51 protein-coding genes and 1 pseudogene (2 of these 52 cut by a window edge) are annotated in these 57,671 nt (G+C 60.2%); 19 read left to right on the top strand and 33 right to left on the bottom strand.

Annotated elements, in window-relative coordinates:
* The 5 genes in view from ACIU1A_RS17475 to ACIU1A_RS17455 are tightly spaced (at most 14 nt apart) and all read left to right on the top strand, a layout consistent with a single transcriptional unit that may run on beyond the window.
* Positions 1-1,122, top strand: partial view of an aminotransferase class I/II-fold pyridoxal phosphate-dependent enzyme gene (locus ACIU1A_RS17475; protein ID WP_140500675.1) — the 3' portion only. Its footprint begins 3 nt before the window's first position; the window shows 1,122 of its 1,125 coding nt (coding positions 4-1,125); its start codon lies beyond the left edge, outside the window; it ends in the stop codon at positions 1,120-1,122.
* An 11-nt stretch (positions 1,123-1,133) separates the two neighbouring features.
* Positions 1,134-2,120: an ornithine cyclodeaminase family protein gene (locus ACIU1A_RS17470; protein ID WP_404924787.1), complete on the top strand. Its 987-nt coding sequence runs from the start codon at positions 1,134-1,136 to the stop codon at positions 2,118-2,120.
* 14 nt (positions 2,121-2,134) lie between these two features.
* The gene (locus ACIU1A_RS17465; protein ID WP_404924786.1) at positions 2,135-3,124 is read left to right on the top strand and encodes a pyridoxal-phosphate dependent enzyme; all 990 of its coding nucleotides are present in this window, start codon (positions 2,135-2,137) and stop codon (positions 3,122-3,124) included.
* 11 nt (positions 3,125-3,135) lie between these two features.
* The gene (locus tag ACIU1A_RS17460) at positions 3,136-4,395 is read left to right on the top strand and encodes a cysteine desulfurase-like protein (RefSeq protein ID WP_404924785.1); all 1,260 of its coding nucleotides are present in this window, start codon (positions 3,136-3,138) and stop codon (positions 4,393-4,395) included.
* A gap of 11 nt (positions 4,396-4,406) precedes the next feature.
* Positions 4,407-5,528, top strand: coding sequence for an aminotransferase class I/II-fold pyridoxal phosphate-dependent enzyme (locus ACIU1A_RS17455; protein ID WP_140558730.1), 1,122 nt, complete (start codon positions 4,407-4,409; stop codon positions 5,526-5,528).
* A 103-nt stretch (positions 5,529-5,631) separates the two neighbouring features.
* Here ACIU1A_RS17455 and ACIU1A_RS17450 read toward each other — a convergent pair whose 3' ends face one another.
* Entirely contained in the window at positions 5,632-5,856 is a 225-nt protein-coding gene (locus ACIU1A_RS17450; RefSeq protein WP_224655852.1) for a hypothetical protein, read from the bottom strand.
* Positions 5,857-6,467: 611 nt separating this feature from the next.
* On the opposite strand from ACIU1A_RS17450, the gene ACIU1A_RS17445 reads away from it, so the two are divergent.
* Genes ACIU1A_RS17445 through ACIU1A_RS17405 form a run of 9 tightly spaced genes read left to right on the top strand, consistent with a single transcriptional unit; the run spans position 6,468 to position 15,749 of the window.
* Complete coding sequence (locus tag ACIU1A_RS17445; protein ID WP_404924784.1) at positions 6,468-7,613, top strand: glycosyltransferase family 2 protein; 1,146 nt, start codon at positions 6,468-6,470, stop codon at positions 7,611-7,613.
* Entirely contained in the window at positions 7,610-8,626 is a 1,017-nt protein-coding gene (locus ACIU1A_RS17440) for a glycosyltransferase family 2 protein (RefSeq protein WP_404924783.1), read from the top strand. The genes ACIU1A_RS17445 and ACIU1A_RS17440 overlap by 4 nt, the downstream gene beginning before the upstream one ends.
* Positions 8,623-9,615: a glycosyltransferase family 2 protein gene (locus ACIU1A_RS17435; protein WP_404924782.1), complete on the top strand. Its 993-nt coding sequence runs from the start codon at positions 8,623-8,625 to the stop codon at positions 9,613-9,615. The genes ACIU1A_RS17440 and ACIU1A_RS17435 overlap by 4 nt, the downstream gene beginning before the upstream one ends.
* The gene (locus tag ACIU1A_RS17430) at positions 9,599-10,702 is read left to right on the top strand and encodes a Gfo/Idh/MocA family protein (RefSeq protein WP_404924781.1); all 1,104 of its coding nucleotides are present in this window, start codon (positions 9,599-9,601) and stop codon (positions 10,700-10,702) included. The genes ACIU1A_RS17435 and ACIU1A_RS17430 overlap by 17 nt, the downstream gene beginning before the upstream one ends.
* Entirely contained in the window at positions 10,612-11,793 is a 1,182-nt protein-coding gene (locus tag ACIU1A_RS17425; protein WP_348642408.1) for an NAD-dependent epimerase/dehydratase family protein, read from the top strand. Before ACIU1A_RS17430 ends, ACIU1A_RS17425 begins: the two co-directional genes overlap by 91 nt.
* Positions 11,790-13,352, top strand: coding sequence for a glycosyltransferase (locus ACIU1A_RS17420; protein WP_404924780.1), 1,563 nt, complete (start codon positions 11,790-11,792; stop codon positions 13,350-13,352). The genes ACIU1A_RS17425 and ACIU1A_RS17420 overlap by 4 nt, the downstream gene beginning before the upstream one ends.
* Entirely contained in the window at positions 13,310-14,932 is a 1,623-nt protein-coding gene (locus tag ACIU1A_RS17415; protein WP_404924779.1) for a glycosyltransferase, read from the top strand. The genes ACIU1A_RS17420 and ACIU1A_RS17415 overlap by 43 nt, the downstream gene beginning before the upstream one ends.
* A complete protein-coding gene (locus ACIU1A_RS17410; protein WP_404924778.1) occupies positions 14,932-15,216 on the top strand; it encodes a hypothetical protein in 285 nt (94 codons plus the stop codon). The genes ACIU1A_RS17415 and ACIU1A_RS17410 overlap by 1 nt, the downstream gene beginning before the upstream one ends.
* Complete coding sequence (locus ACIU1A_RS17405) at positions 15,213-15,749, top strand: glycosyltransferase family 2 protein (RefSeq protein WP_404924777.1); 537 nt, start codon at positions 15,213-15,215, stop codon at positions 15,747-15,749. Before ACIU1A_RS17410 ends, ACIU1A_RS17405 begins: the two co-directional genes overlap by 4 nt.
* Before the next feature lie 406 nt (positions 15,750-16,155).
* Here ACIU1A_RS17405 and ACIU1A_RS17400 read toward each other — a convergent pair whose 3' ends face one another.
* Both ACIU1A_RS17400 and ACIU1A_RS17395 read right to left on the bottom strand, forming a co-directional pair.
* The gene (locus tag ACIU1A_RS17400; RefSeq protein WP_404924776.1) at positions 16,156-17,385 is read right to left on the bottom strand and encodes an ABC transporter ATP-binding protein; all 1,230 of its coding nucleotides are present in this window, start codon (positions 17,383-17,385) and stop codon (positions 16,156-16,158) included.
* Between the two features lie 3 nt (positions 17,386-17,388).
* Positions 17,389-18,264, bottom strand: coding sequence for an ABC transporter permease (locus ACIU1A_RS17395; RefSeq protein WP_263493937.1), 876 nt, complete (start codon positions 18,262-18,264; stop codon positions 17,389-17,391).
* 572 nt (positions 18,265-18,836) lie between these two features.
* Between ACIU1A_RS17395 and ACIU1A_RS17390 the strand changes: the two genes are divergently transcribed.
* The gene (locus tag ACIU1A_RS17390) at positions 18,837-19,826 is read left to right on the top strand and encodes an NAD-dependent epimerase/dehydratase family protein (protein WP_404924775.1); all 990 of its coding nucleotides are present in this window, start codon (positions 18,837-18,839) and stop codon (positions 19,824-19,826) included.
* Between the two features lie 328 nt (positions 19,827-20,154).
* Here the strand turns inward: ACIU1A_RS17390 and ACIU1A_RS17385 are convergent, their stop codons facing one another.
* The 15 genes and pseudogenes from ACIU1A_RS17385 to cyoA all read right to left on the bottom strand — a co-directional run bounded on the left by ACIU1A_RS17385 (position 20,155) and on the right by cyoA (position 34,115).
* Positions 20,155-20,280, bottom strand: coding sequence for a hypothetical protein (locus tag ACIU1A_RS17385; protein ID WP_263486168.1), 126 nt, complete (start codon positions 20,278-20,280; stop codon positions 20,155-20,157).
* A 224-nt stretch (positions 20,281-20,504) separates the two neighbouring features.
* On the bottom strand, positions 20,505-20,891 hold the full coding sequence (locus tag ACIU1A_RS17380) for a c-type cytochrome (RefSeq protein ID WP_404924774.1): 387 nt from the start codon (positions 20,889-20,891) through the stop codon (positions 20,505-20,507).
* 1 nt (position 20,892) lies between these two features.
* Entirely contained in the window at positions 20,893-21,771 is an 879-nt protein-coding gene (locus tag ACIU1A_RS17375) for a cytochrome c oxidase assembly protein (protein ID WP_404924773.1), read from the bottom strand.
* On the bottom strand, positions 21,768-22,109 hold the full coding sequence (locus ACIU1A_RS17370; protein ID WP_404924772.1) for a hypothetical protein: 342 nt from the start codon (positions 22,107-22,109) through the stop codon (positions 21,768-21,770). Before ACIU1A_RS17370 ends, ACIU1A_RS17375 begins: the two co-directional genes overlap by 4 nt.
* A gap of 1 nt (position 22,110) precedes the next feature.
* The gene (locus ACIU1A_RS17365) at positions 22,111-22,716 is read right to left on the bottom strand and encodes a cytochrome c oxidase subunit 3 (protein WP_140649316.1); all 606 of its coding nucleotides are present in this window, start codon (positions 22,714-22,716) and stop codon (positions 22,111-22,113) included.
* Positions 22,713-24,683 carry a cytochrome c oxidase subunit I gene (gene ctaD / locus ACIU1A_RS17360; RefSeq protein ID WP_404924771.1) on the bottom strand — a complete coding sequence of 657 codons (1,971 nt, stop codon included), beginning with the start codon at positions 24,681-24,683 and terminating at the stop codon, positions 22,713-22,715. Before ctaD ends, ACIU1A_RS17365 begins: the two co-directional genes overlap by 4 nt.
* Positions 24,680-25,693: a cytochrome c oxidase subunit II gene (gene coxB / locus ACIU1A_RS17355; protein WP_404924770.1), complete on the bottom strand. Its 1,014-nt coding sequence runs from the start codon at positions 25,691-25,693 to the stop codon at positions 24,680-24,682. The genes ctaD and coxB overlap by 4 nt, the downstream gene beginning before the upstream one ends.
* Positions 25,690-26,223, bottom strand: a complete 534-nt coding sequence (locus ACIU1A_RS17350) for a c-type cytochrome (RefSeq protein ID WP_140521300.1) — start codon at positions 26,221-26,223, stop codon at positions 25,690-25,692. The genes coxB and ACIU1A_RS17350 overlap by 4 nt, the downstream gene beginning before the upstream one ends.
* Entirely contained in the window at positions 26,220-27,080 is an 861-nt protein-coding gene (locus ACIU1A_RS17345; protein WP_404924769.1) for a substrate-binding domain-containing protein, read from the bottom strand. The genes ACIU1A_RS17350 and ACIU1A_RS17345 overlap by 4 nt, the downstream gene beginning before the upstream one ends.
* Positions 27,061-28,821 (bottom strand): methanol/ethanol family PQQ-dependent dehydrogenase, encoded by a 1,761-nt coding sequence (locus ACIU1A_RS17340; protein WP_404927946.1) that lies wholly within the window; start codon positions 28,819-28,821, stop codon positions 27,061-27,063. Before ACIU1A_RS17340 ends, ACIU1A_RS17345 begins: the two co-directional genes overlap by 20 nt.
* Before the next feature lie 122 nt (positions 28,822-28,943).
* Positions 28,944-29,666 (bottom strand): heme-binding protein, encoded by a 723-nt coding sequence (locus tag ACIU1A_RS17335; RefSeq protein WP_404924768.1) that lies wholly within the window; start codon positions 29,664-29,666, stop codon positions 28,944-28,946.
* Between the two features lie 418 nt (positions 29,667-30,084).
* The gene (cyoD, locus tag ACIU1A_RS17330; RefSeq protein WP_140517457.1) at positions 30,085-30,495 is read right to left on the bottom strand and encodes a cytochrome o ubiquinol oxidase subunit IV; all 411 of its coding nucleotides are present in this window, start codon (positions 30,493-30,495) and stop codon (positions 30,085-30,087) included.
* A pseudogene (gene cyoC / locus ACIU1A_RS17325) lies at positions 30,492-31,165 on the bottom strand (cytochrome o ubiquinol oxidase subunit III). Before cyoC ends, cyoD begins: the two are co-directional and overlap by 4 nt.
* Positions 31,162-33,165, bottom strand: a complete 2,004-nt coding sequence (gene cyoB, locus ACIU1A_RS17320) for a cytochrome o ubiquinol oxidase subunit I (RefSeq protein WP_404924767.1) — start codon at positions 33,163-33,165, stop codon at positions 31,162-31,164. The pseudogene cyoC and the gene cyoB overlap by 4 nt, the downstream one beginning before the upstream one ends.
* A 2-nt stretch (positions 33,166-33,167) precedes the next feature.
* Positions 33,168-34,115, bottom strand: coding sequence for a ubiquinol oxidase subunit II (cyoA, locus tag ACIU1A_RS17315; RefSeq protein WP_404924766.1), 948 nt, complete (start codon positions 34,113-34,115; stop codon positions 33,168-33,170).
* Positions 34,116-35,287: 1,172 nt separating this feature from the next.
* Here cyoA and ACIU1A_RS17310 point away from each other — a divergent pair.
* The 3 genes from ACIU1A_RS17310 (at position 35,288) to ACIU1A_RS17300 (ending at position 38,371) form a co-directional block, all read left to right on the top strand.
* Entirely contained in the window at positions 35,288-36,283 is a 996-nt protein-coding gene (locus tag ACIU1A_RS17310; protein ID WP_404924765.1) for a YihY/virulence factor BrkB family protein, read from the top strand.
* 137 nt (positions 36,284-36,420) lie between these two features.
* Complete coding sequence (locus tag ACIU1A_RS17305; RefSeq protein WP_140517447.1) at positions 36,421-37,245, top strand: Ku protein; 825 nt, start codon at positions 36,421-36,423, stop codon at positions 37,243-37,245.
* 673 nt (positions 37,246-37,918) lie between these two features.
* On the top strand, positions 37,919-38,371 hold the full coding sequence (locus ACIU1A_RS17300) for a universal stress protein (RefSeq protein WP_140499425.1): 453 nt from the start codon (positions 37,919-37,921) through the stop codon (positions 38,369-38,371).
* A 137-nt stretch (positions 38,372-38,508) separates the two neighbouring features.
* Here the strand turns inward: ACIU1A_RS17300 and ACIU1A_RS17295 are convergent, their stop codons facing one another.
* From ACIU1A_RS17295 to ACIU1A_RS17230, 14 genes are all read right to left on the bottom strand, one after another.
* A complete protein-coding gene (locus ACIU1A_RS17295) occupies positions 38,509-39,063 on the bottom strand; it encodes a L,D-transpeptidase (RefSeq protein ID WP_404924764.1) in 555 nt (184 codons plus the stop codon).
* A gap of 275 nt (positions 39,064-39,338) precedes the next feature.
* Positions 39,339-40,190 (bottom strand): helix-turn-helix domain-containing protein, encoded by an 852-nt coding sequence (locus ACIU1A_RS17290; RefSeq protein WP_404924763.1) that lies wholly within the window; start codon positions 40,188-40,190, stop codon positions 39,339-39,341.
* A gap of 750 nt (positions 40,191-40,940) precedes the next feature.
* Positions 40,941-42,011 (bottom strand): helix-turn-helix domain-containing protein, encoded by a 1,071-nt coding sequence (locus tag ACIU1A_RS17285; RefSeq protein ID WP_404924762.1) that lies wholly within the window; start codon positions 42,009-42,011, stop codon positions 40,941-40,943.
* 650 nt (positions 42,012-42,661) lie between these two features.
* Complete coding sequence (locus ACIU1A_RS17280) at positions 42,662-43,600, bottom strand: helix-turn-helix domain-containing protein (protein WP_404924761.1); 939 nt, start codon at positions 43,598-43,600, stop codon at positions 42,662-42,664.
* 110 nt (positions 43,601-43,710) lie between these two features.
* Entirely contained in the window at positions 43,711-43,911 is a 201-nt protein-coding gene (locus ACIU1A_RS17275) for a hypothetical protein (RefSeq protein ID WP_140499417.1), read from the bottom strand.
* Between the two features lie 12 nt (positions 43,912-43,923).
* Positions 43,924-44,682: an MgtC/SapB family protein gene (locus ACIU1A_RS17270; RefSeq protein ID WP_404924760.1), complete on the bottom strand. Its 759-nt coding sequence runs from the start codon at positions 44,680-44,682 to the stop codon at positions 43,924-43,926.
* Between the two features lie 38 nt (positions 44,683-44,720).
* Positions 44,721-45,542, bottom strand: a complete 822-nt coding sequence (locus ACIU1A_RS17265) for an alpha/beta hydrolase (RefSeq protein WP_404927945.1) — start codon at positions 45,540-45,542, stop codon at positions 44,721-44,723.
* A gap of 49 nt (positions 45,543-45,591) precedes the next feature.
* A complete protein-coding gene (locus tag ACIU1A_RS17260) occupies positions 45,592-45,903 on the bottom strand; it encodes a hypothetical protein (protein ID WP_404924759.1) in 312 nt (103 codons plus the stop codon).
* An 18-nt stretch (positions 45,904-45,921) separates the two neighbouring features.
* Positions 45,922-46,656: an META domain-containing protein gene (locus tag ACIU1A_RS17255; RefSeq protein WP_404924758.1), complete on the bottom strand. Its 735-nt coding sequence runs from the start codon at positions 46,654-46,656 to the stop codon at positions 45,922-45,924.
* A 211-nt stretch (positions 46,657-46,867) separates the two neighbouring features.
* On the bottom strand, positions 46,868-50,029 hold the full coding sequence (locus tag ACIU1A_RS17250) for an efflux RND transporter permease subunit (protein WP_404924757.1): 3,162 nt from the start codon (positions 50,027-50,029) through the stop codon (positions 46,868-46,870).
* Complete coding sequence (locus ACIU1A_RS17245; RefSeq protein ID WP_140672428.1) at positions 50,026-51,159, bottom strand: efflux RND transporter periplasmic adaptor subunit; 1,134 nt, start codon at positions 51,157-51,159, stop codon at positions 50,026-50,028. The genes ACIU1A_RS17250 and ACIU1A_RS17245 overlap by 4 nt, the downstream gene beginning before the upstream one ends.
* A 15-nt stretch (positions 51,160-51,174) precedes the next feature.
* Positions 51,175-51,756: an HdeD family acid-resistance protein gene (locus ACIU1A_RS17240; RefSeq protein WP_140499407.1), complete on the bottom strand. Its 582-nt coding sequence runs from the start codon at positions 51,754-51,756 to the stop codon at positions 51,175-51,177.
* Positions 51,757-52,022: 266 nt separating this feature from the next.
* The gene (locus ACIU1A_RS17235; protein ID WP_140584251.1) at positions 52,023-53,465 is read right to left on the bottom strand and encodes an amidohydrolase family protein; all 1,443 of its coding nucleotides are present in this window, start codon (positions 53,463-53,465) and stop codon (positions 52,023-52,025) included.
* A gap of 79 nt (positions 53,466-53,544) precedes the next feature.
* The gene (locus ACIU1A_RS17230; protein ID WP_140898719.1) at positions 53,545-54,738 is read right to left on the bottom strand and encodes a succinylglutamate desuccinylase/aspartoacylase family protein; all 1,194 of its coding nucleotides are present in this window, start codon (positions 54,736-54,738) and stop codon (positions 53,545-53,547) included.
* A 469-nt stretch (positions 54,739-55,207) separates the two neighbouring features.
* On the opposite strand from ACIU1A_RS17230, the gene ACIU1A_RS17225 reads away from it, so the two are divergent.
* Positions 55,208-56,263, top strand: a complete 1,056-nt coding sequence (locus ACIU1A_RS17225) for a helix-turn-helix domain-containing protein (protein ID WP_140499403.1) — start codon at positions 55,208-55,210, stop codon at positions 56,261-56,263.
* On the opposite strand, the gene ACIU1A_RS17220 is transcribed toward ACIU1A_RS17225, so the two are convergent.
* On the bottom strand, positions 56,260-57,671 hold the 3' portion of the coding sequence (locus ACIU1A_RS17220; protein ID WP_404924756.1) for a basic amino acid/polyamine antiporter. Its footprint extends 19 nt past the window's final position; only the last 1,412 of its 1,431 coding nucleotides appear in the window; its start codon lies off the right edge, out of view — the gene reads right to left on this strand; it ends in the stop codon at positions 56,260-56,262. The genes ACIU1A_RS17225 and ACIU1A_RS17220 overlap by 4 nt on opposite strands.

The raw sequence follows: 57,671 nt of genomic DNA, 5'->3' as shown, positions 1-57,671 counted from the left end.
CAGATCGAAGAATTCACCCTCGAACGCATCCAGTCGCTCTACGAGAACATCGTCGAGTACAACCTCTCCGATAGCGGGGTACACCCCTATTCGCTCAACGAACTGCTGAGCCCGGAGGAACGCGAAAAGGTGCTTGCCGCCGAACTCGGTTACGGCTGGACGAACGGTGCCGTCGTCCTTCGCGAGGCGATCGCGGCCACATACAAGAATCGTACGGCCGACGAGGTGATGGTCACCAACGGCTCGGCCGAAGCCAATTTCCTGATGGCGATGACGCTGCTGGAGCCGGGCGACGAGATCATCGTCGTCGTCCCCAACTATCTGCAGATCAGGGGATGGGCGAAGGCGCTCGGCGCGGTGGTACGTGATGTGCCGCTGCGCGAGGAACTGGGCTGGCTGCCCGATCCGGCCGACATCCGCGCGGCGATTTCGCCCCGCACCAAGGTCATCACGCTCTGCACGCCCAACAATCCGACCGGACGCGTGGTGCCGGCGGACCTGCTCGGGGAAATTGTGGCCATCGCACGCACCAACGGCATCTGGCTACATACGGACGAGGTCTACAAGGGAGCCGAATACGGTACCCTCGAGCCGCCGAGCAGCGTCGACCTTTATGAGAAAGCCATCGTCACCAGCGGCTTGTCGAAGGCGATGGCGATGCCGGGCCTGCGCATCGGCTGGCTGGTCGGCCCCGCCGCCGAGATCTATGCCTCCTGGCAGCGCAAGGACTATACCTCCATCACTACCGGCGCGGTCAGCGAACTGGTCGCGTCGATGGTGTTGCAGCCGGCGCGCCGCAAGGCGATCCTCGACCGCAGCCGGGACCTCCTGTCACGCAATGTCGACATGATGGTGCGCTGGGTCCGCGCCAACGAGGGGCTGGTCTCGCTGGCGCCGCCGCAGGCAGGCGGGATGGCATTCGTGCGCTATCACTTGCCGATAAATTCGACCGAGCTGGCGCATCGCGTCAAGGACGAGCAGGGCGTGCTTGTCGCGCCGGGCGACGTCTACGGCATGGACGGCTATTTCCGCGTCGGCATCGGCGCGCCGGCGCATGTCCTGGAAGGCGGGTTGGAACGTGTGCAGCTCTTCCTGCGCGGCCTTGCCCGCTCGGCGGCCTGAACGGAACGACCATGGCTAGGCCAGCCGCAAACATGCCGCTCATCCTCGACCGGGAGGAGATCCTGCGGCGGCTCGACCACGCCGCCGGTATTGCGGCCGTTCGCGAAAGCCTCGTCGCCTACAGCGCCGGGGCAGTCCAGCAGCCGCCCGTCGTGCATATGGGATTCGCGGCGGCGAACGGCGATTGCCATGTGAAATGCGCCCATGTATCGGGCGCGTCGATCTTCGTCGTCAAAGTCGCGACTGGGTTCTACGACAATCCGACCAAGGGCCTTCCAAGCGGCAACGGCATGATGGTGGCGCTGTCGGCCACGACAGGCGAACCGGTAGCGCTGCTGTTCGACCAAGGCATGCTGACCGACTGGCGCACTGGCTATGCCGGCGCGCTGGCGACCCGGCTGTGCTGGCCTAAGGGCGCGACGCGCCTCGGCATCGTCGGCACCGGAACCCAGGCACGCATTCAGTTACGCGCGCTGCGAGCGCTGGCTCACGGCGAGCCGCTTTCGGTCGCGGTATGGGGCCGCTCCCCAGCGGCGGCGGGACGCTTCGCCGCCGACGTGGCCGACCTTGGCCTCCAGGTATCGCCAGTCGGCTCGCTCGCCGACCTTTGTTCCGATTCACAAGTGATTGTCACCACGACGCCCGCGACCGCGCCGCTGGTGCGCGCTGAATGGATCGCGCCCGGCACGCACATTACAGCCGTCGGAGCCGATGCGCCCGGCAAACAGGAATTGGAGAATACGTTGGTCGCGCGCGCCGACACGTTGCTCGCCGATTCGGCCCTGCAGAGTATCGACCATGGCGAGTTCGCTCATGCCATCGCGGCCGGCCTCGTCGAGCCAGAGCGGATCGGTGAGATCGGCGTATCGCTGCGGACTGGCTCATTGACGCGCAAGCCTGGCGACATCAGCATCGCCGACCTGACCGGCCTCGGCGCAGAGGACGCGGCAATCGCCAGCGCCATCCTCGCGAGCGCCGGCACAGCCGCAAACTCTTGACCCAGGACAGAACCATGTCGAACGAAGGTGACATCGCTGCCGCTGCCGCGCGTTCCGTGCGGGCGCATGCCCGCATCCGCGGCCACATCGCGAAGACGCCGCTGCTGGGCGCGTCCGCCGTCGGCGACGCGATCGGTAGCACCGTTTTGTTCAAATGCGAAAATTTCCAGTTCACCAACTCCTTCAAGGCGCGAGGCGCCTTCTCGAAGCTGACCGCGATGGACGATGCGACCGGGGGCCGGCCGTTCGTCACCGCCTCGTCCGGCAACCACGGCATAGCCTCCAGCTTCGCGGCGTCGCGCCTGTTCCGAAAATTGTCGGTCGTGCTTCCGCACAATGTCACGAAGGCCAAACTGGCGCGCATACGGTCCTTTGGCGTCGACGTGATCCTGCATGGCGACGAAAGCGGCCAGTCCGAGGCGCACGCGCGCCGCCTGGGCGGGGAGAAGGGACTCGTCTACGTATCTCCGTACAACGATCCCGATGTTGTTGCTGGCCAGGGCACGATCGGGCTCGAACTGCTGGAAGAGCATTCGCATATCGACAATGTCTTCATCGCCATGGGCGGCGGCGGGTTGATCGGCGGCATCGGCGCCGTGATGAAGGCCTTCAGTCCGCGCACGCGGATCATCGGCTGCGCGGCCGCCAACAGCATGGCGCTGGCAGCGTCGATGGAAGCGGGCAAGGTGATCGATGTCGAGCACTTGCCGACGTTGGCCGACGGCGTCGCCGGCGGCATGGATGAGGATTCAGTCACGCTCGGCCTCGCCCGGTCGGTCGTCGACGATGTGGTCATCTGTTCCGAAGCCGAGATCGCCGGCGCGCTCGCCCGTCTCGCGATCGAAGAGCATCTATTGGTCGAGGGTGCAGCCGGCCTAGCGCTGGCAGGGCTGATGAAGCACCCGGAACGGTACCGCGGCCAAGTCAATGCGATCGTGCTGTGCGGCGGGAATTTCGACTACGACGAACTGACGGCCGCGATCGCGGCGGTGCGACCGACCTGAAAGGGAATTCCATGACGACTGGACGATGGGACATCGAGGCGGTGCGCGGGGCCTTCCCGGCGCTGGCGATCACCGACGACGGCAAGCCACGTATCTATCTCGACGCGCCGGGCGGCTCGCAAGTACCGGCACGCGTGGTCGAGCGCATGAGCGAGGTGATGCTGCGAAGCTGCGCCAACGAGGGCGGTGCCTTCCACACCTCGCGTGATAGCGACCGCATCTTGGTGGGAGCGCATGCAGCGGCGGCCGCCTTGCTCGGCGCACAGCCGGACGAGATCGTCTTCGGCCTCAACAGCACCTCGCTGATCTTCCATTTTTCGCGCATGGTGGCACGCGACTGGAAACCGGGCGACGAGATCGTGCTTACCCGCATGGACCATGATGGCAATGTCGGCCCGTGGATCATCGCAGCCGAGGAACGTGGCGTCACCGTCCGCTGGCTCGAGTTCGATACCGAAACCTTCGAATATCGCTACGACATGCTGGACGAACTGATCGGCCCGCGCACGCGTCTGGTTGCCTGCAATCACGCGAGCAACATCTTCGGCACCGTCAACGACGTTGCCCGTATCGTGGCTGCTGGTAAAGCTGCCGGCGCCGTCACCATGGTCGATGCCGTGCAGTCGGCGCCGCATTTGGCCCTCGACGTGTCGGCGGTCGGCTGCGACCTGCTCGCATGCTCTGCCTACAAGTTCTTCGGTCCGCACGCCGGGGTCATGTATATACGGCCGGAGCTGCGCGACCGGCTCACGCCGCTCAAGGTGCGGCCCGCCTCCTTTGACATGCCGTGGCGCCACACCCCCGGCACTCCCTCCTTCGAGGCGCAGGCCGGCACGCAGGCGGCGATCGAGCACATCGCTTGGCTCGGCGAGCAGTGCGCCGGCGTCGACGTTGCCGCGCCGCTGCGCCAGCGCATCGTGGCGGGATTGGAGGCGGCGACCGACTACGAAGCCGGACTGATGGACCGGTTCCTGGCGGGTGTTGCCGGCATTCCCGGTTTCAAGCTCTGCGGCATCGCCAGCCGCAACCGGCTGGACGCCCGTGTGCCCACCTTCAGCTTCCGGCTGGCCAAGAAGTCGCCGCAGGAGATCGCAGCCGCGCTGGCGGGCGAAAACATCTTCGGCTGGGCCGGCGATTGCTACGCTTATGAAGCCTCCGGCCTGCTCGGCCTGCGCGAGCAAGGCGGAGTCGCTCGGCTCGGCTTATCGCATTACACCACAGCAGACGAGGTCGACCAGGCCGTTTTGGCCGTCGCCCGGCTGGCAGCCTGACGGGGGAAAGCATGGACTACGCACGCATGGTGATCGAGAAGGAATCACCGGAGGAATACGGCTATGACCGCATTCGCTTCAACCTGTCGGAAAGCTCCGTACGAGACCGTAAGCTGTCCGATTTCCATCTCTCCGTCCCTGACCTGCTGCTGCCCTATGGCGAGCATCGCGGCGACCCTGAGCTTCGGGCGTTGGTAGCCGCGCAGGGCAAGGGCCTCGGCCCCAACGACGTTTTGGTGGCCGCCGGCGCCGCTGGCGCGCTGTTCATCATCGCCACCACGCTTCTATCGCGCGACGACCATCTTGTCGTGGTGCGGCCGAACTATGCCACTAACATCGAGACGCCGCGCGCCATCGGCTGCGGCATCACCTTTATCGACCTCAAATTCGACGATCGGTTCGGCCTCGACATCGATGCCGTCGCCAGCGCTCTGCGCCCGAACACCCGCTATGTCAGCATCACCTGCCCGCATAACCCAACCGGCACGATGATCGGCCGCCCTCAACTGGACGCGCTGATCGCCTTGGTCGAAAAGGCGGGATGCAGGCTACTGGTGGACGAAACCTACCGCGACCTGACCCATGGCGAGATGCTGCCCCCCGCCGCCTCGCTCAGCCCCGCCGCGATCAGTGTGGCTTCGCTGTCCAAGGCTTACGGCGCGCCGGGCATCCGCGTGGGCTGGATCATGACGCGCGACGTGCACTTGATGGAGCGCTTCCTGGCGGCGAAGGAGCAGATCGGCATTTGCGGCAGCGTCGTCGACGAGTGGATCGGCGCCCGCATCCTGGAACGCCGCGACGCCTTCCTCGCCGCGCAGGCGCCAGTGCTGGCCGGACGCCTTGCCATCATGCGCGATTGGATTGAGAGCGACGAGCTGATCGAATGGGTCGAGCCCCAGGGCGGCGTGGTCTGCTTCCCCCGTTTCCGTCATGGTCCGGGATTCGATTTCGACGACTTTTACGCCGACCTGCTGGAAAGCTATGGCACCTATGTCGGTCCGGGCCACTGGTTCGAGATGCCGCGCAACCACATGCGTGTCGGCTTCCTCTATCCTCTTGAGGACGAACTGCGGGGTGGCCTGGCGGCGATCTCCGCAGCGATTCGCAAGCATTCTTCCCGGCAAAGGTCGTGACATATACGGCGATGTCCTGCCGCCGAAGGCGGATGTAGTCCCGCCTGTGGGACGTGGCACGCTTTTCAGAGCCCTTTGGAAACTCGATCCAAGGCTTGTCGGCCTACCAGCCGCTCCAACGCTGCGATCCGCGCTCATACGTCTGCATCGTGTCAGCCGCCGCCACGTCTCGTCGAAGGAGCCGGCCTCGTAATTCAGGACCCAGATGCGGATCAGGTTTACGCGGCAGTTCGTGCCGCCTGGCGAGACCATGCAGCGTCTCGCCAGAGAGGAACTCCTGCACTACTTGACGTTTGAACTCGATGCTGTGCGTGCGATAAGTCACCATCGCTTCCATCCTTCGAAAGCCCGGCTTCCAAGTCAATTCTGCTTGTTCAATTTGTCCGGTCCCAGGGGCGAACTCCAGATGGAACGCGAATTTCCGCAGCCTTGGGTGCGATTCAGTCAGCTCGTGACATTCGTGAACGCGCTCAGCAAAGAGAGCGTTTATTCTCGGGGCATCCCGAAACGGTCGCGAATTTTCCTTAACGGGTACCGCTTTTGACGATCTATCTACTCGCCATCCAGGGGCATAGATTGCAGGAACAGCAGATACTCTCGGATCCGCCACTCTGCGTGGGCGGCTCTACGCACGGGCGAGATCATTTTGGGTCACTTAGTCAGGGTGCAGCGTGGGCTATTGCGTGAGTTTTCGAACCCCAAGTCGGCCAGGGGCGAAAGGAAAATACGCTATGGGCTGTGGCACAAAGAGAATGGATCGGCCACCTAAGAAGGCCGGGCGAGGGCCGTCCAGTGTGCGTGGCCCAAAATGTTAGTGAGCCGGACAACGGCCGTTTAGCAGTACATGCAGAGCTCAGAGGCCGGGTGACAGTGAAGGGAAGTGGCCGCACCAAGGGGAGTTGTTCTACGAGCAACTCACAATGTCCTACTCACGCATTCGTGGCTGTCATTATCCCTGCCCACAACGCAGAACAATTTATCGAACGCACCTTGGCGTCGGTGATAAACCAGACATACAGAAACATCGAAATAATAGTCGTTGACGACGGTTCGATTGATGAAACTGCATCAATTGTCCGCCGACTATCCAACGACGATCCGCGTATCAAGTTGCTACAACAGAAGAACAGTGGCGTCGCGTCGGCGCGGAATACGGGGATACGTGCAAGCAAGGGCATCTATATAGCACCTATAGACGCCGACGATCTCTGGCACCCAACCAAACTCGAAAAGCAGCTGCGTGTTTTTGCTGCAGCAGGCAATGATGTTGGGCTTGTCTATACGCTTTACCGGACGATTGATGCCGATGATAAGGCGATCATTACGCCTAAGCGCATGCACCCGCACGGATGGGTATTCATGCAGCATCTCGGACAGAACTTTATCGGTCACGGAAGTTCGGCAATGTTCCGGCGCGATGTCTTACTCGAAATGGGTGGCTATTCCTCGCGACTGCGCGAAAACGGTGCGGAGGGTTGTGAGGACTTCTTCCTCCAATTGAGTATCGCCTCGAAATACCGATTCGATGTCGTCAAGGAGCACTTGGTCGGATACCGCCGAACGCCAGGAGCCATGTCGCAAGATTTCGTCCGAATGCTCATCTCGCGTCGGATGGTGCTCGAGAGCCTCTTTGCTCGCTGCAGCGAGATGGTGAGCCCGATCCTATCGGATGTGATGTTCCGTAACGATGTCGAGATCGCCAGGCTCGGGCTTAAAAGGCGCCGCTTTGCTGCCGTCGGCATGAACTTCGCCAGAGTGCTCTGGCGATCGCCCTCGCAGTTCGCGAAAGTCGTCGGTGCGACGCTTGCCATTTTCCGGCGCAAGGCGAAGCAAGGAACCAAACTGGAACGCGAAGGCCGCAGCTCGGGGATCGGGAAACCGTTCTGGGACTACGCTGTCGATGAGCTTTTCGATCGCGGCGAGAATACCGATTACCATGCCTTGCTCAACAATCTGGCTGCAATGGACAGCAAACTTGGACCCTGCGGAGGCTATTTGGCGCAGCATCCCGAACGAGGAACCTTTGCAATGCCCCAAGAGGGCAGCGGCTCAGACAGCCCGTTTCTCCTTAGAGGCTTGGAATGAAGAAGCTGCTGCTGTCGGAAGAGCAGATGTCGTCGGGCCGCAATTTGGCTCAGAGGGCAGAATGCACTTTTGAGCGGACAGTGAATGAACCGACGGTCAGTGTGACCGTGCTCATTGTCACCTACAATCACGCTCGCTACGTAGCGGCAGCGATCGACAGCGTCCTCATGCAAGATGCGGGATCCGGTGTCGAGATCCTGATCAGCGAAGATTTTTCGACGGACGGTACCCGGGAGATCGTCGAGCGGTATGTATCCGATTATCCCGAAAGACTATCGGCGATCTATTCTGGCAGCAATTTGAGATCCAACGAGGTCGTTGCGAGAGGACTCCGGGTTGCGCGCGGGCGCTATGTCTCGATCCTTGATGGCGACGACCTGTGGACATCCAAGACCAAGCTGCGAGATCAGGTGGCCCATCTTGACGCGCATCCTGAGCTCTCGGCCATATTTTACAATGCGCTCGTGGCGCACGGCGACGAGATCACGTCGCGGCGGTGGACGCCACGGGATCAGAAGCCCTTAATCACACAAAGGGAAATTTGGGAAGGCAATCCCTTCGCCACTTGCGGCGGTATGATGCGAACCGCGTGCGTTCGGGATGTACCGTCTTGGTATGCAGATTTCTTTCCGATTACTGATTGGCCGCTGTATGTGCATTGCGCAAAGACAGCAGACCTCGCCTTTGTCGACGAGGTGGCAGGTATCTATCGTCTGCACCCGGGTGGGCTTGTATCGGCGCTGCCAAGCCCGCTCAGGCTTGATGCAATCGAGGGATTCTACCGGCGAATGGCGAATGTCATAGATGCCCGTGGGGCACAGTTTGCCCGTGGCGGCTGTTCCCGCTACTTTTACGAATGGTCGAAGCAGTATCTGAACGGAGGTGACTTGCCGTCGGCCAGATCGTGCTTCCTACGATTGCTGCGAAGCGGCAGTGGCGGAAACAACGTGCCGAAACGCGATATCGCGCGGTTGGCACTGCTCCTGCTGAAATCCTCGGTGCTCGGGAGATGACGGCTTTCCGCAACTTCGAGAATCGCGATCCGGTCCCGTCCTTGCCACAGGCGGCTGTTCGTCCGAAGTGGTCGGTGATGATCCCCGTCTACAATAGCGCCCGCTTTCTTGCCTCAACGCTGCAAAGCGTGCTCGCGCAAGCCCCTGACTCGGCTCATATGCAGATCGAAGTGGTTGACGATTGTTCGTCCGACGATCCGCAAAAAGTCGTGAACGAAATCGGGGGAAGGCGTGTCGGCTTTTTCCGCCAGCCGCAAAACCTCGGCCACATCGGCAACTTCCATACCTGTCTGAGCCGAGCCCAGGGGGAACTTGTCCATCTCCTGCACGGCGACGATGCCGTCCGACCAGAATTTTACGAATTGCTCGGTCGGGGTTTCGATGCGGATCCGAGAGTAGGAGCGGCGTTCTGCCGGACGGTCTTCATGGGCGCCCACGGACAGGAGTTGTCGATCGAACCTGCAATGCAGCCAATCTCCGGAAGGCTCGAGAATGCGGTGGTCCGATTGGCGCTCGAACAGCGCATCATGACGCCGTCCATCGCGGTCCGACGCGCGGTCTACGAAGAACTCGGCGGCTTCGACCGGCGGCTGAAATGCAGCGAAGACTGGGAGATGTGGATACGCATCGCTTCTCGTTTTCCTGTCTGGTACGAACCGCAAGCCCTTGCGCTTTATCGGATGCACCCGCAATCGAACACAGGGCGCCATATCCGGAATGCCGCGGACATGGCCTACACGCGAATGGCGATTGATATTTTCAAGAGCTATCTTCCAAGCGAACTCGCGGACGATGTCGCCGCATCGGCTCGGCGGACCTATTCGCAAAGCGCTCTCGAAACCGGGCGGCGGTTGCTTGGCTCTGGTGATTGGGCTGGATGCCTCGCGCAAATGAGTGAAGCCTTCCAACTCGATCCGTCGCTCAAGACAATTGGACGTATGCTGCGGCTCGTTGCGAAGCAGGGAGGCGAGATTGTCCGCCCAAATTGAAACTGTGCAACGGCAGCCGGCACGGCTGCGGCAAGGTGAGCCTGTCCGTCTCGTTTTGGCCGGATGTGGCGCCGTCACGAAGCTCTACTATGCGGAAGCGCTGTCGCGTCTTCAAGGCAGAGGCCAGATCGCAGTCGCAGCCATCTTTGATCCCGAAGCGAAATCGGCCGCGGTCGTGCAGGCGCGGCTGCCCGGAACGAAGGTTGCAGCCAGTTTCGACGGCCTTTTGGCTGCGGGCGCCGATGTGGCGATCATTGCTTCGCCGCCTCGATACCATCTTGATCAGTCGATGCAGGCGTTGCGGGCCGGCATGCATGTTCTATGCGAGAAGCCGATGGCCACGAGCAGCTCCGACGCGGACCTTATCCTGGCGGTAGCGGCAGCCAACAATCTGCATGTGGCAACAGGCCTCGTCAGAAGGCAGTTCCCTGCCACCCGATCGATAAAGGCCATGGTCGAGGGCGGATTGATCGGAAAAATTCAAGGTGTCTGTTGTTTTGAGGGTGGCCCTTTCCAGTGGCCTGTCGCTTCGACGAGCTATTTCAGCCGCGCGGAATCCGGCGGTGGCGTGCTTCAGGACATAGGCACGCATTGCCTTGACCTCCTGACCTGGTGGTTCGGAGAGCCCCATGAAATCCACTACGCCGATGACGCAATGGGCGGCGTCGAGGCGAACTGCCTTGTCCGGTTAGGTTTTGGCGGCTTCGAGGCAACGGTCCGGCTGAGCCGTGATTGGGCTCGTCCGAACCTTTACCGTCTTGAGGGCGAACGTGGCTCGATTTCTTGGGCAGTCAATGAGACTGAGCTTGTAGAGATCGCCTTGAAAGGATGCCGCACGGCAGCCACCGCCTCCTTCACCGACACCGACGACCGGTCGCGCGATTTCGTCGACGCGTTCTGCGATCAGATTTCGGACTTGGTCGACACGGTCCGAAATGGAACCCTCCTTTCCGGGTCAGCCACAGCGGGGCGCAACGTGCTCAAGCGAATCGAGGAATGCTATGCCAGACGGAAACGGCTGGACATGCCTTGGCTCGGAGCAGAAGACTTTCGCCACGTCATTGCTTCCGCCGAGACCAGACAATGACCGGCACTGTTGCCGTGCTTGGCGCCAACGGCTTCATAGGTTGCCGGACAGTGGAGTTGCTGCATCTTTCCGGCTGGGCTGAGGTGAGGCCGATCGTTCGCAGGCCGAGTGCTTTCGCCAGCCTGTCCCGCTTTGCGATCGATGGAAGGGTGGCGGACGCGCATGACGTTCCGGCTCTTACTGCGGCCCTTCTTGGCTGTCAGTCCGTTGTTCATGCAGTTGCCGGTGATAGTCGCACGATCGTCGATGCCGTCGAGCCTGTCTATCGTGCCGCCGCCGCTGCGGGCGTCGTTCGCCTGGTCTACCTCAGTAGCGCATCCGTTCATGGCCAATCGCCGCCGCCCGGAACGGACGAAACGAGCGCGCTGCACGACGGCCAGACGGTCGAGTACAACAATGCCAAGGTTCGTGCTGAACGTCGTCTCGGGGAATTGTCACGGGACGGTGCAGTCCAGGTGGTGGTGCTGCGGCCCGGAATTGTCTTTGGCCCGCGCTCCAGCTGGACGGGGGGCTTCGCCAACGATCTCCTCGACGGCTCTGCCTATCTGGTGGATGGCGGCCATGGCATCTGCAACAGCGCTTATGTCGACAATGTCGTTCATGCGATCAAGCTTGCCATCGAAGTGCCCGAGGCGGCTGGGCGAACCTATCTGGTCGGGGACCGCGAAAGGATAAGTTGGGCAGATCTTTGCCGCCCGATCGCCGAGGCATTGGGCTTCGACCTGGCTGCGATTTCGGTTTCCGCGCCATTGTCATTCGCGCCGAACTGGACACAATGGCTGAGAGATGGCGACCTTTACCGGCGGCTTGTCCGAAGCCTCCCGAGACCCGTTCGTAGAGGACTAAAGGTAGGCTATGCCGAGTGGCGGAAATCAGGGCTCGATCAGAGGCCGCCTATGGCTCCAAAGATCAAGGTATCTGAAGAACGTGCGCTGTTGCACCGGTGTCGGGTGAAACTCCCGTCGGCCAAGGCCGAGCGCGAGCTCGGATACCAGCCGGTGGTCGGCTTCGAGGAGGCATGTCGGCGCTCAGTCGCATGGCTAACCTTTGCCGGCTACCCGACTGCGCGGAGCCAAGTGGGCGAAAGATGACCGTCAGACCCGCCGCAGCCTGTGTCTCGGTTGTCATTACGACCTATAACCATGCTCGATTTCTCGCGGAAGCGATCGACAGCGTCCGGAACCAGAGCGTGCGGCCCGATGAAATCATCGTTGTGGACGATGGTTCGTTGGACAATCCCGAAAATGTTGTTCGCCGGTATGTCGACGTCCACTACATCCGCCAAGAAAACCAGGGTTTAGCCGCTGCCCGCAATACGGGAATGAAGGCAGCACGTGGCGAATTCATCGCGTTCCTGGATGCCGATGACAGGCTGCGCCCGACGGCGCTCGCTACCAATCTTGCTTTGTTCCATGACAGTCCGGATTGCGCCTTGGTCTATGGAGCCTATTGCTACATCGATGAGGCCGGCGCAGTCAGGAATTCAGTTCCGCTGAGGCCGGTGGGAGAGGACCCGTATGCCGGATTCTTGACCGGCAACCTGATTGGAATGCATGCGACAGTGCTCTATCGGCGTAGCACATTGGAGGCTGCTGGCGGATTTGACCTATCCCTGCGGGCTTGCGAGGATTACGACGTCTACCTTCGCCTGTCTCGGGCAAACAAGGCCGCATGCACCCCGGAGTGTCTCGCAGATTACCGCAGGCACGCAACGAATATGTCCAACAGCAATCCGATGATGTTGCGCGCGGCGCTCAAAGTCCTTGGCCGGCAGAGGAATCTTGCGCGGACCAATCCAGACTGGACGGCCGCCTACCATCAGGGCGTCGAAAATTGGAAACGCTATTATGCGCACATGCAACTGGGACAGCTTAGTACAGCGGTTCGATCCCGTTCTTCGCTCGGCGGTCAGCTCCTGAACACCATTGCCGTTTCGCTCGCAGCGCCATTGCAGACCACCATGATGCTGCGGCAGCGTTTCAAGGGCTGGTCAAGTCGGCGCCGATCGGGCGTCCGGTTCGGTGACCTCAGCCGCCCGCTGCCCTTCAGTACAAATTTCGGTTTTGATCGCGGCAAGCCAGTGGACCGCCGCTATGTCGAGACTTTCCTCGCATCATGTTCGCTGAACATATCCGGCAGGGTTCTGGAGATCGGGGACAACGCCTATACGACCCGCTTCGGAGGCAGTCGAGTTGCCAGGAGCGACGTTCTAAACCGATATGAAGGTCACCCGCTGACAACCTTCGTGGGCGATCTGGCCAACGGCGACGACCTGCCGCCCGAGACATTTGACTGCATCGTGCTCACCCAGACACTGCACCTCCTTTTCAACATGCCTGTCGCGGTTGCAACCCTATGGCGGATGCTGAAACCGGGAGGCGTGCTTCTGGTCACGGTCCCTTGGGTAAGCCCGATTGACCGAGGAGAATGGGGCGAGAGCTGGTTCTGGTCGATAACCCCGGCGGCACTGGGCCGGCTTCTCTCAGACAGGTTCGGGGTGGAGAATGTCGAAGTCCGCCACTATGGAAACGCCTATTCGGCTACCGGGTTTCTCTATGGCTTGGCAGAACATGAGCTGAATTCGGCAATGCTCGATGTGCATGACCCATGTTGCCCGGTGATTGTCGCCGCGCGCGCTTTCAGGCGATGAGCGGCGTGACAGTGCGTCAAGCTCTTAGCAAGCTCCTGCGACGGGGCCGATTGCTTGCCGGTTACAACCGGCCGCTCGTGCTGATGTATCATCGCGTCGGAGAACCACGCGTCGATCCTTGGGAACTCTCGGTCTCGCCACAAAATTTCGCACGCCAAATCGAAATCCTGACAAAGGCGCGCGATATTGTTCCCCTGCAATGGCTGGCACAACGGCTTCGGGACGGAAAGCCAGCGAGAAATGCCGCGGCAGTTACCTTTGACGACGGTTATGCGGATGTCGTGCAAAATGCCGTGCCGGTCATGCTACGCATGAACGCTCCTGTGACCGTCTTCGTCACTACCCACGCGCTCAGCGACCCCTCAGTGTTCTGGTGGGATATTCTGTCGCGCATCACTTTGGAAACGCCTGCTCTCCCGGAGAGGCTCGCGATCCAGATCGCAGGCCGAAACTATGATTGGCTCGTGACGGAGGACGCCACGCGCGCGAAATCGAATCTCGTCATCAGCCGCACGGCGCTCCATTTCGGCTTGCACGCACTGCTGAAGCCGTTGAGAGTACACGAACGGAGGAGGGCGCTGCAGCAGCTGGCAAGATGGGCAGGAACCGACGCCAGCCCCCGAAGGTGTGACCGCGCCATGACTCATTCGGAGCTGCGGCATCTCGCCGACACCGATGGCGTTTCGATCGGTGCCCACACCTGCACGCATCCATCCCTGCCGTTGCTGAAACGGGACAGTCTTGAACGCGAGATCTCTGCTAGCCGCCAACAATGCGAAGAGATTACAGGGCGGAGGGTGGCGGGATTCGCATACCCCTTCGGAGACTTCGACGACAGCACCGCCGAAGCGGTAAGATCTGCTGGCATGGACTATGCAGTAACCACCCTGCCGCGTGAAGCTGGGCTCAGGGTCGACCCCTTCCGACTGCCGCGGGTCACGGTCGCTGATTGGGGTGAGAGAGGTTCCGGCGCGCGGTCCTTTGCCATGGCTGACCATGCATGCCGAGAACCGCGCGTCACGGCAATCATCGTCGTGTTCAATGGCGAGAGATACCTCCGGGAAGCTATTGACAGCGTTGTAGGTCAAAGCTTCACCGACTGGGAACTCCTCGTCGTCGACGATGGCTCGACGGACCGTTCATCTGTCATCGTGCGCGACTATGCGCAGCGCTTGCCAGGCAAGGTGCGACTACTCTCCCATCCCGACAAGGGCAATCATGGTATTAGCGCGTCGCGCAACCGCGGGCTGGCCGAGGCGCGGGGCGCCTATGTCGCGTTTCTCGATGCAGACGATACATGGCTGCCCGAAAAGCTGTCCGAACAAGTCTGCATCATGGAAAGTGATCCGGCGCTCGGTCTAATCTACGGCCGGACGTTGATCTGGCATAGCTGGGCAAAGCTTGCTGGTCGTGCGGACTACTATTACCCGCTCGGAGTCGAACCGAACGCCCGATACGATCCGCCCGTGCTGCTGGAACTGCTGCTGCAGAACCAAGCCCAGACGCCGACAACTTGCAACGCCCTGATGCGTTCAAGTTTGTTGGCAACGCTCGGGGATTCGAGAACAGCTTCCGCCTGATGTTCGAAGACCAGACCTTCTTTGCGAAGGCGCTCGCATTCGCGCCCGTCTACGTGTCCGGCCAGACCTGGGCGAGATACCGCCAGCACGTCGAAAGCTGCTCTGCCGCTTCTGCCAGGGCAGGCGCTGACGAAGCCGCGCGTATCACGTTTCTCAGATGGCTGAATGGGGTGATGGCGGATCAGGGCGCCTCCTTCCGCATTCGTTCCGCAATCTGGAAAGTGCTCGCGCGCGAAACCTGGAAGACGAGCAAGCGAAGCATCGTAAGACGGCTGCAGCGATGACTTCCGTGCCGCGGGTGACGATCATAACCCCCTTCCTCAATGCGGCGTCAAATCTGGGTGAAGCGATCGCCAGCGTCCGGGCCCAGACGATTGCAGATTGGGAGCTCTTGCTGGTTGACGACAATTCGACGGACGACAGTATCAGGATCGCCAATGATGCCGCGGCAATCGATCCTCGAATTAAGGTGCTGCGCAGACCTCCCGGATCCAAGCGTGGCGCCGCGGCAGCGAGAAACGCCGGAATAGCGGCCAGCTGCGGCGATTTGCTTGCCTTCCTGGATGCAGATGATTTGTACGAGCCGCATATGCTGCAGACGGTCCTGGCGGCAGCCGATGCCAACCCGGATGCCGCAATGATTTTCGGGCCGACCAAATGGTGGTACCCGGATGGAGCGCGCTCCGACTGGGTCGAGCCGACAGATGGACTTGCCGCACGCTTACATCAGCCCCCGGCTTTTGGGTCGGCTGCTGCTGATGCAGGACGGCCACGTTCCGTGTACCTGTTCCGTGCTCTTGCGGAGAAGCGCGGTTAGCACGGTTGGTGGCTTTGAGCACTTTGAGCTCTATGAAGACCAGGCTCTGTGGGCGAAGCTATTCCTGCGATTCCCAGCCTTTATCACTCCTGTAACTCTCGCACGTTACCGGCAGCATTCCAGTTCGGCCTCGGCGATTGCCACTCAGCGAGGGCTCTACGATCGGATGGGGAAACACCCCGCCCGCGCCGCTTTTCTGGACTGGATCGCGGAGCATATGATGGAAAGTGGAACGCGGGATTTCCGCCTCCAATTGGCACTGCGGCTGGCACGCGCGCCCTATGTCACGCCTGCAACGATCGGAAGCAAAGCCGAACGGCTTGCCCTGGAGATCATGATGTGGACGGCAAAGCAGCGGCGCAGGATTCGGCGACAGCTTGCGCACGTGGCCAGGTGAAAACAGGCGTCACTTCCTGACCACCCATCGATGCGGGAAGCTGACATTGCCAAAGCCAGGCTGGGCGCTGACCGGTCGATCGTCGAGCAAACCGGGCATGACATCGAACACAGCGGCCGTCTCGACATAGTCTTCGACCACCCTGTCGTCCGCCACCAGCGCTACGTCAATCCTGTAGCGCCCTGGTCTCAGCATAAGGCTGTCCACATGTACCGTGTAGACTTCGCCCTGACGGTCATGCAGGGAATGCTCCCGGCTATCAAATGAGGTCACAGGATCCCCGAGATCATCAATGATAGTCACAAGGCACTGCAATGTTTCGCGCGGCCCATCAACCTGAAGCCGAAAAGTTGCCGGCTGCCCGGACGCGACGGGACCCATTTCATTGAAGACTTCGATGCCGACCACACGGAGGCGGCCGCGCCCGGTGCGCGTGGATCGCACACTCAGATCGGTTCCTGCGCGGGCCTCAAGCGTCTGGAGATAATCCCGGACCACGTCCTGAGTCGGACCGTCCGCCTGGATCATCCCGCCGTCGATAAGGATTGCGCGGGTGCAAAGTCGCTGCAGAACCGGCATCTGGTGACTGACGATCAGCACGGTGCGGCCTGTCCCGGCGATGCTCGCTGCCTTGGCAATGCATTTCTTCTGGAACGTGGCATCGCCGACTGCCAAGACCTCATCGACCACCAGAATGTCGGGATTGACGTGGGCGGCAATCGCGAAGGCCAGACGCAAGTACATGCCGCTTGAGTATCGTTTGACAGGCGTATCGAGAAACGGCTCGACCCCGGAGAAATCCACGATCTCGTCAAGCTTGGAATTGATCTCGATGCGCCGCATGCCGAGTATGGCCCCGTTGAGATAAATGTTCTCACGGCCGGTCAGTTCGGCATGGAACCCCGTGCCGACCTCCAGCAAAGCTCCCAGCCGTCCATGTATCGTCGCGCGGCCGGAAGTCGGCTCCACGATCTTCGCCAGTATCTTGAGAATGGTGCTCTTTCCTGCACCGTTGGGACCGATCACGGCAAGGACTTCGCCTGCGTGCACCTCGAAGGAGACGTTTTTCAACGCCCAGAACGGCTCGTCCGCACCTTTGCGGTGGCTTGTATCGGCCTCCCCGCGAAGACCCCGCCTTTTGCTGGCGAGCGCGTCTCGCAGCGTGGGGAAGCTGTTGTTCGCCACACCAAGTCTATACGCCTTGGAGAGATTGGCAGCCTGGATCACGATGTCGGTCATCACTCAGATCAGGTCCGGAAACGCGCGTTCGGATTTTGAGAAGATAGTCAGTCCGGCAACGAGAAGGGCTAGCGAGGAGAGCGTTGATATCGAGATCATGAGCCAGTCCGCAGGCGTGCCCAGCACGCTCCAGCGGATGGCTTCGACTGTCCCAACCATTGGGTTCAGACTATAGAGCGGCCGCCACAATTGAGGGACGAGATTGGCTGGATACACGATCGGGGTCATGAACAGAAGTATCTGAAGGCTGAACGGCAACAGATAGCCCACATCGCGAAAGCGAACGTTGATCGCCGACAATGCCACGCCCACTCCAGTCGCTGACGCAGCCATTACGAGCACGAGCAGCGGCAAGAAGACTGCTTGTGGTGCCGGCCAGCTTCCGAATGCCAGCATGGCGGCGAACAAAAGAGCGAAGCCGACGAGCATATCGGTCAGGCATGAGGCCATCGTGGAGATGGGAATGATCAGACGCGGGAAATAGACGCGTTTCACCAGCTCCTGGTTTCTGACGAGGCTGCCCGTCATGCTGGCGACGGCTCGCGAAAAAAAACTCCATGGCACAAGCCCACACAGAACAAATAGCGGGTATGGCGCGCCGTTGGACGAAATGCCTGCGAGCTTGCCGAAGAAGATGCTGAAGACCGACATAGCAACGAGCGGCTGCAGCATTGCCCAAAGGATGCCCAGATAAGTCTGCCGGTATTTGACCTTGAAATCACGCCAGGCCAGGAAGAACACAACTTCCCGATATCGCCAAAGCTCGGAAGGTTCGAACAGTCCTCGCTTGCGGGACGGATCGATGATTGTCACGACAGCTGATTGCGCGCCTGTCTGGTCCGACACGATGATGGCGTCCGCCTCCCTTGACAGCCCCATTGAGGCTTACATTTCCGCGCAGTGCAATCAGCACTTTTGATGGTGCCTGCCGTTCACGAGCCTCACCATTCGAGAGCGCATAGCAGCCGCCCTCAATGCTCGACCAGATCCTCCGGAGGCGCGAGATCGCGCCGCATATCCCCGTTGTTCGATAAGTCCAACCGGACGGAGGGCATTTCTCGCACACGGACTTTACGTTCGATCCGGATGCGAACGAACACCTGCCCGGGCCGTCTGAGTTTCTACCGCTACTCTCCCACCTGTGCTGGGTTGTCGAGGATACATTTCCCTATTGAACTTGTGGTGATGTTATGCCCATCGAAGATAGTCAGGCTACAGAAATCTTTCGTTTTTACAGTGTAGTGTATGCACTGCACCGCTGGTGACAGGGTCCTTAAGATGTGCCATTGTCCAATGGGGTGGTACTATTTGCGCGGATTAGGGTTGTTCGGGCGATGCGCGTTGCGCGAACCATCATTGCGTGGAGGGAGTGACATCTCATTGGAAATTCAGACGGCTTGACGAGTCAGCGTTCATAGCTCCTGAGCAAGCTGCAAAGCTTTGGGTCGGAAATGAAAAGTGTTCTTGTCGCGGGAGCAGCCGGGTTCATCGGATCCCACCTGGTTGATCGACTGTTGTTAAGGCAAGAAATCAATCGAATTGTTGCTGTTGACAATTTCTGGACTGGTACTCGTGCCAATCTGGATCATATCGCCGACCCTCGCTTGGTCGTGGTAGATGTGACTGTTGAAGATTTTCAGCAGGGGAGCCTTTTTGACGAGATCTATCATCTCGCCTCGCCTGCTTCGCCTCCCTGGTATATGCAAGATCCGGTACGAACCATCTCGGCCAACGTAATAGGAACTATGCGGCTTCTGACCCTTCTTCGCGCCGGGGGCCGCTTCTGTTTCACGTCCACGTCTGAGGTTTACGGCGATCCGCTGGTAACGCCGCAACCGGAAACTTACAGGGGCTCCGTTGATTGCACCGGGCCGCGTTCATCGTATGACGAAGGTAAGCGTTGCGCCGAGGCCCTGCTTTTTGAGAGTAACCGATTGAGCGGGCTCGACATTCGAGTTGCAAGATTGTTCAACGTCTACGGACCTAGGACACGACCTGACGATGGACGTGCAGTATCAAATTTCATCACGAATGCGCTGTTCGGCAAACCTATAATCGTTTTTGGCGACGGCTTGCAGTCGCGGAGTTGGGGATACGTCAGCGATATCGTGGACGGCCTAGAACAATTCTTCTGGGGGGAGGAGCATGGTTATATTGGTCCCCTGAACATCGGAAACGATCGCGAGATTTCCGTTGTCGATGTTGCCCGTTACGTCGCGGGCTTGGTGCCAGGCACCAAAATCGTGCATGTTGATCCGATCCCCCAAGATCCGACGAACCGCTGTCCGGACTTAACTCTAGCGCGGAGGATCATCCCCGGCTGGGCCTGTCAAATACCTCTTGAAGAGGGTGTGCGCCTCACCCTGGACTGGTTTCGCCGCCAGCAACAGAACGATTTGTCCAGTGTGTCCTCAGACTCGATGGTTGCCGCATCGGTGTGAGTGGGATCCGCCCGATAAAATGTGACCGAAAAAGGGGAGAAATGTGCTCGCCGCAATCCGGTTCCTTCGACCAACGTCGCGGTATGTTCAACCGGCCAGTTCGATGCTGTGAACGCGCGCTTCTGTGCATCGTTCAGGGCCACCGAAGGCGACATACAAGTGCGGAAGGCTCCTCCCGCGGCAATGCATGCTTCCTCCAACGCGTGGTCGGCAACCTTATGGGTGTTCGAGCGGCGCGGATGGCCTTGGCGACGATTCCAGTTCGTGATGGTCACTCACATCTTGCGCTGGCAGGTAATAAAGCCCGTACGACCGGAAGGCTGGGCGATCAGAGGCAGTGGCATGTCTTGATCAGGAAGATTACTCCCACGGAGTAAGGCAGGGCTAAAAGCCCCAAGGCGATCCAGAAGCCGGGTTCGGCCATTGCGGCGAGATCTGACAGAAGTTGCTTCATGTCGCCTCGGTCCTCGCCCCTGATCGCTCCGCATCCGATCCACAAGCAAAGAGCCCGCTCTTGAGGGAGGGGGAAGCGGGCTCTTGGCTGGGGCTAATGGCCCAGCAGCACGGCGGACTTGAATTTGTACTGCGCCGGCTGCTGTCCAAACCGTAATCGGGCAGCTTTGTTCCCCTGTCGGCTATGGTCCTGGGCACAGCCCGTGATCCCGCCGAGGCGGCGGTCTATCTCAAAGCATAGAGATAGGCGGCGATGTCACGCGCTTGCTGCTCGGTGATGCCGGTGGAGGGCATGGCGGTGTGCGGATTAACGTCCCTTGCTGACCGTATCCAGCGGATCATGTTCTCCGGATTGTTAGCCAGCACACCGCCAACATAGATCCTGTCAGATAGACTGGCGTCCAGGCGTGGGCCGACGTGGCCTACCGCACCGGGTACACCGGTGATGGTGTGGCAGCCGGCGCAGCCATTCGCCAGCATGATCGGTATCGCACGTGCACCGACGCCGCCGGTAGCGGCATCCGCCTCTTGCTGCACCCGACGGGCTCGGTCGGCCCACAATGCGAGCGCGCCGCCCGCGACGACCAGCAGAATGCACACGGCGATGATCAATTTAGATGGGCCAGGGCGCATGCGCGACCTTCCTGGTTCCGCTCGTCGTTATCCAGAGGCCGGCCAGCAATAGCGCTGCCCCGCCATAGATAAGGCCGGCCGGGATCCACATAACGAGCCCGGCAAGCTGCTGGTCCTCGATCGGGCTTAAATTCCACACTGCCGCCCCGGCAGCATTCTCCGGGTACCAGAGCTTCGGCGATAGAAGAAGCAGGACACCGAGCAGGCCGGTGTGCAGGGAGGTGAAGAAAAGATGCATCACGGCATTTCCATAGGCCTGCTGTTGGCTTGGGCGCGGCAGCAACGCCCACCAGAAGAGCAGGCCTGTGCCGAGGAAGCTCGCATGTTGGGCATAATGCAGCACGCCATGCTCGAGCGCTGCCTCAAACAGGACCGGAATGTGCCACACCCATATCGCGATCCCGTGAACAATCGTTGCGGTGACAGGCCGGCTCGCAAAGGTCCAGAGCGCTCGCAGCGATTTGCCATGCCCGACCGTGCCCAGGGCACGCCGGAACGTTACGGGAAATGCCCACAGCAGAGCAGGGGCGGGGCAGGCGATGACCAGCAACGGCGCCGCCACCGCCATCAGCAACTCGTGTTCGATCATGTGCGCGACAAACAGCCGCTCGCCGAGAGCATGAATCGGACTGACCAACGCTGCCGTCAGTACGCTCCAGCCGGCGGCAAACAGCAGCGCCTGACGCATCCGTAGCGGACGGCCGCGAGTGCTGCGGCGCCACAGCCGCATCGCACCGGCCATGTAGATGAGCGCGACGGCCGTCAGCGGGACCGTGATGGGAAGCGCAAGTGTCCATCCGGCCTCGGGCGCGTCGGAGCCATAGCAGATCGAGGTGGAGAAGAGCGTGGCCAGGTTCATCGCAGACACTCGTCCAGGATGAGTGCGGCGCTTCCCTGCATGGTGATGACCAGTGCAAACAGGAGAGCCGCCAGTATGCCGAGATCGGCGACGAAATGCTCGGTACCGCGCGTGCGTTCTGCTTTGAAAGCAGCGCCGCCTTGCCGCTTTGCCTGCCAGGACAGAGCACCGCCCAGAAGCGAGAACAAGGCGAGCAGCAACGCTAAGGGAAGCACGACCGGCACCTGGTGATTGCATTGCCAGGGAACCAGCGAGTAGTTCAGTTGCGTCGAGACCGCCCAAGCCAACGGGCCCGACAAAAGCCCACCCCAGGAAGTTCCCAACCGCACCGCGCGCATGTCAGCCGAGCCTCGGTACCCAGTAGATCAGCAGATAGATCGGAAGCCAGGTTGCGACCACGAAATCCCAATAGAAAACATTGTCGCCGACGTCGCCGAAGCGTCGCCCGCTATAGCCATGGCGCGTGAACATCAGCACCGTCAGCACGATCGTATCGCCGACATCTGTTATCAAATGCGTGGTGTGGAGCCCGAGCAGCACCCAAAGCATCGAGCCGTAGGCGTTCGTATCCCAGTAAACGTTCAAGGCCGGAAACTCGAACCAGCGCACAAGGAGCGGGGCGAGGCCGAGCAGCGACATGACAACCAGTCCGATCCGCACCGGCACGATGGCGCATTGCTTGGCATAGCGATCGAGGATGTGGTTCGGCACCAGGCTGGCGATCAGCAGCAGCGTGACGATCGTTCCTGGCCAATGGTTCGGCTGCGGTGCACTCAACGGCCATTCAGGCCAAGAGAGCGCCAGGTAGAGATAGGCGGCTGCGGCGAGCGCAAAGCCGGTGCCCTCCAGAGCCATGAAAGCGAGCGTGCCCCACCAGGTCGGGCTGCGCGGACCATGCCCAAAGGTGGGGAGACCGGAAACATCTGTGACGGGACGCTCGTTCATTCCTCGTCCTCCGGATCACCTTTTGGCCAGAACCAGCCGATCAAGGTGACGGCGATTGGCAGGGCGCCCCACACGATGGCCCAGGGGGTGAAGATCGAATAGAGAAACGTGCCGCCTACGGCGAACGCTGCAAAGAGCGGCCAGATCGACGGTGTCGCCGATTTCTCGCGAATGTCGGGATGGGCTTCAGCGACTGTCGAGACCAGCAGCTCGCGCGCTTCGACGCGAAGCCCGGTCGCTACGGGAAGAGCGTCGCGCTCGGCCCAGAGTGGCTCCGCGTTGGTGACGACCGGAATGCGCGCGAAATTATAGCTCGGCGGCGGCGAGGGCGTTGCCCATTCCAGGGTGCCGGCCTCCCAGGGATTGTTGCCTGCCGCTGCGCCTTTCAACGCGCCCTGCACAAGATTGAAGGTGAACAGGACGAAACTCAGGAAGAAGACCACCGCGCCTGCTGTTATGAACAGGTTGATGTTCCCCCAGCCAAGCTCGGCCGGATAGGTGTAGACCCGTCGCGGCATGCCCCACAGCCCCACGATGTGCATCGGGAAAAAGGCGGCGTTGAAGCCAATGAAGGCCAGCCAGAAATGCAAGCGGCCCAGGCGCTCGCTCATCATGCGGCCGGTGATTTTAGGAAACCAGAAATAGGCCGCACCCAGCAGCGGGAATACCGATCCGCCGATCAGCACATAGTGGAAATGCGCGACGACGAAGTAGGTGTCGTGCACCTGCAGATCCAGCGGCACGGAGGCCAGCATGACGCCGGTGAGACCGCCGATGACGAAGATGAAGAAGAAGCCGAACACGAACAACATTGGCGTGCGGATCACCGGTCTGCCGTCCCACATCGTTGCCAGCCAGCAGAAGATCTGTACGCCGTTGGGAATAGCGATCATCATGCTGGAAGCGGTGAAGAAGCTGGCGCCGAGCTTGGGCAGGCCTGTCGCGAACATATGGTGGACCCACAGGCCAAAGGACAGGAAGCCGACCGCGATCAACGACAGAACCATGCCGAGATGGCCGAACACCGGTCGGCGGGCGAAAGCCGGGATGATCGAGGAGACCATGCCGGTCGCCGGCAGGAAGATGATGTAGACCTCGGGGTGACCGAAGAACCAGAACAGATGCTGGAACAGCAAGGCATCACCGCCTTCGGCCGGGTTGAAGATGTGTGTGCCGACCAGCCTGTCGAGGATCAGGAATGTCGAGGTGATCATCACCGCCGGCATTGCGAAGACGACGACAAAGGAGGTGACCAGCATCGCCCAGACGTATAGCGGGATCTTGTCCAGCGACATGCCGGGAGCACGCTGCTTCAAGATCGTGACGATCGTCGCCACTGCCACAGCCAGTGAAGACACCTCGGTATAGGTAATCATCTGCGCCCAGACGTCGGCGCGCTTGCCAGGGGCGAATTCGGGACCGGACAGCGGCACATAGGCGAACCAGCCGACGTCCGGCGCCATGTTGAGAGCGAAAGACACCCAGGCGAACAGGCCGCCCGAAACATAGACCCAGTAACTGAACGCATTCAGCCGCGGAAACGCAATGTTGCGGGTGCCGACCATCAGCGGCACGAGATAAATGCCGGTCGCCTGCACGATCGGTACCGCGAACAGGAACATCATCGTGACGCCGTGCATGGTAAACAGCTGGTTGTAGAGGTCCGGCCCGATCAGCCCACGCTGTGGTCCCGAGAGCTGAACACGCATAGCCACTGCGTTGAGCCCGCCCAGACACAGAAAGACAAAGGCAGTGATCAGATAGCGCCTGGCGATCACCTTGTGGTCGACGCTCGACAGCGCGCCGATGATACCCGGGGGCGTACGCCAGGTGCGCTCCAGCCACCGCTGGAGATCGGCTTGCTCCATACCGGTATCGCGCGGTCCGTCATGCTCGGGAGCGAGATCTCCCTTTGCTTGCGCCTCCGCCCGCAGGTCACGTCCGCTCGTCAGGTCGGCGCTGGTCATTTCAGCCCCTCGAGGTAGGCAATGATGGCATTGAGCTCGTCGCCATTGAGAGCCGTTACAGGCATGTGGGAGCCGGGCTTGATGCCTTGCGGGTCGGTGATCCAAGCGGCGAGATTGCCGCGGCTCATCGTCAGCGTTCCGGCTGCGAGAGTTTGCCGGCTGGCTATATGGGTAAGATCGGGCGCTACCGTGCCGCCTGCGGGTGTGCCGCCGATCCTGTGGCACATCACGCAGGGCCGCTGGAGGAAAAGATCCGCGCCGGCCTTGGCTTCGGCATTGGTCGGAGCGGCGGCAGGCCGCAACTGGTCGTCCAGCCAGGCATCGAACTGCGGCCGCGGCTCGGCAATGATGAAGGTGCCCATGTTGGCGTGCTGCGCGCCGCAGAACTCAGCACATTGACCACGATAGACGCCTGGCTTGTCAGCCCTGATGTCCAGCACATTCATATGTCCGGGGATGAGGTCGAGCTTGCCGGCAAGGCTCGGCACCCAGAAGGAGTGGATTACGTCTGTTGAAGTCAAAAGAAGCCGAACCGGCTCGCCGGCCGGAATGTGGATTTCGTTCGCCGTCGTCAGGATGCGGCTTGGCTGGGCATTCTCGTAGCGCACTTCCCACCACCATTGATGGCCGGTCACGCGGACCGTCAGCGCCTCGTCCGAGCCGATCCCGGCAAGCGTCCTGTTGGCGAAAAAGCTCAACAGGGTCAGCCCAATTAGGATCGCCGCAGTCACCCCAACCGCGGTCAAGACCACGCGCCTTTTGCGATGTTCGGAAGCGAGGTCGAGCACGAGCGGATCTTTTCCTGTTCGAACTCGCTGGAACAGGGTGGCGACCAGCACGACCATCACCAACATCCACACGGCCGCGCACAGGGCAGTGAAAAACCAGATCAGCCAGGCGAGCTCGCCCGCGGCGGGGCCTTTCGGATCGAGAGCGGACTGCCAGCCGCTGCAACCTGAAAGCGCCAGGAGGGCGGCTGCGCAACACGCTTTGGGAAAAAGGCGTTTCACGGCGATTTCCCCAGCGTCGCGGCATCGGGGAGGCGATTTTCCGACGGATGGACCATCATGTCGTCGTTACGCTGCGGTGCGGCGGAGGAGGGCGCGTTGCCGCTCAGCGAACGTACGAAGGCTGCAAGCTCCCAAATCTGATCATCGGCTATCTTGTTTCGGAAGCTCGGCATGCCGTTAGGCCGCCCGTCCCGGATCGTTGCGTGGATACTCTCGATCGAGTTGCCGTAAATCCACTTCTCATCCATCAGCGCCGGTCCCATGCCGCCGCCGCCATTGGCATGGCACCCCGTGCAATTGAACCAGCTGAACAGGCGCTTGCCCTCGCTGAGATGAAAGGCATTGGCCTCGAAGCTGGCCGCCTTGTTGTCGCTCGGGAGCGGCCTTTGGCCGCCTGGCTCCAGCGCAGTCACCGGCGTTGGCTGTTGGCCGGACCCAAGGGCCGATTGCGGACGTGTGTCGCGCTCTTCCCGCTGGCAAGCGGCAAGGGCCAGCATCGCCGACAAGAGCACGGTGAGGTTCCGCCTCATCGGTCCGCGCTCCCGCCGGTATCAAGGCGCGGCACACCGTATCGGGCCAGGGTCGCGTCGATCTCAGCCTTGTGCTTGGCAAGAGCTGCATCCACTTCGTCGCGCAGCGCGTCGTCCCCGCGTCGGACGCCCATGGAGATGTCGTAGACCATTGGCAATTGAGGCCCGTCGATTCGAGGTGTCACGGGCGTGATGCGCAGCGGTGTCTTCTGCTTGGCGGCGAAATAACCAGCGAGCGGGCCCCAGACGACGGCAACATCGATCTCGCCGCTGGCCACCGCCTCGACAATGCGCGCGGGCGGGTTGGGAGCCGAATAGTCGCCATAGACTGGATAGCCGACGAGATGACCGACAATGCCGCGGCGGCCGAGTGCCTGGGCCGGTGGGGAGTTGGCCCCGTCATCGCCGATGAGCTGCACGCCGATGCGCAGAGTGCGCAGGCGTGGATCGTTGAAAGACGTGATCTCGGGACTGTCCCGCCGCGTCACGAAGACATAGGTCGAGCGGTAATAGGGAGCGGTGGCGCGGAGAATTTCGAGATTGGCGGGAGTGCCAGGTATGAGATCGCACAGGCCTGCCTTGAGCGTGTTGCGAACGAAACCGCGACGTTGGGCCCACCAGGTATAGGAAAGTCTTGCATCCAGCTCTTTGGCGATGATCTGGGCAATCTTGTTTTCGAAGCCCTGTCCAGCGGCGTTGGAAAACGGCATATTGTTAGGGTCGGCACATACCTTGAGTTCACGTGCGTCGGCGGCAACCGCGAAGAGCAGCGAGGCCACCGCGGCCACAAGACGCCCGTTCGCCTCGCGCCTTCGAACTGCCTTCAACTCGAAAGCATCAGGGGAGCCGGAACACATAGAGCGTGCCTCCCGCCGTGGTCGCGTTCTTCAGGTCTTTCATCGCATTGACGAAGCCGAGCGCGGCGGTAGCGTCGCGCGGGTCGAGATCGCCCGAGACGATCGCGCCGGCCCAACCACCGACGCCCGACAGGATCGCGACATATTGGTGCCCGTCGGGGCCGCGATAGGTGACCGGCTGCCCAATAATCCCGGACGAGGTCTTGAACTGCCAAAGCAATTCCCCTGTCCTTGCGCTCACAGCTTTGAACCAGCCCTCCATTGTGCCGTAGAACACGACGTTGCCGGCGGTGGCGACCGCGCCACTCCACACCGGAAAATTCTCTCTCAGGCTCCAAGCCGGCTTCGCAGCCGCGATGTCCCATGCGGTGAAGGCGCCACGGTTGCCCCCCGGGCCCGGGATCATGCGCACATTCATGCCGACATAGGGGGTGCCAGCGATGTAGTTCACCTCGAGGCCCTCTTCGTCCATGCACAGATTGTTGTGTGGAATGTAGAGCAGTCCTGTCTTCGGCGAGAACGCAGATGGCTGCCAATCCTTGAGCCCGGATGCTGTCGGGCAGATATCCCGGATCACCCTGCCGGTGCCGGTTTTCTTGTCCGGGTTTTCGATCAGACGCCCGGTTTTCAGATCGACGCCCTTGCTGGAATTGACGGCCCCATAGGGTGTCGCTGACAGGACTTCCCCGGTGGTCCGATCCAGAATGTAGAGATAGCCGTTGCGCTCCGGGCGGACGAGCACTTTGCGCGGCTTACCCTGCCAATTCATATCGAGCAGGATCTGCTCGTTGATGCCGTCGTAGTCGTGCAGGTCGTGCGGGCTCCATTGGTAGAACCATTTCGCGGCTCCGGTATCGGGATCGCGCGCGAAAATCCCGGAGGTCCATTTGTTGTCGCCGGGCCGAAGGTCCGGATTCCACGGCCCTGGATTGCCGGTCCCGTGATAGATCAAGTTGAGGTCCGGATCGTAAGAGATCCAGCCCCACATGTTGCCGCCGCCGATCTTCCAGGCTTCCGGCGGCCATGTGGTCACGCCAAGGTCCTTGCCCTTGTCCATGTCGTAATGCGGCTTGAAATCCGGCCCGATCAGCACGTCCTTGTCCGGTCCGGTGCCGTAAGCCGTCCAGACGACATGTCCGTCGCCCGCGTCCAGCGCCTTGACCCAGCCGCGCACACCCATCTCGCCGCCGGAATTGCCGACCAGCACTTTGCCCTTCACCACAAGCGGCGCCATGGTTATGGTCTCGCCGATATTGATGTTGCCGACATGCGCGTTCCACACCGGTTGGCCAGTGGCGGCATCCAGCGCGATCGTGTGACCATCCAGCGTGTTGAAGAAGAGGCGCCCGTCGGCGAAGACCGCACCGCGGTTGACCACGTCGCAGCAGGCAACGCCCTGCGCGGCAGGCTCAGGATTTGGCTCGTACTTCCATTTCATCGGCGCGCCCGGTTTGGAAAGATCGAGCGCGTAGACGATGTTTGGAAAAGGCGTCACGATATACATCGTGTTGCCGACGACGAGTGGCGCCGCTTCCTGACCCTTGTTCACTCCGGTCGAAAAAGTGAAGGCAACTTGAAGGTTCTTGACATTGTCCTCGTTAATGTCCGCCAGTTCGCTGTAGCGCGTCGAGGCATAATTCTTAGCCGGCATTGTCCATTGGCCGTCATCAGGTGGCGCGGCTGCGGCGGGCGGTGTGATGGCGGGTGTCACCGCGGACTGCGCGGCCGCGGCGTTCAGCAATGAGCAGCCTGCGGCCAGCACCAGCCACTTCAACGGCCTAAAGTCGAAACCGCGGCCCCTTTCCGCTCCTCGGCCGTCTGGTGTCGCAGATGCGTATTTCCCCGCCACTTTCAGAGATTCCCTCATTTGCGGATCGAACCTCCCACTCCGGCGCCGAGTTCCGCCGCGACGTCCGCCTCGGTTCCCGCGCACAACGGATGACCCCAGCCGGAGGCGCTCTTTCCGCCAGGATCGAGATCGTAGACGATGGCGTCCTTGGCGTTGGGGTTGACGCCCGCCGGAACCTTGTCCAGGCCCAGGGCCGCACGCAGGCGCCAAGCGACATTGTGATCGGCGCAGGAGGAGTCGCCGCTGATGCCAAGCCCGCCGACAATCGTTTTGCCGTCGTAGAGAGCAAGGCCGCCGCCAAATGCCACGACGCCGCCGATCGGCTTGCTAATCAGCGGATCGCTCGCACTCCCAAAGGTCTTGCTGTCGCCGGCATAAGCGGCTGCCTGGTTGACAGGATTGGTAAGCTGCAAGCCGAACAAGGGGCCACCCGGCTGAACAGAAGCATATAGATTCGCCGTCGAGAGAGCCATCTGGGCAACGCTGAGCCCGTTGGCCGTGCTGGCCTTTTCGGCTGCGATCAGCCGGCTGCCGGGCCACTGCGCATCGCTGGTGGGGCCGCTGAAAGCAACGGCGCAAACTGTCCCGTCACGCGTAACGATCGCCGCCCATTCATTGGTCTCGAAGCCGCCATTGGCGGGGCCTCCGCTTGCTTTGACGTTTGCCTTGAGGGCAGCCAGGAGCTTGGCGTGGTCGGCGGGGCAGGGTAGCTGTGCCCAGGCCCTGCTTTGCAGCAATGCACAATTAACGAGTACCAGGAGGCTGAAAGCCAGGGAGGAAAGCTGTGGGCGACCCATGATCCGGAGCATTCGTTGAACACAATGTGGAAAGTGGGAGCGCTCACAGAGCAAGGAATCCCCTGGCAAACTGAGCTATGTTCCCACACTTTCAATGGAACTCGGACGAGGCCCCTATGTTCCTAGTTCCTGAAATTATGATGGAAGGCACAGACGTTGCGACCATGGGCAGCAGCTCATTCTGCCGCCGACCGTGAGCGGGCCGATATAGACATTGCCGGGCCAAACAGCTCGACCAGCTCCTCACCGCTCTCCGCACCTATGGATTTTCGACGCCTGAAAGTGCAGACGCTATGCGCAAGGTAACCGAACCGACGGATAGGCGGTTTTGCGCCCAGGCCACAGACCTGGAACCGCATTATGGCATCATGTGAGCCTGATGCGCATCCATCGCTCCCATGTTCTGGCTGAGATGGTTCATGATCCACACCGAGCCCAAAACGACCAAGGTCACGATCAGCACACCGAAAGCGAGCGCGAGCACGTTGTTGGTGTTGTCAGGTCCTGTCGTCAGGTGCAGGAAGAAGACGAGATGGACGCCCATTTGTGCGATGGCAAGCACCGTCAGGGCCGAGATCACGGCCGGCTGGTAAATTAGATCGGTTTGTGCCGCAATGAAGGACGCCACTGACAACAGGATTGCCAGGCCAAAGCCCAGCAGATAGCCGGAAAGGCCTCCCGCCACCTCGTGTTCCTCGCTGCGTTCTTCGCCTGGTGCGGAATCGCGGCGGTCAAGCATGTCCTCGTTCCGGCTGTCCATTTCGCTCATGATGACGCTCCCAGCAGATAGACCAGGGTGAAGATGGCGATCCAGATGATGTCGAGCGCGTGCCAGAACAGGCTGAAGCAGTGAAGCCGGCGCAATATGTCGGGACGAAAGCCTTTTATCCAGAGCTGCGCCATCATGGTGCCGAGCCAAAGCAGGCCAAGTCCAACATGAGTTCCGTGGCAGCCAACAAGGGCGAAGAACGCGGACAGGAAGGCGCTGCGTGATGGGCCCGCCTGCTCATTCACCATGGCCGCGAATTCCTGCACCTCCAGGAACAGGAAGGCTGCACCAAGCAGGCCGGTCACCAGCAACCAGAACTGGGTGGCGGCCATTGACCGGCGGTGGGTCGCGAGCATCGCAAGGCCGCCGGTGAAGCTCGAGGTGAGCAGCAGCGCCGTCTGTGCCGCGACGCGCGTCAACTCAAACAGCTCCTTGCCTGTTGGCCCCCCGCCGCCGAATTGGACAGGACGGCATATGCGGCGAAGAAAGCCGAGAACATTATGATGTCCGACAACAGGAAGATCCAAAAGCCGTAGGCAACCGTGACGAACTTCGAGGCCGGGCCTCCCTCGCCGTGGCCGGTCGCCGAGAACACGTGATGGCCATGCCCTGCGGTGCGGCCCAGCCGGTAGGGATCGCGCGTTGCGGTGCCGGCGGGGATGTCGCTCATGCCACACGCTCGCGTCTACGCATCCAGGCAAGCTGGGCTGCCTTGCGGTCAAGATCGATGCGGCCGACCTCCTCGGCAGGGATCTCGTAATCGCCATGCTCGCGCCAGGCGAATACAACGAAGGTGGCATAGGCCCCGATGAAGCCGACAATCGCCAACCACCAGATGTGCCAGATGAGCGCGAAGCCAATCAGAGTGCTGAAGAAGGCGGTGACGAAGCCTGTGGGGCTATTGCGCGGCATCTCGATCGCCTCGTAGTCCTCTTCGGTCTCCTGACTCTGCTCGTCCATTGCCCTTTGCTTGACGGTCCAGTAGGGCTCCTCGTTTTCGACATGCGGCAGCCGCGCGTAGTTGAAGACGGGCGGCGGCGAGGATGTCGACCATTCCAGCGAGCGCCCGTCCCAAGGGTCGCCGGTCTCGTCGCGCAACTCGTCGCGATGCCTGATCGAGACGACAAGCTGCGTGACCTGGCATGCGGCGCCGACGATCATCACCACGATTCCGAAGGCCGCCACGACAAGCCACGGCGCCCACATATCCATGTCGATATGCTGAAGGCGGCGGGTCATGCCGAGAAGGCCGACGATATAGAGCGGCACGAACACCAGAATGTAGCCGGCAAGCGTGACCCAGAATGCCGCCTTGCCCCAACCTTCATGCAGCCGGAACCCGAAGGCTTTCGGGAACCAGTAGGTGAAGCCGGCAAAGGCCGCGAACAGCACGCCCGAGATGATGACGTTGTGAAAATGCGCCACGAGAAAGAGCGAATTGTGCAGCATGAAATCGGCCGGCGGAACGGCGAGCAGCACGCCGGTCATGCCGCCGATGATGAAAGTGGTGACAAAGCCTAGCGCCCACAGCATTGGCGTTTCGAAGCGCACGCGCCCGCCATACATGGTGAAGAGCCAGTTGTAGATCTTGACCCCGGTGCCGACGGCGATAACCGAGGTGGCGATGCCGAAAGCCGCATTGACATCAGCGCCGGCGCCCATGGTGAAGAAGTGGTGCAGCCAGACCATGAAGGAGACGATGCAGATGAACATCGTCGCCGCAACCATCGAACGATAGCCGAACAGCGGTTTCGACGAGAAGGTCGAGAAGATCTCCGAATAGATCCCGAAGGCGGGAAGCACGAGGATGTAGACCTCGGGGTGACCCCAGGCCCAGATGAGATTGACGAACATCATCTGGTTACCGCCGGCTTCGTTGGTGAAAAAATGGAAGCCGAGATAACGGTCGAGGGTTAGCATGGCGAGGGTTGCGGTAAGGATAGGGAATGCGGCGACGATGAGCATGTTGGAGGCAAGCGAGGTCCAGCAGAACATCGGCATGCGCAGATAGCCCATGCCTGGCGCGCGCATCTTGAGGATGGTGGTCGCCAGGTTGACGCCCGTGAGCAGGGTGCCGACGCCGGAGATCTGGATCGACCACAAATAATAATCGACGCCGACGCCTGGCGAGTAGGTCGTCTCCGACAGCGGTGCATAAGGTAGCCACCCGGTGCGCGCGAACTCGCCGACGACGAGCGAAATGTTGACGAGCAGCGCGCCGGTCGCGATCAGCCAGAAGCTCACTGAGTTCAGCGTCGGGAAGGCGACGTCGCGGATGCCGAGCTGCAGCGGGATCACGAAATTCATCAGCCCAATGACAAAGGGCATCGCGGCGAAGAAGATCATGATCGTGCCGTGGGCCGAAAAGACCTGGTCGTAGTGCTCCGGCGGCAGGTATCCCGGCCCGTGGATGGCGAGCACCTGCTGGGCGCGCATCATGACTGCGTCAACGAAGCCGCGCAGAAGCATCAGCGCCGCCAGCACGATATACATGACGCCGATCCGCTTGTGGTCGACGGAGGTTATCCACTCATGCCAAAGGTAGGGCCAGTAGCCTTTGATCGTTACCCAGATCAGAACGGCGGCGGCGGCCAGGAAGACGATCAGGGCCGCGCCGAGCGGAATAGGCTGGTCAAAGGGAACGGCCGACCAGTCGAGCTTGCCGAGCATCGTCATCCTCCTTCATCGTGCTGGTGAGCCATGGGCGGCCCTCCCGCCCTGGGCTCAGCTTTCGGGCTCACCTGCGGCTCTCCGGCGGCGGTTCCAGCAGGTCCCGGCCCCGGAGGTAGCGTCTGGTGCACGACCGCATCGAACAAGCCCGGCTGCACATGGCCGAACGAGGATGCCGGCGCGTTGATGCTTTGCCTGGCAAGCTGGCGATAGGCGCTGGCGTTGAGCACGCCGCCTCCGCCATGCAAGGAGGAGGCCCAACTGGCGAAGGCGTCAGCCGAGACTGCCCTGACACGGAAATTCATGTCCGAAAAGCCATCGCCACTGAAATGCGCCGACAGGCCGAAGTACTCGCCCTCGCGATCAGCCTGCAGGTTGACCTCGGTCTGCATGCCGTTCATGGCATAGACCATGCTGCCGAGCTGGGGCACAAAGAAGGTGTTCATGACGCTGGCCGAGGTCAATCTGAAACGCACCGGCATGCCGGTTGGAATAACCAGCTGGTTGACCGTTCCGACACCGTGATCGGGATAGAGGAACAGCCACTTCCAGTCGAGCGCCACCACCTGGATTTCGAGTGGCGGCCGGCTGGTGTCGATCGGCTTGCGAGGATCGAGATGGTACGATCCATAATAGATCAAGCCACCGAGGAAGAGGATGGTCAGCGTCGGAATCGACCAGACGATGAGCTCGATCCGGCCGGAATAGGTGAACTCTGGATCATACCGAGCCCTGCGGTTCGAGGCCCGGAATATCCAGGCGAAGGCAAGCAGCGCGACCAGCGTCGGAATGACGATGACCAGCATCACGGCCAGCGAGTTCAGGAGAATCGTGCGGTTGCCGGCGCCGACCGGTCCCTGCGGGTCGAGCACGCCTCCCGCGCAACCGGACAGGGTTACCGCCGGGAAAATCCAGAAAAGCGATAGGCCTCGACTACAACGGTGTAACACTGGAAAACATCATAGCCAGCCGCCGTCCCCGGGATCAGTACCTGCATAACTGAGGCGCGGGCTGCTTGTTCCGCAAAGGCGCGCTTTCGTCTCCAACGGCGAAGAGCGCTCCGTCGAGATGACGGAGCGTCTCGCGCGCCCCACGCTCCGATCTCAACTTGTTCTACGTCAGCGTTACGGCAAGCTAACGTGCTGCAGGCTGGATGCTCTTCCTGCGGAAACGGACAGCAAATGTCCAACTCGGGGATACCTCGGGTGCTACGGCTAACGCCAGCCCTATAAGATGCAACCCAACCTCGGGCGAGACGCCGTTGCACGCTGGGACGTTTCGCGATCACGCAATATCGGTTGGCTTGGCTCTTAGAGGTTCCGCCCTGTGTGCTCCTTCCCGGCGAGCTGTTGAGCTCGCGGTTCGCGATCCGCGTCGGCAGGTCTCCGATTGCCTGCTATGTAGGTGCGATTTCAGGCAACCAACTCGAGCTGCCAGCATTGATTTGGGATAGTCTCGGGAGAAATGCCATGCTGCAATTCAACCTGCCTCGAGAAGTTGCAATCGGTGATGAAGTTGCCCTGACGAGTACGGTCATGGACATGCTTCCCAGTGGACGCGCCAGGGTGAGCATCCCCTCCTATGATCGTCCTTATGCGATCGATGCGCCCCCAGAACTCACGTCGGAGACAAAGTCGTTCTTGTTGGGGACGTCACTCGGGTCGATCCCGCAACCAACAAGCTGAGCGTACGGATTGACTGTGGCGGTGTGGTTACCGTCCACAAATCGGCGATCATAAGGCTCAAGAAGAATTGCGCGGCCCGAAATGGCTGACGCATCACCCTGCGACGCAAAGCTCGCCAACGAGGCCGAGCTCGCGGGATGGGATTATCCACGCCATCTCACCGCGCCAGCCTTACCGACGGGCTGCGCTCGATGAAGCTTGACCCCATCGGCGAGGTGGCCGAACTCGCGCGTTATATCGGCTACTGGAAGCCCTATGCGACGAGCCATGAAGGGCCTGACGCCAACCGTGCAATCCAGACCGGGGGTCCGCAACGCGGTGTTGGCACTGGCGGAAGCGGCCAAAAAACGGCGTGCAGGGCAGTTTCCACCGATCGTGACATCAATCGGGACAGGCCACGACGCTCCGCGTCCGATATGGCGTGACGGATGAGGGAGATGCCACACTGGGTTCGCGGTGCCTGGATTCTTTTGAAGGATGCCGTCACCGGCTTCATCAACGACAATGCGTTGAGCCACGGGGCAGCGGTGGCTTTCTACGCCACGACATCGCTGGCGCCGATCCTTCTGATCGTCGTGGCGGTCGCTGGTCTGGCGGTGGGCAAGGATGCGGCCCAGCTCGCCCTGTCAGCGGAGATATCCGGCGCGATGGGCGCGCAGAGTGCCGATCTGCTCAAGGCGACGATCGAGACGGCTTCGCACCGATGGTCCGGGACGCTTGCCACGCTCATCGGATTGGTGACACTTTTCTTCACTGCCTCCGGTGTTTTCGGTGAGATGCAACAGTCGTTGAACGAGATCTGGAAGGTAAAAGCCGACGGCCTGTCGCTTTCGCGCCTGGTGCGGGCGCGCGCGGCAAGCCTCGGCCTGGTTGCCGCGTTGGGCTTCATGCTGCTGGTATCGCTGGCGGCAAGCGCAGCGATCACCGCGCTGAGCGATGTCATCAATCACCACCTGCCGTTCGGCGAACTGGTGCTCAGCAGCGTCAACACCGTTGTCTCTTTCTTGCTAATTGGGCTCCTCTTCGCGGCGATCTACAAGGTCTTGCCGGATCGCACGCTCAAATGGCGCGATGTTGCCGTCGGTTCGGTGGTTACTGCGTTGCTGTTCACCATCGGCAAGTCGCTGATCGGCTGGTATATCGGCACCAGCGCGATAGCGACTTCCTACGGAGCGGCAGGCGCGCTTATGGTGGTGCTGCTTTGGGTCTATTATTCAGCGCAGATATTCCTCTTCGGTGCAGAAATTACGCGCGCTTACTCGGTCAGGCGCGGAAGCCGGCCAGACCTTGCGCCGGTAGTGGCGTTGAGCGGCGACAAGATAGACACGCCGCGCCGGCCTGAGGTGCATGACGGCGAGATCGCCGCATGGATTGTGGTAAGCAGCCTGATCACCGCGCTGCTCTCGCATTTGTCGCGGCGAAAGCAGGATTGACGCCGCGCGGGGGCACCGTTGGCATGGAAAGCCGCACCATCCGTGATGCGATCGCGTGCGTCGATGCTGATCAGGCGGGCGGAACGGAACGATCCGGCTGACGTTTGTGCCAAGGATCGGCGCGACAGGAGGACTGCATGGCGGCCCCACGAGCAGTTTGGAAAGGGTTTCTGAAAGTCGGGTCCGTGTCGTGCGGAGTGAAGCTTGTGGGTGCAACCAGTGAGGCATCGAAAATCCACTTCAAGATTTTGAATCGGAAAGATGGATTGCCCGTCAAGGCTGCCTATGTTGACGAAGAGACGGGCGATGTCGTCGATAGCGAAAACCAAGTCAAAGGCTACGAGGCAGACGCGGGCGATTTCATCAAGGTCGAACCGGACGAGATCAAAAAGCTAAAGATGACGTCTGAGCACACGCTTGAGGTCGACGAGTTTGTCGCCATCAAGGATATCGATACGCGCTACCTGGAAAAGCCTTATTACCTGATCCCTGCCGACGGTGCTTCCACCGAGGCCTTCTCCGTGCTGCGCGAAGCGATGGCCAAGAAGGGCGTGGCGGCGCGGTCTTGCGTGGTGCTGTACCAACGCGGACGCGAAGTCGTGATACAGCCATATGGCAAGGGAATGCTGCTTACCGAGTTGCGGACCCATGACGAGATGATCTCGGAAGAGACCGTATTCAAAGACCTGGAAAGCCATGAATATGACCAGGAACTGCTCGAAATCGCAGGCCTGCTGATCGACAAAAAAGTGACCAAGTTTGATCCGTCGAAATTTGAAGACACCTACGAGGATGCGCTCATCGCGTTGATCGACGCAAAACGCAAGGGCAAGCAGCCGCCCAAACCGGTGCCCCCGCCCAAGGAGAACGTTATCGATCTGGCGTCGGTTCTCCGCAAGAGTCTCGCCAAGGAGGGGATCAAGGACCGCCCCAAAGCCAAAGCCGGACGCAAATCGGCATAGTCGCGGATCTGGCTGTCTGCTTTCTTCGAATTATGACCGAAAACGATCCTGTGCCGGGATCAGAAAAGATCGATTGGTCGCTCGGGCTCGGAGCTTCCGCCCGAGTCATTCGCGCGGTGCAGGGGCGCGTCGCCTTTAACCCCAAGATGCACGTCCCATCGACTGCGAAAAGGCGGGCTTTGCAGACAGGCGGTGACGGCTGCCGCCCCTCCAGTCAATAATGTGCTTCTTTTCACATGGAGATACTCACCGAAAGATACATTGATCAAATCATATTGTTCGATTTTGGGGTCGAAAGGGGAATCGCCAACATATGCACGTCGCAACAAGGAGAATTGGACGAGATGCAATTCATTGGGATAAATTGCACATAACGCAATGACTCGATGAATTGTAGGTTGAGCGGGCAACAAAGGCATTGCGAACATCTGTCGTCTTGTCTGTGATTTAACCATAGCTGGTACACGAAAAGGCAATTGGTGATCGTCGGGCCGGGCTAGCGCTATTCCTCCGCGGTTTGGAGATGGTGCGTCCGCTCCCGAATGTGCCCAGCGTCGCGATACAAGCGGCGTGAGTTGGATGTCCAAGAGAGGGCTTGCAGTGCACCAACGTGCATATCTCGACGAGTGTTGGTGTTGCCGGAACCGTGGTCGACCAGGCAGGGAGAACTCAGATGTACACTCATATCCTCGTGAGCACGGATGGCTCCGACGTCGCCAGGAAGGGCGTTGAGCAGGGGATAGCCCTGGCGAAAGCCTTGGCTGCCAAGGCGACAGTTGTCACGGTCACGGAGCCAATGCTGATTGACTATGGAACCGGATTTACCTCCGGGTCTATTCCTTCGCAGGAGGAGGTTGATAGTTTTGAGGCCGCGAGCAAGGAATTCGCAGGGCAAGTCCTCGATCAAGTCAGGGAGGCAGCCGACCGGATGGGGGTTTCCGCAGAATTTCTACATGTCCCGGATACCTACCCGGCCAAGGCGATCATCGACACCGCCAAGTCACGAGGCTGCGACCTGATTGTGATGGCTTCCCATGGCCGTCGTGGCATCAGAAAGCTTTTGCTGGGAAGCCAGACGTCGGAGGTTCTCGCGGATGGAAGTGTGCCTGTATTGGTCGTGCGGTAGCCAAACGAAACCGGAGAAGCGCCGGCTTCCTTTGCGCTCAACCTTCCTGAGAGACGGTGTCCTGTGACGAGGATGTCTCCACGCGTCGGCCTCGGCATTTAGAGGTGCCGCGCAATGGCATTCATGATTGCCGCAGGCTAGACAACGATAACGCGCGCGCCGTTGCGCACCGTTCCGAAGAGTTCAAAAATATGCGATGCAGCTTTTCCAATGGTCCACGGCTCATTGGTCCCATGAATGCGATACAGCGTGTCCTGGCCATTGCGATATAGATACAGCGCCCGGGCGCCGAGAGGATTGTTTGGGCCTCCCGGAACGCGCTGCGGCAAGCTCGGATTACGGCGTCGCATGTTGGCGGTGGGGGTCCAGGTCGGCCATTGGGCTCTTCGTTCAACGATGGCCTCTCCACCCCATCGCTGTCCATCCCGACCGACAGCGATGCCGAAGCGGATCGCCCTGCCTGCGTCTTCGACATAGTACAGGAAGCGCTCCTGCTTGTTGATTAGGATTGTTCCGGCGGTTTCCCTACCCAAGTAAGGCACTGTTTGCCGACGGAATTGCTGGGGGATGCGCGTCTTGTCTACGAGAGGGATGTCAAAAGGCTTATCTGGAATTCTCCCGATATACCAACTCTTTTGGGAAGCTTCCGCATGCCCGGACAGCGCCAGAAATGATATTCCCCCAACGATCACGGATCGTCTGCTCAAAGAATTCACCAAATGAACCTCCGAAATTTAATGACTTCTTGGCTGGTATTTTATGAGCTTCGATGAGCCTGCGCTATCGGGACCAACACTTCTGACATCGGCCTCTCCGCTGAGGGTGCAATCTCTTATGCCATACGAGCGCCTCGTCAGACTGCGCGGTGTTCCCGGCGGGCAGTTCGAACCGGCGTCCAATCTCCAGCTTCGCCAAGGAATGGGTTCACTCTTGTCTTCGACAAGATTACCTCAGCCGAAGACTCCAATCACGTAGTCGAAAGCTGATGGCTGAGAAGGCAATTGTTGGCCAGGAGGCTGTTCAGAGAAGGTTTGCCGTTGTTCGACCGCTCCGCCAACGGAGGGTGCTTGAGGCCCAGCCAGCCCGCCTCCCGCGCCTCTTTGGGCGAGATTCCGAACTCGCGCCTGAATGTCCGGCTATATGTCGAGGGATCCATGAAGCCCCACTCCTCCGCAATGTTCGAAATCGGGCGTCCATCCGCGATGTTTCCGAGCGCGTCCCTCGTTTTCAGCAGCCGCTGTCGCCGGATATAGTGCGAGATTCCTCCGGCTGGTTCGAAAATCCGATAAAGTCGAGAGCGTGAAATGCCGAGGTCTTGCGAGAGCTTTCCCGGTGTCAGACTCCGGTCGGCCAGATTGGCTATTATGATCTTGTTCGCGCGGGCCATGATGACCGCGTCGATCGGCTCCTGTGCTTCGAAAAAGTGATCCCGGGACGGGGAAATGCACGCGGCAAGCAGGCTGGTGGTCGCCGATGCGACATACGGGACGTCGCTTTCCGTGCGATGGGGGAAGGAATGATAGAGCAGCAGAACATAGTCGGCGACGAATGCGGCCATCTCGGGCCGGATATCGAGCGTGAAGGGTTGCGAAAAGGCGAAATCCCGCGGAAGGAATAGCGCAAGGACACCGTCATCCTCACCCTGGTCTTCATGGGGTGCACCCAGGCATTGCCAGCGCAGCTGTCCCATTCTTGGCGTGCCGCCGCCCGCGGGGATTGTCTGGGGCACCGAAAGAGCCCAGTGGTCGAACACCGGACTCTTTCTGCTGCGCCACCGCCGACGGTACCCCATCCCGGGATATTCGATGAAAGCCAGCACGAGGCTCTCCAACCGCCACGCCCGCTCGCGCGCAGAGAACGAGCCGAACCCGTCTCGCAGCAATTCGACGTCGGCTATATTTGAGTGCCAACTCCGGAAAAGGTCGAATTGCTCGGGCGGTGGCGCCTGCGAGGTATCAACGTCTACGACGCATCTTAGAGGTTCTGGGGTCCCGATCGTTTCGCTTTCGCTGACAATTGATGGCTTGTCTTGCATTGAGGCAAACTCATTGCTTGAAAGAGGGTGACGGCAACCCCATGGAATTCTCGATCAAGAGACCAGACGTATCGGGCTCATCCCCGGCGGATGTAGCCGCGGCGAGATCGAGGTTATGGGACTTGAAATCCTGACACCCGCACCTGCTTGGGTGGTATAGAACCAGTCGACAAGAACATCTCGCCCAGCCAGCAGAATCGATGATGTGCGGATGTCGGCAGCGTGTATGGCAACTGCTCCAGCGATCGGCTCGCCAAGAGTATCGCTTCGTACTGTTACCTCCATCACAAGCTCCTATCGAGCTAGCAGATCAACAATGAACGATGTGCTTTTCGCAAGGAGACGGTCCTGACAATTAAAAACCCAGAGTGGAGTTATCGAAAATCGTGATGCTAATGAAGAGGACACGGCTGAGCTTAAACGGTCATCGATTTTTGAAAAATATGCGAGGAATCCATAATATGGGTTTGACGTATATTTCTTGTAGCTCGTGGGATGATCCTCCAGGCGCCCCCGACCTCTGCCAGGAATCCGTCACTGTCTTGAAGAAAGGGACAATCCCAATGAATTGTTGATCAGAAGGTTGCTCAGGATGCCAGCATCCGCGACGGGCTCATCCACAGTCAGCCAGGTCGAATGCTTGACGCCCTGCCACCCGAGTTCGCGCGCTTCCCTTGGAGAGATGCCGAACTCTGTTTTGAACATCCGGCTGTAGGTAGACGGATCTTGGAAGCCCCATACTTCGGCAATGCTGGAGATCGTTCGCCTGTCCGAACTGTCCGCTAGAGCGTCGCGCGTTTTCAGCAGCCGCTTACGCCGCACATAGTTGGACACACCGCCCACCGGCTCGAAAATCCGGTAGAGACGGGAGCGTGAGACACCGACCGCACGGCAGAGTTTGTTGGGCGTCAAGTCGGGATCGCTCAATCTCTCTGCGATACGCTTGGCAATCCGAGCGGCAGACACCGCGTTCACAGGCCCTTGCGCCTCTGCCAGATGATCTTTTGTCGGCATAAGAGCAGCCGCGGAAATGTTGGCAGTCGCGGTGACGATATGGGGCAGATCCGCTTCTCTCAAATGAGGAAGTGAGCGGTGCAGCAGAACGGCGTAGTGCGCAAGAAAATCCAGTGCCTCGTCGCTGGCTTCGATTTTCGATGATCTGGTTGCCGGCCATGTGCGGGGCAGAAACAGTGTGATGAACAGATCATCGTTGCTCACTCCAACATCGGGCAAGGCCAGACACCTCATGCGGGGCCGACGAGATATCATCTCGCCGGCAGCAGACTGCGAGAACGGCACCGACAGCATCCAGTGATCCAACAGGGACCGTCTGCGATGTTCCCATTGTATCTCGTAGCCGGAGCCTGGGATTTCGATGGAACTCAACGCCAGATCGCCCAACTGCCATACCTGATGACGAGCCGGGAACACGGCGTGCTCGGCCCGAAGAAGCTGTATTTCGGCAACCCCGGCAAACCATGATCGATAGAAATCAAACTGTTCGGCTGGGGGTGCCGACAAGCTATTTACGTCGATGGCGCATCTTAGAGGCTCATCCGCAAAAGGGTCGGTGGGAATGCCGGCAGCGGTTACTCTCGCGTCCATAACAAACTCCTGTCGTATATGAGACGCCGAAGTATAGGCAGCTCAAGAGGTCGGCAGGTCGTTTCCCGCAAGGAAAGCGACAATAAAACACACCCTCAACCTGCCGCCGCGGATGATTGATTTTGAGGCAAGCTTAAGCCGGAGATGCTCCCCTAGAGTGGGCTAGGAATCCCAAACGTAGACAATGCGTTTATTTCTCGTGGAAGCTGGGACAGCGTTTTTCGCATCGTATTTACCCTTGCGACCATGGCCATTCTCGTCGCCGCCGAGCGCGCCATGTGGAGTGACCTTGCATTTCTCTTGCTTGCGACCAACCGGTCGGAAAGTTTGTTGCGGCCCCACTGAGGTCGCGCCATCAGAATCTCCTGACGGCCGACCAATTTCTATCCACTTTCCGACGGAGTGCCTGAAAGCTCTCGGATTGGGGTGGTTCAGTAGGCAAATAGGCCGAATGCGGGCTGCACATAGCTGTGATGAGGCCCTACGCGTAGGTGTGTCCTTGGCTTTAGGATTCGCCGACCGCGGGGGATCCGGCATTTCTGCCGACTGCCTCCGTCCAACAGGAGTCGACGCTCCACCGTCTTCCCATCCTGATCAAAATGCCTGGGGCTCGCGTTAACCAGCCTCGGACCGGCAGGTTGAGCATCCCATCAGTCTGGTGCTGCGTGTCTCCAGAAGCGCCGACGCGCCTCGCTGGGGGAGCATCCGAAGATTGACGTATAGGCTCCAGCGAAACGGCCCAGGTGCCAGAAACCAAAGCTCATGGCGATGTCGGTGATCGAGAGGCGATCGCCCTGCGTCAGGATAAGGCCGTGCGCGGCCCGAAGCCGCCGCTCCCGCTCGTAAGCTCGTGGGCTGACTCCCAGACGTTCCTGAAAGGCGCGCTCCAACATTCGCTCGCCAATGCCCAGTACCTCGCAAACTGCACTGACGGAAACAGGGCTATGAGGCTTTGCCTCCAGAATGGCCAGGGTGGCATCTACGATATCGCGCCGATCGCTGGAGCCGAGGGCGCGGGGGGATGGTTGCTCCGTAAGGGAAAGCACCCGCGCGAGCGCGGCGCCCGCTTCGCTCGCCGCAACGGCCAGGCCGGCACTTAGGTCATAGCCACGCTGTGCTGCAGCTTCCGCGAACCCGACGGTTCGCAACAGCCTCTGCTGAAGCTCCAGCTCGGCTCCTGCCGTGAGGCGTTGCTCATGTATCCCTGGCATCAGCGCGGTCCTCTGGCCCAGGTGGGAGGCTGATGCCGTGCGCAGAGACTCGAGCGCGGACCCACGCAGACCGATCCGCATGAGGCGATAGCTTCCTGGCATCTCCAGCTTGAATTCTGTTCCCGGGCCGATGATCCGCAACTGCGGTACTTCACTCCGTTGTCCGTTGAAGGTCGTGCCTTCGCCCCAGAGGAACACCGCCGTCAACGCATCGTCATTGATCGCCCCGGACATGGCGATGCCACCCTTGTCCCGCAAATCGAGGACGAACGCGTCGCCATAGTCTATCGTTGCAAGGCTCGATGCATGGCGCTGCTCGCCAATCTGCTGGATATGGAATTCCGCGTCGGGATCGGACTCGCGGGTGCGCGCGACCACGGAATTATACTGGCGGGCGTACCAGTTAGGAGCCTCCAACAACGAGGGCCTCTCCAAGTCTTTTGTCCGGACTGGAGTTGGACGCGATCGCTTTCGTCCAACTCGATAAGTCAAGCAACCGAGTCCGGCTTGTTTCTGCGGGCGATCTTTATAATCAGAAGAATGATTCCGATAGCAAAGAGAAGACAGCCAACCATGATGCTCGATGGAGAGCCATAGCGATAGCCCGATGCAAAAATGAGAAAGCCTATGAGCAAGAGGCCGATAGCTATCAATTTGTTTGCCAACAAGGCCTTGGTGTTTCCTTCCATTGTAGCAGCTCCTTAAAATTTGACGTTTCGAGGTGGTGTCGAGGGTCTTTCTGGCTTTCGCTCTATTCGGTCTTTTTCTTCCGGCTCCCAGGAAGCCGACTGAACATTCGAGTCGAGCGCGAGGTGAGCGACGACGCGTTCGACTGATTGCGCATCATCACGGTTGCTGAACAACGTTGCTTCTATTCTCATGGCGTCGCCCTCATTGATGGGATGGCTGTTAAGGGAGCGTAGGCGGAGGAGGTTTGTATTGATGGTCTGAAGCAGAATCGATCTGAGCAAATAAACATTATCTTGTGAGCATACGATCTCTACGGTGTACGTGTATTCGACGGCAGGTTGTTCCTGAGAGTGCCTTCGAAAGAATCTTGAGAAATTAGGAAGAAGCGAATTGAGTATAATAATGAGCATTGCGGTTTCCGCGGCCAGCAGCAGAAAGCCAAAGCCTACGAAGACCCCGACAGAGCCAGTGCTCCAGATCGTCGCGGACGTACTCAACCCTCTTATGTTGGAACCGTCCCTGATGATCAGGCCGGCGCCAAGGAAGCCAATGCCCGTTACGACCTGAGCCCCCATTCTAAGATCGAGACCTGAGCCAAGAGCGCCCGGCAGCGAGGAGTATGCCGCCGCGCCCAGTGCGACCAGCGCGTGCGTCACAAGTCCTGTATATTGTTGCCGGTACTGGCGTTCCGCACCGATCAGCGCGCCGAGCAGCAACGCAAGCACGAGCTTCAGCAGGATTGATTGAGTTATCGCGACTTCAGCTTCCAAATGTTCATTCCGTCTGATTCAAAATGCAGGGGCTTTCATCACATGGCGCCGATCTCGGACGCCGGCTGCTGGGACACGGATTGCCGGGATGCCGACCGCTTCAGGATTGTGAGCGGCAGATGGAGAACGAGGGAGGCGTTATCGAAGATGATCTGCCGGGTCTCTTCGGCTTTGTCTTCGACCGGCATATCTTCGTTCACGATGAGACGGCGCAGCAGGGGCCCGGACCTCAACAGCTTCATCAGTGTTTCCGACGTTGCAAAGCCGCTGTGGCCGCCGCCGTCCACGTCGGAAATGTCGATAACCTGAATGTCCTTTTTCTGAAGGAGCGGGATATCGAAGCCACTGCCGACTCGTGGCTGGCCACCTGCAATGCGCCGCGACAGGCTCAAGGCGCGATCTCGCCGAGAGACAACGATCGTGAAGGGGTGCGGCAGTTGGGGTATGTCCCTGACTTGGCTGCTGAAGACATCTGGATCGATATCGGGCGCGGCAAGCAAGACGCCGCGGATTCTTGAGGTAACCGCCGCCTTACCTTGCAATACAAGGGTGCGAAGCGCCTCCATTACGACATACGCGCCCATGGAATGGCCGACGATGAAAACACCGCTAGCGTTCGATCGAGCTGCGATTTCGATCGTTTCGGCCAAGCCGTCCCGCGCCTGGAGAGCGCTATCGCGATCGAAAAGATAGGCGCCGATAGATCCCGCCGACGCCCAGGAGAAATGAACCGGAACCGAGGAGATGCGGTAGTCGTGGACGACTTGGGCATTACGAAACAGGCCTTCGGCAAAATTGTTGTTGTAGCCGTGCACGAAGATAAACACCTCGCGCTCCGAAGGCGGACGCTTCGCCAGCATCCCGTTCAACCGACCTGCGAAGGATGCTCTGTTCTCGAAGCGGACAAGATCACGAGCGGAAAAAATGGCGCTTCGGATCGGGTGATGTCGATGACGTCTCGACGACGCCCGGCCGGTGTGTGGCCGGCACGACGACAGTCAACTGCGAAAAGCTCAATATCGGGGAACGATCCCGCGAATAGGGCGGTTCGGAGATAGGCGATCTTGTGCGCGTGGTGGCGATCAGGAAGGAAATGGCCGACATTTCGTTGCTAATTTGTACAGGCGAGGCAAGGCCCGTCACGGCTCTTGGACCGGCGCAGCTTTGCACCAGCAATGCCAGCGAGATAACCAACACAAATCGTCCTGCGGGGTTCTGCATGCTGCTGGCCGCGCCGGCTTATCTTCGTAAACTCACCAGCGTTTGGCTATCCTTGTCCAACAGTTGCACTCGTCCTGTCTGTGGGGCTTCAAAGCGACGGACGGACCCGAGTGCCTCCAGAAGATTGCGCTCTTGATCCATGAGGGGCTGATCGCAGATCATCCTGGACGAGCCGGTTTCCGAGATCGTCAGCGCTTCTCCGGTCAAGGCGAAGCCGCCAAAGAACCGATTGCACGAGCCATTCCCATGGATGCGTCCATCTGGCTCGAAGGCAAGGGCGGGTTTCGAATCGGAGACCGTGGTTTCTTCTCGAATTTCGTCCACGAGCCAATCTCCGTGAAGGAGGTCGCCCGGCTCTCCGGCGCAGCCCCCAAATTTCCGGTCGCCAAGGATGACGGTCGCGGTTTGGGGGTATGGCATTCCGCTCATGGTATCGACGCATATTTTGGCAGCGATGGTCAGCGCGAGTTGCCGGCCGTCGACCGTCGCCAGATAGGTGTCGGCGTCGCCTTGCCTTGTGGGGCGCGGAGCCGGCTGAACTGTGAAGGTCTCGCCCCCTAAGGCATTAAAGCTGAGCGCGGTGTCCGAGATCCTAATTTGCCAACCGGGTTCGTTGCCGCGTGCAGCCAACGAGGCAGCCTCCGCATTGCTCGTTGCGGTGGCGTACAGCGACAACACCGCGAGCGAAGCGGCCAACGGCAAGGATGAGCAGGACTCTGGACTCACGGTTGCAGCCTCCAGACGATGCGTCACTGAACTCGAAGGCCGCCCGGAAACCGGCCTCTGGGGGCAACTTCGCCAAATATTGCGCCGAATGTACTTGCATCCGGCCGTCAGTCCATCGCCGCGGTTCGGAGAACGAGTCCATTCGGCGAAGAAATGGACGCAAAGCCAAGAATTGAGATTCCAAGAACATAAATGGTTGCCGCGGGCCATCTCGACCGCCCTTTGGCGAGAACGAACCTCAATGTGATGGTTCGATCGCGTCGAGGCGTTCCGTACGATCTCCCGGACGCCGGGACGACAGATACTCGGTTGCTTTCTGGACGACAAAATAGACGGAGGGGATGATCAACAGGCCAATCGTCGTAGCCGCGGCCATGCCCCCGAAAATTGTGACGCCAACAGCCCGCCGCGCGCCCGCGCCGGCGCCAGTCGACACGACAAGAGGAATGATCCCGAGGATGAAGGAAACCGCGGTCATCATGACGGCCCGGAAGCGCTGCTCGGCCCCGATCCGCGCCGCCTCCATTATGCTTAGTCCCTCATCGCGCCGCTCCTTGGCGAATTCCACGATCAGGATGGCATTCTTCGCCGCCAGTCCGATCAGCAGCACGATGGCGATCTGCACGTAGAGGCTGTTCTGCAACCCGAAGACCTTCAATGCCGCTATGGCGCCGAAGAGAGCCGCTCCGAGCGAAAGGATGACGATCAACGGAAGCGACCAGCTCTCGTATTGGGCGACAAGGAAGAGATAGGCAAAGAGGAACGCCAGCGCAAAGACCAGCCCCTCCTGGCCACTGCCGCGGCGCTCTTGAAACGACAGGCCTGACCACTCGAAGCCATAGCCATTCGGCAACAGCTGGGCCACTGTCTTCTCCATCGCGTCCATGGCGCCGCCGCTGCTGCTTCCAGGTGCGGTAATGGCGTTTATGGGAGCGGCGACCGAGAGATTGTAACGCTGGATGGCGAATGGCGACAGGATCGTCGTCAACGACGCCAGATTGTTCAAGGGCACCATGGTGCCGTTCCGGCTACGCACATGCAGGTTCAAGATGTCTTCCGCATGGGCACGGAAATCGGCATCGGCCTGCAGATTGACCTGGAACACGCGGCCATTGAGCGTAAAATCATTTACGTAGCGCGATCCGAAGGCCGCGCCGATGGTGGAATAGACGTCCGACACGCTTACCCCAAGCGCTTCGGCGCGCGTCCTGTCGACATCGACATAGACCTGCGGGACATTGGCGCTGAAGGTGGTGGCGGCGCCGCCGAGCTCCGGCAGGTGATTGAAGGTACCGAGTAGGGCGCCGACGACCTGCGCGATCTCCTGCGGCGGTTGCCCTTCAAGCGCTTGCAGGCGAAAGTCCAGGCCACCGACCGAGCCGATGCCGGCAATCGCCGGCGGAGCAAAGACGGCGACGTTCGCGCCCGGGATTTGGGAGAACTTCATCCGCAGCGCCTGCAGGATGCCGGCTAGCTGCAGTTCGCTGGACGTGCGCTCGTCCCAGGGCTTCAGCGCCGCGACTGCCATTGCGCCGCTCGGCGAACTCGTCGACTGAAGGATGCTGAACCCCGCAACCGTGATGACGTCTTGCACGCCTCCGGTGTCGGTCAGAATCTTGCGCACGTCCTCCACGATGGCTTTCGTGCGGTCGAGCGAAGCGGCATTGGGCAACTGGATGTCGACGAACAGCGCGCCTTGGTCCTCGTCGGGCAGGAAAGTCGACGGTAGCCCGGTGAAGATCAGATAGGCGGCGGCAAAACAGGCAAGCAATCCCGCCACCGGCACGTACCAATGCCGCACCAGAAACCCGACGAGGCGTCCATAGCCGTCGCGCGTCTTGTTCATGAATGCCGTGAACCAGGCCAGCGGGCCACGCTTGAAATGGCCCATATCGCGCCGCAAAAGCAGTGCGGCCAGCGCCGGGCTTAGGGTCAATCCGACAAAGGAGGAAATCACCAGCGCCGAAGACAGCGTCACGGCGAACTGCCGGTAGAGCTGGCCGCCTATGCCGCCGAGAAACGCAGTCGGCGTCACCACGGCAAGCAGCACCAAGGTCGTGGAAATGATCGGCCCGGTGATCTGGTGCATCGCCTTGCGCGTGGCGTCGGCGACCGCGATGTCAGGGGTATCCTCCAGCACATGCTTGACGTTCTCGACGACAAGGATGGCATCGTCCACCACCAGGCCGATCGCCAGCACCAGCGCCAAAAGAGAAATCATGTTCAGCGAATAGCCGGCGGCAAACAGCACCGCCAAGGCGCCGAGCATGGAAACCGGGATGGCAAGCGCCGAGATGAACATGGCGCGCCAATCCTGCAGGAAGACGTAGGTGACTGCGAGAACGATCAGGAACGCCTCAAGCAGGGTTCTGGCCGTTAGCGAGATGCTGGCATTCACGAAGCGGGTCGCATCGTAGACGATGTGATACTGCATGCCTTTGGGAAAACGTGACGAGAGGCGCTCCAGTTCGGCGCGGACCGACGCCGCGGTCTGGATGGCGTTGGCGCCGGGCGACTGGTTGATCTGCATCATCGCCGAGGCGTGTCCGGCAAAGCTGGCGCTCGAAGCATAGCTTAGTGCGCCAAGCTCGAGCCGCGCGATGTCGCGCAGGTAGACCTTGGCCCCCGCCGAGCCCGTGCGCACGACGATGTCCCCGAATTCCTCGACGCTTCTCAGCCGCCCCTGCGCGACCAGAGTGTATTGCAGCTCCGAGCCCTGCGCCTGCGGGGGCGCGCCGGCCTGTCCGAGCGTCGCCTGGATGTTTTGCCGCTGGATGGCGGCCGAGACATCGTCGGGCGTCAGGCCAAGCGCATCCATGCGCTGCGGGTTGAGCCACACCCTCATCGAGTATTCCGAAGCTCCGGCGACCGAAGCCTCGCCGACGCCCCGCACACGCGATATCGTGTCGGCGACGGTTGTGGTGATGAAATTCGTGATCGCCAGCGCATCGAGGCTGTCGTCCGACGAATAGAAAGCGATGCCGAGGATAAAATCCGGCGAGCGGGCACGCACGGAGACACCTTGCTGCGCGACCGCCGCCGGCAGGCGCGAGATCGCCAGCTGAGCGCGGTTCTGCACGTTGATCTGCGCTGTCTCGGGATCGGTTCCGACCTCAAAGGTCACCGATAGCGTGTATTGGCCGGCATTGGAGCTGGTGGACGACATGTACATCATGTGATCCACGCCATTGATGGCCGTCTCCAGCGGGCCGCCCACCACGTCGGCGATGACTTCCGCGCTTGCTCCCGGATAGGAGGCCGACACCGTCACCGTTGGAGGGGTGATCTGCGGATACTGCTGTATGGGAAGAGAAAACACCGCGATCCCGCCGGCGATCGAAATGATGATCGAGACGACGATCGCGAGCCGGGTGCGGCTGATGAAGAGGTCCGAGATCATGGCGTATCCTCCGCTTCGCGGGGGTTGACCTGCTGACCATCGGAAACGCGTTGCAGGCCCTCGACGACGATCGTTTCGCCGCCTTCCAATCCGCTCGTCGCCGCCCAGCGATTGTCGATGCGCGCACCGGTCGTGATCGCCTGCCTGGTCACGGTATTGTTGTCGTTGAGCACGAAGACGAACTTGCCCTGGCGGTCCTGAAGAACGGACGCCATCGGCACCATCGGCAATTTCCTGGCTTCTTCGTCGACGATTGTTAGCCGGACGAACTGGCCAGGCGCCAAAATGTGGTCGGGGTTGGGGAACAGCGCGCGGACAGCGACGGTACCGGTCTGCTGATTGACCTCGTTGTCGATGAACTGCACCCGCCCCGGCAAAGCAAATTGTGTGCCGTTGGCGAGAGACAGACTCAGGTGGAATTTGTTCGCATCGATCTTCTGGCCACCGGCAAGTTTCTGCCTGATGTCGACCAAAGTGCTGTCAGCGATCGAGAATGCGACGCGGATAGGATCGAGTTGTACGATGCGCGCCAATGATCCGGAGCCGGGCCCTACGAGATTACCGCGCGTCGCCAGGGAGCGGCCGATGGTGCCATTGATGGGAGACCTGATCTGAGCATAGGAAAGATTGAGTTCGGCCGTATTGAGGGCTGCATTGGCGCTTTGAACATCCGCCGCGGCGACATCGAATGCAGCCTGCGCGTCATCCAACGTGGCCTGAGAAATAGTCCTGCGGCTGAGCAGGTCCCTGGCGCGTGAGAGGCTTTGTCGCGCGGCGTTGCGGGTGGCTTCGGTCCTGGCCACCTGCGCCTGTGCGGACATTACCGCCGCCGACAGTTGATCCGGCTCGATTTCGAAAAGCAGATCGCCCTCCTTCACGTGCTGGCCTTCGGAGAACCTGATCTCCTTGAGCAGGCCGGACGCGCGCGCCTGAATGTCGACCGCATCGATCGCCTCGACCTGCGCGTTGTATGTCAGCGGCGCGTTTGCCGGACCGGACTGGACCTTCTGCACGACCACTGGCACCGTCGCCGCGGTCTGCGCACGTGCCGCTCCCGCGAAGCCGGCCACGCCGACTAGCAATGCGGCCGCCACGACCCTGGCTCGAAAGTCAAAATTGCTTTTCATCATCGTCGGATCCTGCTCTCAAGACAAAATCTTCGTCCTGCGCACGCTCAGCGCAATGACGAGATACGCCAGTCCAGCAATCATCATGGAAAATCCGGCCACCAAGCCAGTCGGCATCTCTCTGACGATCGGCCACTTCAGCAGTATGGAGAAAGCAGCGAATATGGCCACGATTCCGGAAACGGCGAACCAATACCAGCCGCCGACTTTCCTGACTTCAGCGGCGATGATCAATTGAAGAACACCGTGGACAAATAGTACAAACGCTATGAACAGTGATATTGCGGCCGATGCTTTGATAGGATTGAAGTAAATCATGATGCCACCGATGAGCTCGAAGAAGCCGGTCAGTTCCTGCCACACGAAGCCCACCCAACTTTTGATCCAGAGTGATTGGATGACCTTGATGACGCCGACTGCCATCAGGGCCACGGCGAACACGACGTTGGATGCGAAATTGGAAACGCTGGGAACTGCGACTGAAAACACGCCGCCCGCAAGCAGGAGGAGCCCAAAGAGCAGAAACCTGCGCCACTTGCCCTGCTCGATTTCGGCCCGTTCATATGGCGTTGCAGGTGGGTGATCCGATTTTTCTGGCATGTCCCCGTTCCATGCAGGTTCTAAATATCGATCTCGCACCCTGCGGGCAGAGAAGAGAGCCGAGAGCGCTCAATGGAAAGTATCAGGAAGAAGTCTGCCGGACGGAGCGTCAGGAGCCTGTCTGGTTGCCTCGCGGCGAGATTTCCCGATGACGACGACTGCCTAGTCGAGATTTTCTCGCGGCCTTGCTTCGTCAGGACCATGAGGCCGTGTCGGATTAACTGATTGCTGGGAAGTGAAGGCGGCATACGGTTTTCCGCTGACTCTCAAAGGGTGCTCTTGTGAAGCCGGCCGTCCTTCATGATGACGACGAAGTTCTTATGCGGATCCTCGATCAGCCGGATGTCGTCGAGCGGGTTGCCGTCCACGATCAGAAGGTCCGCGAAAGCTCCTTCTTCGATGACGCCGAGCTTGCCCGGATAAGGGTTGCGCAGATTGGAGAGTGCGAGCAGTTCGGCATTGCCGGAGGTGGCCATCTGCAGGACTTCGGCGTTCTTGTACCAGTTGGCCAAATGCGTGAGCATCATGCTCTGGCGCGGACCCAACGCAGGCGAGAACAGCACGTCGGAACCCCAGGCCGTCTTGATGCCATGCTTGCGAGCAAAGGCATATATCCTCGGCGTCCCTGAGAAAAGCTCCTGGGCGCGGTCGGCGCTAGGTCCCGTCAGCGGGCCGGTGTCCTCCGCCGTCAGGAAGGGCTGGGTGCTTAGCCATGTGCCCTTCTCGGCGATCATCGCCGCCGTGTCCTCGTCCATCAGATGCGCGTGCTCGATCGACTGCACCCCAGCTGCCAGCGCGCGTCGTATCGCGCGAGACGTATAGGCGTGCACGGTAACGTAGGTGCTCCAATCCTGTGCCACCTCGACGCCTGCCCGCAGCTCTTCTTCGCTGAAGGTGACGATGTCCAGCGGACTGCGGGGCGATGATACGCCACCGCCGCCCACCAACTTTATCTGTGACGCGCCTTGGAGAAGCTGCTCCCGGATCCGCATCTTCAGGTCGCCGATATCGTCGACGATGGCCGCTCCCCCCAGGAGTTCACCTTTGCTGAGCTTGCCGCCGTCGCGCGGAATCTCGCTTGGCAGGCGAAGATCGGCGTGGCCCCCGGAGGTCGTGATCATCGCGCCGGAGGGATAGATGCGCGGGCCAGGGATCAGCCCGGTGTCGATAGCCTGCTTGAAGGAGAAGGAGGGACCTCCCAGATCGCGTATGGTGGTGAAGCCGCGACTGAGCGTGCGATCCGCCTCGGCGGTGGACGCTGCGAAGATAATCCCCGGGTCGCCGTTAAGCAGGATGTTGACCGGGACCGCCGCGAAGATCGCATGCCAATGCGCGTCGATGAGCCCTGGCATGAGGACGCCATTGCGGCATTTGATGACGGTGGCGTCCTCCGGGGGAGGGGCGTTCGTCATATCGATTCCGGAAATCCTGCCGCCCTCCACCAGGATTTGCGCTCCGTCCTTCACCGTACCCGACTTGCCGTCGAATAGCCGGACTTCGCGAAACAGGATCTTGGAAGGGGGCGCGGCCGTCTGCGCGAAGGACGGCTTTGTCAGCACCCCGGCGATGGCGGCAGCCCCGAAACCGGAGAGAAAACTACGCCTGGAAAAGGCCTCCAGACGACGAGAGACTCGTTGAAGATCGGGATTGAGACAACCGCAACCAGAACTGTGAACGAGGTGACCGTACTTCGAGCCTAGCCGCAGCATGTCTTTTGCTTTCGGTTGAGCGACACTGACACCTGCCGGACGGCGCTTCGTGTCGCGGTTCTTGTCGTTTCAGGTCCCGTTACTCGACCAACACATCGCCGCCGACAGGATTGGCGCTGTCAAAGATGAGGAATACGATCGGAGTCCCCGACTCCGCTGTTGCATCGGTCCGCCTGGCGCCGACTTCGCCGCCGAGAGGCACGGAGTATTCCGCGACGATTTCCCCGAAGGTGTTCCTTTGGACTGCAACTTTCTGTCCGGGCCGAACGGTCTCATTGAGTTCGACCAACAATTCGATGAAACCGCCATGCGTCGCGGTGACGGGAAACATGCCGTCCGCGACGAAAACGCTCGAATCCTTGCTGGTTCTGCCGATAGGGCCTGAAATTATTCCGTGGTGCTTGATGACGTTCATCGTTCCTTCGACGAACAGGGCGATCATGTCGTGATCGAAGATCCGCGGCTTGCCGATCTCGGGCGTGAAGGCGGGAATGCCGGCATCGATGAGGGCATTGGCGAGAAGACCTCGCTCGCCAAAGTTGTCGAAAATCTGATCGACCGGATAGAGTTCCGCCATCGCCCGCACTTCGGGGAGATCCATGCGCGCAAGGTGGAACGCCGTCGCGTCCATGCCCGTGGCGGCTGTATGAAAATCGATCCCGTAGTCGAGGTTTGACCGCAGAAGCCGGTTGAATATCAGGCCGGCGTGGCGCGTCGGCGCGTCGGGAGCGTCCTCGTTGCCAGGGAACAACCGATTGATGTCGATCAGGTCGATCCCGCGCCCCGAATTCGGCCATCTCCGTTCCATGCCTTCCATTGCGGGGCGCGAAATGTCGAGTACCGCCATCACCGATCCCGACATCGCGGCCGGATCGAGCTCACGCATTACGGATTGCACGGTTTGAATGGGGCTCATTTCATCGCCATGCACGCCGCTCATCAGCCCCAGTCGTTTGCCTGGGGCTGCCCCCTTGGCGACCATCACCGAGACGTACCAGTGCTGGCCCGTCGGCATCTGTACGCCCTGGAAATAAAAGCTGTGCTTGCCTGGTTCCAGATCCGAGATGTCAAGCGAACTGATGACCTTCTTTCCGTCGATGACATCGCCGGTATAGACGGTCCCCGACGTCCCTGCGGGAGACGCGCTTGCAGGTGCCGAGCCCGTTTGCGCCTGCGCCGGCCCGGCCATGAGCGCAGCGGCAGCGCCGATCGTAGCGACCGATGCGATCATGAAGTCGCGACGTCCGAGGCCCTCGCTGGTTTCATGCGCCATGGCTGTGGTCCCTGTCGATGAGGATCATGCTGAAGATCTCGCGGTGACGCCTGCGAGGGCGGCTAGATCGTCCTTACCGATTCCCGTTGTGCGCGTGGTATCCGGGCATTAGTCCCACAAGACATTTCAGGGAGTACAGCCTCCAACAAGAAAAATGGACTGGTGGTCTATGATTGGGATGCCTTGCATACTGAGTTGAGAGCCCCCACAACCGGTCTGATAAGCCTCGGATATCACGCAGCCACCTCCACAACTTCCGGCGGATACAATTAAGCCCAGTTCGCGAATTCCCGGTGGATACCTCAAGTGGGCCAGATGGCATGTTAACGATTGATTAACATGCTTCTATGCTGGTAGTAGACAGGGTATTACATCCACCTTCAACATTGCTTGCCGGAGTTGTATATATTAGAATGAACTAATGTTCTTGCAATAACCCGTGTTGCACCAACAAAGACGGATAGTTGCTATGGATGCTATGGTTCATGCCGCCGGGCTATCTGGAGGAGCAGGTGCCGAGAAGTCCCTGCAATGCGCCGTCGACATCGATACCTCCACGGCACCACCTGCTAAGCAATTCGACCTGTTTCGAACCTGGTATCAAGGCGTTGCCGACACTGAACTTATGCAAGAACGGAGCCATTCGTTTCCAGCACATGAAACAGTGTGGGATCTGGGAACGTTGGCTGTCATGTTCCTCGAATTGCCTGGCAGTGGCTACCGCTGTCGCTGGCGGCATTTGAAAAACCCTTCGGTGGACAATTGGTACTTGAGCCTGCCCTTGTCCAAGGGCAGGCTTCCTGGAAGTTGGCAGGTCGTGAGAACGACCCTGCAATCTTTTGCAGAGCCCTACGAATGCGTGATGGAGAACGACGCCCTCCTTGCCGTTTTCCTGCCACGCGACCTGCCTTTCATCCAATCGTCCAGGATTGAAATACGTGAGGAGTCGAAAAGACTCCTGGCAGACTACATGCTTCTGCTGCACCGTTCCTTTTCCGATCTGAGGGCCGTGGATGTGTCGCACATTGCCACTGCCACCACCAATCTGCTGGCTGCGTGCGTGTCCCCATCACATGACCGCATCACCGAGGCGAAGCGTGTGATCGACGCCGTGATCGCCGAGCGCGCTGCCAAAATCATTGCACAAAGTTTGAATGATCAGTCCTTGGCATCCGACAGGCTTTGCCGCGAACTCGGTGTGTCCCGCTCTCGCCTCTACCGGATATTCGAACCGGCCGGAGGTGTTTCGAATTATATTCGCCACAAACGCCTGCTCAAGACACGCGATATACTTTCCGACAGCTTGGATGGGCGCCCGATCTCCGCCATTGCCGGGGATTGGGGCTTCACGGATCCATCGGCGTATAGCCGGATGTTCAGGAAGGAATTCGGCATTACGCCAAAGGAGGCACGCGTGGAAGGCTGGCAAGGCGCCCAGGCCACGAGCTCGCAGCAGATCAGCCAGCCTGACAGCAGGGCGCACACGCTGAGTGGTCTTCTGCTGCGAAACAGCTTTGGGCCCTAGACTGCGATGGCGCCGGCAAGGATGCCGTAGATTGCCGCGACCGCGCCAAGTGCGGCGACGACGAACATCCCCATCTCGGCGGGAGTAAACACCCTCTGCCCCCGCTCCTTCCGAGCCATGACGAAGAGGATCGTGCCCGGTCCGTAGATGACGGCCGAGAGCAGCAGGTGCTTGGCGCTGGCGGCGTAGATGAGACCGGCCGTATAGATCAATGCTATCGCCGCCCTTGCGAAGTCGACACGCCGCGCTACGGGGTCGTTCTCGTAGCTCTCGCCGCCCCATGCGAGCTTGACCCCGTAAGCGGCGACAAGAAGATATGGGATGAGGATCATGGAACTGGTCAGCTCGAGAGCGAGCCTGAAGGCCTGTTGAGCAAAGAGCGTCAGGACCAGAAAAACCTGCACGACCGTATTGGTCAGCCAGAGCGCCCGCGACGGCACGCCATGCTTGTTTTTATACGCAAGAAAACGCGGCATTGTCTGATGATGTGATGCGGTGAACAGGATTTCAGCGGCCAGCAGCACCCAGGACAGATAGGCACCGGCAACGGAGATCAGCAGGCCGAAGCTGACGAACTTGGCGCCCCATGGCCCGACCACCGCTTCCAATACGCCGGCCATGGAGGGATTGCGCAGCGCTGTCAGTTCAGGACGAAGCATGATCCCGTAGGAGGGAATGGTGACCAGCACAAGCAGACAGAGCACGCCGATAAAACCAAGGAGCGTCGCGACCCCGACATCCCCGCGGTTGCGTGCGTAACGCGAATAGACGCTCGCGCCTTCGATTCCGACAAAGACGAATACGGTCACCAACATGGTCCCGCGAACCTGGCTCGCGATGCTGCCAACGCTGACTTCTTCCCCGCCCCAGAAATTGGCCGTGAAGACATCGGCGCTGAAGCCGTAGATAACGAAGATGATAAAGAGAAAGATCGGAATGATCTTGGCGTAAGTGACAATGGTGTTGATCGCCGCCGCTTCCTTGACGCCCCGCAGGATCAGCGAATGTACGATCCACAGAAGCATCGAGGAAATGACGATCGCCGTGATGGTATTGCCATCGCCGAACACAGGAAAGAAAAGCCCCAGCGTCGACTTTATCAGCACGAAATAGGAAACGTTGCCGAGAACGGCGGCAGACCAGTAACCGAGGGCCGAGAGGAAGCCGAGATAGTTGCCAAAGCCGGCCTTGGCATAGGCATACACGCCCGCATCGAGGTCCGGCTTGCGAACCGACAAGGTCTGGAAGACGAAGGCCAACATCAGCATTCCGACGCCAGCGATGGCCCAAGCGATCATGGCCCCGAACGGACCGGTCTCGCGACCAAAAGCCTGCGGCAAAGAGAAGATGCCCGCGCCGACCATCGAACCGACGACCATAGCCGTCAGCGTCCATATCGAGAATTTTT

Source organism: Mesorhizobium maamorense, from assembly GCF_044998965.1.
In the GTDB taxonomy this organism is placed as follows: domain Bacteria; phylum Pseudomonadota; class Alphaproteobacteria; order Rhizobiales; family Rhizobiaceae; genus Mesorhizobium.
The sequence above is the reverse complement of the archived record's forward strand: the minus strand, read 5'-3'. Positions and strand labels throughout refer to the sequence as shown.

Excerpts from the sequence above, each read along its gene's own strand:
- ACIU1A_RS17470 (WP_404924787.1), top strand. The coding sequence starts at position 1,134 with ATGGCTAGGCCAGCCGCAAACATGCCGCTCATCCTCGACCGGGAGGAG.
- ACIU1A_RS17465 (WP_404924786.1), top strand. The coding sequence starts at position 2,135 with ATGTCGAACGAAGGTGACATCGCTGCCGCTGCCGCGCGTTCCGTGCGG.
- ACIU1A_RS17460 (WP_404924785.1), top strand. The coding sequence starts at position 3,136 with ATGACGACTGGACGATGGGACATCGAGGCGGTGCGCGGGGCCTTCCCG.
- ACIU1A_RS17455 (WP_140558730.1), top strand. The coding sequence starts at position 4,407 with ATGGACTACGCACGCATGGTGATCGAGAAGGAATCACCGGAGGAATAC.
- ACIU1A_RS17450 (WP_224655852.1), bottom strand. The coding sequence starts at position 5,856 with ATGGTGACTTATCGCACGCACAGCATCGAGTTCAAACGTCAAGTAGTG.
- ACIU1A_RS17440 (WP_404924783.1), top strand. The coding sequence starts at position 7,610 with ATGAAGAAGCTGCTGCTGTCGGAAGAGCAGATGTCGTCGGGCCGCAAT.
- ACIU1A_RS17435 (WP_404924782.1), top strand. The coding sequence starts at position 8,623 with ATGACGGCTTTCCGCAACTTCGAGAATCGCGATCCGGTCCCGTCCTTG.
- ACIU1A_RS17425 (WP_348642408.1), top strand. The coding sequence starts at position 10,612 with ATGCTATGCCAGACGGAAACGGCTGGACATGCCTTGGCTCGGAGCAGA.
- ACIU1A_RS17420 (WP_404924780.1), top strand. The coding sequence starts at position 11,790 with ATGACCGTCAGACCCGCCGCAGCCTGTGTCTCGGTTGTCATTACGACC.
- ACIU1A_RS17415 (WP_404924779.1), top strand. The coding sequence starts at position 13,310 with ATGTTGCCCGGTGATTGTCGCCGCGCGCGCTTTCAGGCGATGAGCGGC.
- ACIU1A_RS17410 (WP_404924778.1), top strand. The coding sequence starts at position 14,932 with ATGTTCGAAGACCAGACCTTCTTTGCGAAGGCGCTCGCATTCGCGCCC.
- ACIU1A_RS17405 (WP_404924777.1), top strand. The coding sequence starts at position 15,213 with ATGACTTCCGTGCCGCGGGTGACGATCATAACCCCCTTCCTCAATGCG.
- ACIU1A_RS17400 (WP_404924776.1), bottom strand. The coding sequence starts at position 17,385 with ATGACCGACATCGTGATCCAGGCTGCCAATCTCTCCAAGGCGTATAGA.
- ACIU1A_RS17395 (WP_263493937.1), bottom strand. The coding sequence starts at position 18,264 with ATGGGGCTGTCAAGGGAGGCGGACGCCATCATCGTGTCGGACCAGACA.
- ACIU1A_RS17390 (WP_404924775.1), top strand. The coding sequence starts at position 18,837 with ATGAAAAGTGTTCTTGTCGCGGGAGCAGCCGGGTTCATCGGATCCCAC.
- ACIU1A_RS17385 (WP_263486168.1), bottom strand. The coding sequence starts at position 20,280 with ATGAAGCAACTTCTGTCAGATCTCGCCGCAATGGCCGAACCCGGCTTC.
- ACIU1A_RS17375 (WP_404924773.1), bottom strand. The coding sequence starts at position 21,771 with ATGAACCTGGCCACGCTCTTCTCCACCTCGATCTGCTATGGCTCCGAC.
- ACIU1A_RS17370 (WP_404924772.1), bottom strand. The coding sequence starts at position 22,109 with ATGCGCGCGGTGCGGTTGGGAACTTCCTGGGGTGGGCTTTTGTCGGGC.
- ACIU1A_RS17365 (WP_140649316.1), bottom strand. The coding sequence starts at position 22,716 with ATGAACGAGCGTCCCGTCACAGATGTTTCCGGTCTCCCCACCTTTGGG.
- ctaD (WP_404924771.1), bottom strand. The coding sequence starts at position 24,683 with ATGACCAGCGCCGACCTGACGAGCGGACGTGACCTGCGGGCGGAGGCG.
- ACIU1A_RS17350 (WP_140521300.1), bottom strand. The coding sequence starts at position 26,223 with ATGAGGCGGAACCTCACCGTGCTCTTGTCGGCGATGCTGGCCCTTGCC.
- ACIU1A_RS17345 (WP_404924769.1), bottom strand. The coding sequence starts at position 27,080 with ATGTGTTCCGGCTCCCCTGATGCTTTCGAGTTGAAGGCAGTTCGAAGG.
- cyoD (WP_140517457.1), bottom strand. The coding sequence starts at position 30,495 with ATGAGCGAAATGGACAGCCGGAACGAGGACATGCTTGACCGCCGCGAT.
- cyoB (WP_404924767.1), bottom strand. The coding sequence starts at position 33,165 with ATGCTCGGCAAGCTCGACTGGTCGGCCGTTCCCTTTGACCAGCCTATT.
- ACIU1A_RS17310 (WP_404924765.1), top strand. The coding sequence starts at position 35,288 with ATGCCACACTGGGTTCGCGGTGCCTGGATTCTTTTGAAGGATGCCGTC.
- ACIU1A_RS17305 (WP_140517447.1), top strand. The coding sequence starts at position 36,421 with ATGGCGGCCCCACGAGCAGTTTGGAAAGGGTTTCTGAAAGTCGGGTCC.
- ACIU1A_RS17300 (WP_140499425.1), top strand. The coding sequence starts at position 37,919 with ATGTACACTCATATCCTCGTGAGCACGGATGGCTCCGACGTCGCCAGG.
- ACIU1A_RS17285 (WP_404924762.1), bottom strand. The coding sequence starts at position 42,011 with ATGGACGCGAGAGTAACCGCTGCCGGCATTCCCACCGACCCTTTTGCG.
- ACIU1A_RS17275 (WP_140499417.1), bottom strand. The coding sequence starts at position 43,911 with ATGGAAGGAAACACCAAGGCCTTGTTGGCAAACAAATTGATAGCTATC.
- ACIU1A_RS17265 (WP_404927945.1), bottom strand. The coding sequence starts at position 45,542 with ATGCTGGCGAAGCGTCCGCCTTCGGAGCGCGAGGTGTTTATCTTCGTG.
- ACIU1A_RS17260 (WP_404924759.1), bottom strand. The coding sequence starts at position 45,903 with ATGCAGAACCCCGCAGGACGATTTGTGTTGGTTATCTCGCTGGCATTG.
- ACIU1A_RS17250 (WP_404924757.1), bottom strand. The coding sequence starts at position 50,029 with ATGATCTCGGACCTCTTCATCAGCCGCACCCGGCTCGCGATCGTCGTC.
- ACIU1A_RS17245 (WP_140672428.1), bottom strand. The coding sequence starts at position 51,159 with ATGATGAAAAGCAATTTTGACTTTCGAGCCAGGGTCGTGGCGGCCGCA.
- ACIU1A_RS17240 (WP_140499407.1), bottom strand. The coding sequence starts at position 51,756 with ATGCCAGAAAAATCGGATCACCCACCTGCAACGCCATATGAACGGGCC.
- ACIU1A_RS17235 (WP_140584251.1), bottom strand. The coding sequence starts at position 53,465 with ATGCTGCGGCTAGGCTCGAAGTACGGTCACCTCGTTCACAGTTCTGGT.
- ACIU1A_RS17230 (WP_140898719.1), bottom strand. The coding sequence starts at position 54,738 with ATGGCGCATGAAACCAGCGAGGGCCTCGGACGTCGCGACTTCATGATC.
- ACIU1A_RS17225 (WP_140499403.1), top strand. The coding sequence starts at position 55,208 with ATGGATGCTATGGTTCATGCCGCCGGGCTATCTGGAGGAGCAGGTGCC.